Origin of the sequence: Clostridium pascui, assembly GCF_016908015.1 — a bacterium.
Lineage (GTDB): Bacteria > Bacillota > Clostridia > Clostridiales > Clostridiaceae > Clostridium_AK > Clostridium_AK pascui.
This window is the reverse complement of the sequence record NZ_JAFBDB010000007.1, coordinates 115,344-173,014: the sequence shown is the minus strand read 5'-3', so window position 1 is coordinate 173,014 and position 57,671 is coordinate 115,344. Positions and strand designations below refer to the sequence as shown.

The 57,671-nt window shown below is 30.5% G+C and carries 50 protein-coding genes and 1 other annotated feature (2 of these 51 cut by a window edge); of the genes, 37 read left to right on the top strand and 13 right to left on the bottom strand.

Annotated elements, in window-relative coordinates; translation table 11 throughout:
• The 4 genes from JOC70_RS16155 to JOC70_RS16140 all read left to right on the top strand — a co-directional run.
• Positions 1-138, top strand: partial view of a sugar ABC transporter ATP-binding protein gene (locus tag JOC70_RS16155; protein WP_204599930.1) — the 3' end only. Its footprint begins 1,380 nt before the window's first position; only the last 138 of its 1,518 coding nucleotides appear in the window; the start codon falls outside the window, past its left edge; it ends in the stop codon at positions 136-138.
• A gap of 16 nt (positions 139-154) precedes the next feature.
• Positions 155-1,174 carry a galactose/methyl galactoside ABC transporter permease MglC gene (gene mglC, locus JOC70_RS16150; protein ID WP_204599929.1) on the top strand — a complete coding sequence of 340 codons (1,020 nt, stop codon included), beginning with the start codon at positions 155-157 and terminating at the stop codon, positions 1,172-1,174.
• A 241-nt stretch (positions 1,175-1,415) separates the two neighbouring features.
• Positions 1,416-3,332, top strand: coding sequence for an anaerobic carbon-monoxide dehydrogenase catalytic subunit (gene cooS / locus JOC70_RS16145; RefSeq protein WP_204599928.1), 1,917 nt, complete (start codon positions 1,416-1,418; stop codon positions 3,330-3,332).
• Positions 3,333-3,506: 174 nt separating this feature from the next.
• Positions 3,507-4,328 (top strand): nitroreductase family protein, encoded by an 822-nt coding sequence (locus tag JOC70_RS16140; protein WP_204599944.1) that lies wholly within the window; start codon positions 3,507-3,509, stop codon positions 4,326-4,328.
• A gap of 127 nt (positions 4,329-4,455) precedes the next feature.
• Here the strand turns inward: JOC70_RS16140 and JOC70_RS16135 are convergent, their stop codons facing one another.
• Positions 4,456-5,817, bottom strand: a complete 1,362-nt coding sequence (locus JOC70_RS16135) for an MATE family efflux transporter (protein WP_204599927.1) — start codon at positions 5,815-5,817, stop codon at positions 4,456-4,458.
• Positions 5,818-6,113: 296 nt separating this feature from the next.
• Between JOC70_RS16135 and JOC70_RS16130 the strand changes: the two genes are divergently transcribed.
• The 5 genes from JOC70_RS16130 (at position 6,114) to JOC70_RS16110 (ending at position 10,201) form a co-directional block, all read left to right on the top strand.
• Entirely contained in the window at positions 6,114-8,039 is a 1,926-nt protein-coding gene (locus tag JOC70_RS16130; protein ID WP_204599926.1) for an ABC-F family ATP-binding cassette domain-containing protein, read from the top strand.
• Between the two features lie 280 nt (positions 8,040-8,319).
• A complete protein-coding gene (locus JOC70_RS16125; protein ID WP_204599925.1) occupies positions 8,320-8,718 on the top strand; it encodes a hotdog family protein in 399 nt (132 codons plus the stop codon).
• A gap of 87 nt (positions 8,719-8,805) precedes the next feature.
• A complete protein-coding gene (locus tag JOC70_RS16120) occupies positions 8,806-9,237 on the top strand; it encodes a hotdog domain-containing protein (RefSeq protein ID WP_186428968.1) in 432 nt (143 codons plus the stop codon).
• A gap of 45 nt (positions 9,238-9,282) precedes the next feature.
• Positions 9,283-9,681, top strand: coding sequence for a hotdog family protein (locus JOC70_RS16115; RefSeq protein ID WP_204599925.1), 399 nt, complete (start codon positions 9,283-9,285; stop codon positions 9,679-9,681).
• Positions 9,682-9,769: 88 nt separating this feature from the next.
• Positions 9,770-10,201: a hotdog domain-containing protein gene (locus JOC70_RS16110; protein WP_204599924.1), complete on the top strand. Its 432-nt coding sequence runs from the start codon at positions 9,770-9,772 to the stop codon at positions 10,199-10,201.
• A gap of 61 nt (positions 10,202-10,262) precedes the next feature.
• On the opposite strand, the gene JOC70_RS16105 is transcribed toward JOC70_RS16110, so the two are convergent.
• On the bottom strand, positions 10,263-11,855 hold the full coding sequence (locus JOC70_RS16105) for an ABC-F family ATP-binding cassette domain-containing protein (protein ID WP_204599923.1): 1,593 nt from the start codon (positions 11,853-11,855) through the stop codon (positions 10,263-10,265).
• A 184-nt stretch (positions 11,856-12,039) separates the two neighbouring features.
• Between JOC70_RS16105 and JOC70_RS16100 the strand changes: the two genes are divergently transcribed.
• The 5 genes from JOC70_RS16100 to JOC70_RS16080 all read left to right on the top strand — a co-directional run bounded on the left by JOC70_RS16100 (position 12,040) and on the right by JOC70_RS16080 (position 17,018).
• Positions 12,040-12,195: a hypothetical protein gene (locus JOC70_RS16100; protein ID WP_204599922.1), complete on the top strand. Its 156-nt coding sequence runs from the start codon at positions 12,040-12,042 to the stop codon at positions 12,193-12,195.
• Positions 12,196-12,483: 288 nt separating this feature from the next.
• Positions 12,484-13,818, top strand: coding sequence for a spore germination protein (locus tag JOC70_RS16095; RefSeq protein WP_204599921.1), 1,335 nt, complete (start codon positions 12,484-12,486; stop codon positions 13,816-13,818).
• Positions 13,815-14,891 carry a GerAB/ArcD/ProY family transporter gene (locus JOC70_RS16090; protein ID WP_204599920.1) on the top strand — a complete coding sequence of 359 codons (1,077 nt, stop codon included), beginning with the start codon at positions 13,815-13,817 and terminating at the stop codon, positions 14,889-14,891. Before JOC70_RS16095 ends, JOC70_RS16090 begins: the two co-directional genes overlap by 4 nt.
• Positions 14,888-15,985, top strand: a complete 1,098-nt coding sequence (locus tag JOC70_RS16085) for a Ger(x)C family spore germination protein (RefSeq protein WP_204599919.1) — start codon at positions 14,888-14,890, stop codon at positions 15,983-15,985. Before JOC70_RS16090 ends, JOC70_RS16085 begins: the two co-directional genes overlap by 4 nt.
• A gap of 28 nt (positions 15,986-16,013) precedes the next feature.
• Positions 16,014-17,018, top strand: coding sequence for a WG repeat-containing protein (locus tag JOC70_RS16080; protein WP_204599918.1), 1,005 nt, complete (start codon positions 16,014-16,016; stop codon positions 17,016-17,018).
• A gap of 117 nt (positions 17,019-17,135) precedes the next feature.
• On the opposite strand, the gene JOC70_RS16075 is transcribed toward JOC70_RS16080, so the two are convergent.
• The 5 genes from JOC70_RS16075 to JOC70_RS16055 all read right to left on the bottom strand — a co-directional run bounded on the left by JOC70_RS16075 (position 17,136) and on the right by JOC70_RS16055 (position 23,734).
• A complete protein-coding gene (locus JOC70_RS16075) occupies positions 17,136-19,061 on the bottom strand; it encodes a spore germination protein (RefSeq protein ID WP_204599917.1) in 1,926 nt (641 codons plus the stop codon).
• A 4-nt stretch (positions 19,062-19,065) separates the two neighbouring features.
• Entirely contained in the window at positions 19,066-20,214 is a 1,149-nt protein-coding gene (locus JOC70_RS16070) for a Ger(x)C family spore germination protein (RefSeq protein WP_204599916.1), read from the bottom strand.
• Positions 20,195-21,301, bottom strand: coding sequence for a GerAB/ArcD/ProY family transporter (locus JOC70_RS16065; RefSeq protein ID WP_204599915.1), 1,107 nt, complete (start codon positions 21,299-21,301; stop codon positions 20,195-20,197). Before JOC70_RS16065 ends, JOC70_RS16070 begins: the two co-directional genes overlap by 20 nt.
• Positions 21,302-21,363: 62 nt before the next feature.
• A complete protein-coding gene (locus JOC70_RS16060; protein WP_204599914.1) occupies positions 21,364-22,479 on the bottom strand; it encodes a GerAB/ArcD/ProY family transporter in 1,116 nt (371 codons plus the stop codon).
• Between the two features lie 151 nt (positions 22,480-22,630).
• Positions 22,631-23,734 carry an endospore germination permease gene (locus tag JOC70_RS16055; RefSeq protein WP_204599913.1) on the bottom strand — a complete coding sequence of 368 codons (1,104 nt, stop codon included), beginning with the start codon at positions 23,732-23,734 and terminating at the stop codon, positions 22,631-22,633.
• Between the two features lie 166 nt (positions 23,735-23,900).
• On the opposite strand from JOC70_RS16055, the gene JOC70_RS16050 reads away from it, so the two are divergent.
• From JOC70_RS16050 to JOC70_RS16030, 5 genes are all read left to right on the top strand, one after another.
• Entirely contained in the window at positions 23,901-24,767 is an 867-nt protein-coding gene (locus JOC70_RS16050; protein ID WP_204599912.1) for a CsxC family protein, read from the top strand.
• A 221-nt stretch (positions 24,768-24,988) separates the two neighbouring features.
• The gene (locus JOC70_RS16045; protein ID WP_204599911.1) at positions 24,989-25,744 is read left to right on the top strand and encodes a CsxC family protein; all 756 of its coding nucleotides are present in this window, start codon (positions 24,989-24,991) and stop codon (positions 25,742-25,744) included.
• 182 nt (positions 25,745-25,926) lie between these two features.
• Entirely contained in the window at positions 25,927-26,658 is a 732-nt protein-coding gene (locus tag JOC70_RS16040; RefSeq protein WP_204599910.1) for a DUF4489 domain-containing protein, read from the top strand.
• 153 nt (positions 26,659-26,811) lie between these two features.
• On the top strand, positions 26,812-27,900 hold the full coding sequence (locus JOC70_RS16035; protein ID WP_204599909.1) for a hypothetical protein: 1,089 nt from the start codon (positions 26,812-26,814) through the stop codon (positions 27,898-27,900).
• 150 nt (positions 27,901-28,050) lie between these two features.
• On the top strand, positions 28,051-28,986 hold the full coding sequence (locus JOC70_RS16030) for a M15 family metallopeptidase (protein WP_204599943.1): 936 nt from the start codon (positions 28,051-28,053) through the stop codon (positions 28,984-28,986).
• Positions 28,987-29,072: 86 nt separating this feature from the next.
• Here the strand turns inward: JOC70_RS16030 and JOC70_RS16025 are convergent, their stop codons facing one another.
• The 4 genes from JOC70_RS16025 to JOC70_RS16010 form a co-directional block, all read right to left on the bottom strand.
• Entirely contained in the window at positions 29,073-29,867 is a 795-nt protein-coding gene (locus JOC70_RS16025; protein ID WP_204599908.1) for an ABC transporter ATP-binding protein, read from the bottom strand.
• A complete protein-coding gene (locus tag JOC70_RS16020) occupies positions 29,833-30,738 on the bottom strand; it encodes an ABC transporter permease (protein WP_204599907.1) in 906 nt (301 codons plus the stop codon). The genes JOC70_RS16025 and JOC70_RS16020 overlap by 35 nt, the downstream gene beginning before the upstream one ends.
• A 1-nt stretch (position 30,739) precedes the next feature.
• A complete protein-coding gene (locus JOC70_RS16015; protein WP_204599906.1) occupies positions 30,740-31,741 on the bottom strand; it encodes an ABC transporter substrate-binding protein in 1,002 nt (333 codons plus the stop codon).
• 501 nt (positions 31,742-32,242) lie between these two features.
• On the bottom strand, positions 32,243-32,659 hold the full coding sequence (locus JOC70_RS16010; RefSeq protein ID WP_204599905.1) for a HutP family protein: 417 nt from the start codon (positions 32,657-32,659) through the stop codon (positions 32,243-32,245).
• A gap of 270 nt (positions 32,660-32,929) precedes the next feature.
• On the opposite strand from JOC70_RS16010, the gene JOC70_RS16005 reads away from it, so the two are divergent.
• Together JOC70_RS16005 and JOC70_RS16000 are read left to right on the top strand one after the other, a co-directional pair.
• Positions 32,930-33,304: a PH domain-containing protein gene (locus tag JOC70_RS16005; RefSeq protein ID WP_204599904.1), complete on the top strand. Its 375-nt coding sequence runs from the start codon at positions 32,930-32,932 to the stop codon at positions 33,302-33,304.
• Between the two features lie 187 nt (positions 33,305-33,491).
• On the top strand, positions 33,492-34,169 hold the full coding sequence (locus JOC70_RS16000; protein ID WP_204599903.1) for a YczE/YyaS/YitT family protein: 678 nt from the start codon (positions 33,492-33,494) through the stop codon (positions 34,167-34,169).
• Positions 34,170-34,337: 168 nt separating this feature from the next.
• Here JOC70_RS16000 and ytaF read toward each other — a convergent pair whose 3' ends face one another.
• A complete protein-coding gene (gene ytaF / locus JOC70_RS15995) occupies positions 34,338-34,967 on the bottom strand; it encodes a sporulation membrane protein YtaF (RefSeq protein WP_204599902.1) in 630 nt (209 codons plus the stop codon).
• A 305-nt stretch (positions 34,968-35,272) separates the two neighbouring features.
• Here ytaF and JOC70_RS15990 point away from each other — a divergent pair, with 305 nt between their 5' ends.
• The 12 genes from JOC70_RS15990 (at position 35,273) to JOC70_RS15935 (ending at position 55,632) form a co-directional block, all read left to right on the top strand.
• Positions 35,273-35,965, top strand: coding sequence for a YczE/YyaS/YitT family protein (locus JOC70_RS15990; protein WP_204599901.1), 693 nt, complete (start codon positions 35,273-35,275; stop codon positions 35,963-35,965).
• A 184-nt stretch (positions 35,966-36,149) separates the two neighbouring features.
• Entirely contained in the window at positions 36,150-37,013 is an 864-nt protein-coding gene (locus JOC70_RS15985; RefSeq protein ID WP_204599900.1) for a methionyl aminopeptidase, read from the top strand.
• A 108-nt stretch (positions 37,014-37,121) separates the two neighbouring features.
• Positions 37,122-37,371: a binding site (T-box leader), on the top strand.
• A gap of 190 nt (positions 37,372-37,561) precedes the next feature.
• Complete coding sequence (locus tag JOC70_RS15980) at positions 37,562-38,068, top strand: tryptophan transporter (protein ID WP_204599899.1); 507 nt, start codon at positions 37,562-37,564, stop codon at positions 38,066-38,068.
• 360 nt (positions 38,069-38,428) lie between these two features.
• Entirely contained in the window at positions 38,429-38,911 is a 483-nt protein-coding gene (locus tag JOC70_RS15975) for a MarR family winged helix-turn-helix transcriptional regulator (RefSeq protein ID WP_204599898.1), read from the top strand.
• 88 nt (positions 38,912-38,999) lie between these two features.
• Positions 39,000-40,727, top strand: a complete 1,728-nt coding sequence (locus JOC70_RS15970; protein ID WP_204599897.1) for an ABC transporter ATP-binding protein — start codon at positions 39,000-39,002, stop codon at positions 40,725-40,727.
• Entirely contained in the window at positions 40,724-42,829 is a 2,106-nt protein-coding gene (locus JOC70_RS15965) for an ABC transporter ATP-binding protein (protein ID WP_204599896.1), read from the top strand. Before JOC70_RS15970 ends, JOC70_RS15965 begins: the two co-directional genes overlap by 4 nt.
• Before the next feature lie 210 nt (positions 42,830-43,039).
• Positions 43,040-44,485 carry an MFS transporter gene (locus JOC70_RS15960; protein ID WP_204599895.1) on the top strand — a complete coding sequence of 482 codons (1,446 nt, stop codon included), beginning with the start codon at positions 43,040-43,042 and terminating at the stop codon, positions 44,483-44,485.
• Positions 44,486-44,624: 139 nt separating this feature from the next.
• On the top strand, positions 44,625-45,509 hold the full coding sequence (locus tag JOC70_RS15955) for a tRNA 2-thiocytidine biosynthesis TtcA family protein (protein WP_204599894.1): 885 nt from the start codon (positions 44,625-44,627) through the stop codon (positions 45,507-45,509).
• A gap of 328 nt (positions 45,510-45,837) precedes the next feature.
• Positions 45,838-49,107 (top strand): SNF2 helicase associated domain-containing protein, encoded by a 3,270-nt coding sequence (locus JOC70_RS15950; RefSeq protein ID WP_204599893.1) that lies wholly within the window; start codon positions 45,838-45,840, stop codon positions 49,105-49,107.
• 127 nt (positions 49,108-49,234) lie between these two features.
• Positions 49,235-50,119 (top strand): SPL family radical SAM protein, encoded by an 885-nt coding sequence (locus JOC70_RS15945; RefSeq protein WP_204599892.1) that lies wholly within the window; start codon positions 49,235-49,237, stop codon positions 50,117-50,119.
• Between the two features lie 187 nt (positions 50,120-50,306).
• Positions 50,307-53,507: a DEAD/DEAH box helicase gene (locus tag JOC70_RS15940; protein WP_243429162.1), complete on the top strand. Its 3,201-nt coding sequence runs from the start codon at positions 50,307-50,309 to the stop codon at positions 53,505-53,507.
• Positions 53,508-53,937: 430 nt separating this feature from the next.
• Entirely contained in the window at positions 53,938-55,632 is a 1,695-nt protein-coding gene (locus JOC70_RS15935; protein WP_204599891.1) for a methyl-accepting chemotaxis protein, read from the top strand.
• A gap of 104 nt (positions 55,633-55,736) precedes the next feature.
• Here the strand turns inward: JOC70_RS15935 and JOC70_RS15930 are convergent, their stop codons facing one another.
• A complete protein-coding gene (locus tag JOC70_RS15930; protein WP_204599890.1) occupies positions 55,737-56,153 on the bottom strand; it encodes a hypothetical protein in 417 nt (138 codons plus the stop codon).
• Positions 56,154-56,480: 327 nt separating this feature from the next.
• Between JOC70_RS15930 and JOC70_RS19445 the strand changes: the two genes are divergently transcribed.
• The 4 genes from JOC70_RS19445 to JOC70_RS15920 form a co-directional block, all read left to right on the top strand.
• The gene (locus JOC70_RS19445) at positions 56,481-56,606 is read left to right on the top strand and encodes a hypothetical protein (RefSeq protein WP_279381267.1); all 126 of its coding nucleotides are present in this window, start codon (positions 56,481-56,483) and stop codon (positions 56,604-56,606) included.
• Between the two features lie 180 nt (positions 56,607-56,786).
• Positions 56,787-56,999 carry an ATP-binding cassette domain-containing protein gene (locus JOC70_RS15925; RefSeq protein ID WP_204599889.1) on the top strand — a complete coding sequence of 71 codons (213 nt, stop codon included), beginning with the start codon at positions 56,787-56,789 and terminating at the stop codon, positions 56,997-56,999.
• Positions 56,989-57,117: a hypothetical protein gene (locus JOC70_RS19440; protein ID WP_279381266.1), complete on the top strand. Its 129-nt coding sequence runs from the start codon at positions 56,989-56,991 to the stop codon at positions 57,115-57,117. Before JOC70_RS15925 ends, JOC70_RS19440 begins: the two co-directional genes overlap by 11 nt.
• Before the next feature lie 30 nt (positions 57,118-57,147).
• Positions 57,148-57,671, top strand: the start of a protein-coding gene (locus JOC70_RS15920; protein ID WP_204599888.1) for an MFS transporter. It continues 739 nt past the right edge of the window; the window shows 524 of its 1,263 coding nt (coding positions 1-524); its start codon is at positions 57,148-57,150; its stop codon lies off the right edge, out of view.

The following is a 57,671-nucleotide window of genomic DNA, read 5'->3' as shown; positions in this document are numbered from 1 at the left end:
TCTTCTGAAATGCCAGAGCTTATTGGAATGTCTGATCGTATAATGGTTATGTGTGAGGGACATCTTTCTGGAATTATAGATGGCAGCAATGCAACAGAAGAAGAAATAATGCGTCTTGCAACAAAGTTTAGTTCATAAGGAAGGAGGATTTATTATGGAAAAATCCGATATTAAGAAAATAGATATGAAAAAAGTAAAGGGATTTTTATCCCAACATGCAATTTATATAGTTTTAGTAATGCTTGTATTGGCTATTGCAATAAAGGATTCAAGATTTTTATCGCTTACTTGCTTAAAAGACATTTTGCTTCAAAGCTCTACAAAGGTAATTATTGCCCTGGGAATAGCCTTTGTACTTATAACAGGTGGTGTTGATCTTTCTGCAGGACGTGTAGTAGGATTTGCAGCAGTATTATCTGCATCTATGCTTCAAACTCCTGATTATGCAAGAAGATTTTACCCCAATTTACCTCAACTTAATTTAATTATACCTATTTTAATTGCCATAATTGCAGCACTTTTAGCTGGTGCCGTAAATGGATTTATTATTTCAAAGTTTAGTGTACCACCTTTTATAGCAACTTTAGGTACCATGGTAATTGTATATGGATTAAATTCAATTTACTTTGATCTACCTCCAAATGACTCACAGCCAATTGGAGGACTTAGAAAAGATTTTACTAATTTAGGATCAGGACATATATTTTCATTTCCTGTTATAGTATTAATTGCAATAATAGTATCAATAATAGTTTGGGTAATATTTAATAAAACTCGCCTTGGAAAGAATATGTATGCTATAGGTGGAAATAAGGAAGCAGCTAAAGTTTCAGGTATAAATGTAGGACTTACACTTTTAATATTATATGCAATAGCAGGTTCGTTATATGGACTTGGAGGAGTATTAGAAGCTGCTAGAACTGGAGGAGCTACAAATAACTATGGGAACATGTACGAAATGGATGCCATTGCTGCCTGCGTTGTAGGGGGAGTATCTACTTCAGGTGGAATAGGAACTGTTCAAGGAATTTTGGCTGGAGTTTTAATATTTAGTGTAATAAATTATGGATTAACATTTATAGGAGTAAATCCATACTGGCAGCTTATAGTAAAGGGACTTATTATAGTAACCGCTGTGGCTTTTGACATAAGAAAATATATTGCGAAAAAGTGATATTTAGGAATTAGTAGTAAGGTGATAGGTACAAGGATTGGATAGAACTTTGACTAGTCAAAATTTATCCGTTTTCCGGTGTCTAAATCCTAGAAACTAATTCCTTTAAATTTATAAAGTTGGTAGTAGTCTCATTTGTAAATTTAATTGTAATAATTATTCAAAAAGGGGTAAAAATATTATAGAGTTTTAAAAATCAATAATGTTAAAAATAATTATTACAATTGGAAGGGTGATTTAAGTGAGTGAAACAATTTTAGAAAAAACTGAAGGACGCGTAAGTTATCATGATTCAGTTGAAGAAATGCTTAAGCGTATTAGAGAAGATGGAATGTCCAATGTTTTTGATAGGTGGGTACAACAAGAAAAAATACGTTGTAAATTTTGTCTTCAAGGATTAAGCTGTCAATTATGTTCTCAAGGTCCTTGTAGATTAAATGATAATGGTGAACCAGACAAGGGAGTATGCGGAATTGGGCCAGATGCAATGGCAATGAGAAATTTCCTTCTTAAAAATATAATGGGGGCTGGTACATATAGTCATCATGCCTATGAAGCATTTAGAACACTAAAAGCTACAGGAGAAGGAAAAACTCCATTTAAGATTAAGGATGTTGAAAAGCTAAAATGGATGTGTGAAAAACTAGGAATTGACACAAGTCAGGATACAAATAAAATGGCCATACAATTAGCAGAATTATTACAAAGACAACAAGAGATTGGTGAAGATGACGAGAATCTTATGGTAGAAGCTTTTGCACCAAGAAAGAGAAAAGAAGTTTGGAAAAAAATAAATGTTTACCCTAAAGGAACAATTCATGAAGAGCAGAACTGTGTAGCAAGCTGTTTAACAAATGTAGATGGAAGCTATGTATCTTTAGCAGCAAAGGCACTTCGCTTAGGAATAGCTACTATATATAACTCTCAAATTGGGCTTGAAATGGTTCAAGATATATTATTTGGAACACCAACTCCTCATGAAGTAGATACAGACTTAGGTATCATGGATCCAGATTACATAAACATAGTATTTAATGGTCACCAACCTTGGATAGGTGCTGCAATGATTGAAAAGGCTAGAACACCTGAAGTTCAAGAAAGAGCAAGAAAAGCAGGGGCAAAGGGACTTCACGTAGTAGGATCTATAGAAACTGGCCAGGAATTATTACAAAGATATAATGTAGATGACACTTTTGTAGGACTTATGGGAAATTGGCTTACAATAGAACCATTACTTGCAACAGGTACAGTGGACGTTTTAGCAATGGAAGAAAACTGTTCTCCACCTGCTATTGATATGTATGCTGAAAAATATCAGTTAACTTTAGTATCATTAAGCACTATCATTGATTTGCCAGGAATAGAACATAAACTTCCATATTACCCTGAAAAGGTAAATGAAACAATAGATACATTAATTAATCTTGCAGAAGAAAACTTTAAAAAGCGTCATGGCAAAATAACACCTATGGTTCCTAAAAAGATTCAAAAGGCAATTGCAGGCTTCTCAACAGAAGCAGTACTAGGTGCTCTTGGAAACAGACTTGAACCACTAGTAGACGTAATAGTTGCAGGAAAAATTAAGGGAGTAGTAGCTCTTGCAAACTGCTCAACCCTTAGAAATGGTCCACAGGACTGGAATACAGTAAACTTAACAAAAGAATTAATAAAGAAAGATATATTAGTTGTTAGTGGTGGTTGTGGAAATCATGCACTTGAAGTTGCAGGACTTTGTACTTTGGATGCAGCGAACACCATGGCAGGAGAAGGATTAAAGGAAGTTTGTAACTTACTTAAGATTCCTCCAGTATTAAGCTTTGGAACATGTACAGATACAGGAAGAATATCAATGCTTGTTACAGCTCTTGCAGACCACTTAGATGTGGATGTACCACAACTTCCTATAGCTGTTACAGCTCCAGAATGGATGGAACAAAAGGCTACAATAGATGGTATATTTGCAGTAGCATATGGTGCATATACTCATTTATCCCCAGTGCCATTTATGACTGGTGCTCCTAAACTTGTGAAGTTACTTACAGAAGAAGTTGAGGGATTAACTGGCGGTAAAGTTGCTCTTGGAGATGATCCTGTAGAAGTTGCAAATAATATAGAGGCTCATATTATTTCTAAGAGAAAAGGAATGGGGCTTAGTTAATAAGCAATGTAAATCAATATGAATTAAAAGGAACTTCGAAGAGATTTGAGGTTCCTTTTTTGATTTTTAAATATTAAAATAATGATATAATCTTTATAGAAATTATAAGACACAAGCCAATAATTAATGATTAGATACCATATAATTAATAGAGCATGAAGAAGGGGTAATAAAATAAAAATAATAGAGGTAGTAAAAAAAAGGACATCAGTAAGAAGTTATAAAAATCAAGAACTAAGTAATGAAATTAGAGAAGATATATTAAATCATTTAAATAACACTAAAGGACCCTTTAACGTCAATGTAAGATTTTCGATTGTGGATTTAAATGACAAAAGTTTAGATAATTTAAAGCTTGGAACCTATGGAATTATAAGAGGATGTAATGTATTTATAGCAACAGCTGTTAAAAAGGAGCCTAGAAGTATGGAACAGCTTGGATACAGATTGGAAAGCGGAATACTTTATGCTGCATCTAAGGGTCTGGGAACTTGCTGGCTTGGTGGAACATTTAAAAGGGAAGAATTTAAAAAGGCAATAAATTTGAAGGACGAAGAAATACTTCCAATAATAACTCCTATAGGATACTCTAGAGAAGGTAGAAGCATAATAGATTCAATCGTGAAATTCTCATCGGGATCAAAAAATAGAAAAGGTTTTGAAGAAATCTTCTATAATAAAAGTTTTCAAAATGCTTTATCAAGAAAGAATGCAGGAATGTATGAAGAAGCATTTGAAGCTGTAAGACTTGCACCATCTGCAGTAAATGCTCAGCCTTGGAGAATAATAATGGATAATGATAAATTTCATTTTTATATAAAAAGAAAAAAAGGGTATAAAGAAACAGTACCTTATGATATTCAAAAAATTGATATAGGCATAGCAATGTGCCATTTTGAGCTTGCAATTAATGAGCTTGGTTTTAAGGGGAAGTGGGTAGACGATAGAGAAGCTCCGAAAGGTGAAGCCGAATATGTAATAAGTTTTGAAGTTTAAGTTTATGAAAAAAGGAAGGTTGTCTTGCAAACTTCCTTTATGTTAAATAAAAAAACATATAAATAATAAATAACTCTAATTGTATCATAAAACTTTATAACTACTCATTAGTAACTATTAGCTCAGGCTATGTTATGACCAAGTTATTTATCCACTTCTTAGAGGCTATTCTAGGAAGTCCAACTAAAAATTTAAACACTTCTTCAGTGTACACAAATATATATACATAATGTATTGGAAGTTTCAAGTATAATCCTGCGAAACAAACTAGAGGAACACCTACAAGCCACATGCCTCCTACATCAAGAAGTAAGCAGTACTTTGTATCTCCACCACTTCTAAGGATTCCTACAATGTTTGTATAATTAAATACTTTAACCCATAAGCAAAAGGAAAGCACTTTGAGTATATTTCTTGAGTACTCATGAACTATAGGTGATACATTGTATGCCGATAATAAAAATGGCGAACCTAAAAATATTACAATCCCTGCTAACATTGCAAGTATTGGATTTAATGTAATAAAGCGTATAGCATCCATAAATGCTTCATCTTCGTTTCCAGAACCAATTTTATTTCCGATTATAACTGCAGCGGCATTTCCAAAACCCCAGAAAATTACTAAAGCTATTCTTTCTATAGTAGACACTATATTTGTTGATGCAATTACTTCAGTGCCCATTCTAGCATATACTACTGCATACATAGTTGCCCCTAGAGCCCAAACACTTTCATTAAGTATTACAGGAGTAGTTACTTTGAAAAATTTTCTTATAAGTTCAGAAGGTAAATCTAGCATTTCTTTTATAGTTCCGCCTATAGGACTTCTAGTCTTATAAACAATAGATAAAAGTAGAAGAACTTCTACTAATCTAGCTATTAATGTAGCTAAAGCTGCCCCAGGTACTCCAAGACTTGGAGCACCAAAATTTCCGAAGATAAACATATAATTTAAAATTGTATTTGTACCAAGTGCAATAGTGCTTACGAACATAGGTAATTTTACATTGCCTGTGCTTCTAAGTACAAAAGAATATGCAAATGTAATTGAGGTTATGGTGTAACTAAGGACTGCAATTTTAAGATATGTGGAGCCAAGATTTATTACTTCAATGTCCTTTGAGAATATACTTAATATTTGCTTTGGGAATACTAAGCCACCTAAGGTAAATAAAATTGAGGTGAAAATTCCAGCACATAAACATAATCCTAAAATTCTTTTTATATTTGGTAAGTCACGATTTCCCCAATACTGAGCAGTAAATATAGAAGATCCACTTACAACTCCAAAGAGCAGTAAATTTAATAGAAAAAAATATTGATTAGCAAGGCCGACACTTGCAATGGCAGTTTCACCAAGGCGCCCAATCATAATAGTATCAACTAAGTTTAACGAAGATAGGATAAGATTTTGTGTTGCAATAGGAAGTGCAAGTTTTAGTGAAGTTTTATAAAACTTCTTGTCTAAAAACAAAGTTCTAAAATTCATTTAAATGTCCCCCGATATTATAAATAATATTAGGCCAAGGGTACTAAAAGCTAAGCCTAACTACTAAAAACTAATAAAACATAATACATAATTATAATATAAAAATAGATTTTAAAATAGCACAAAATTTCTATTTTAAATCTTTGCATGAAGTGACGATATAGAATATAATTGTAAATGCTAGACATTTAGCTAATATCTAATAGTTAAAAGTCAATACAAAACTTGTGTAGGCAGGTTTTATAGATTTAAGCAGATTTTATTAAAAATTAAATGAACTAAGGAAGGTAGTAGCTATGAATTTAATAACACTTGAAAATATATCAAAGAGCTATAGCGAAAAGGAACTTTTTAGCAATATAAACTTAGGCATTAATGAAGGAGATAAAATAGGAGTTATAGGTATAAATGGTACAGGAAAAAGCACTCTTCTTAAAATAATTGCAGGAATCGAAGTAGAAGACAGTGGAAGGATTATAAAAAATAGTTTAATTAATATAGAGTACTTACCACAATTGCCTGAATTTGATGCTGAAAAGACAGTTATTCAAGAGGTTTTTAGAGGGAATTCTCCTATAATCAAGGTTATAAGGGAATATGAAGAAGCACTTGAAGATAAAAACAGTAATCCGGAAAGAATAATGAAGCTTACTCACAGTATGGATAATTTAAATGCATGGACTATTGAAAGTGAGGCTAAAGCAGTACTTACAAAGCTGGGCATTATGGACTTTAATGTGAAGGTAGGAACACTTTCAGGAGGACAAAGAAAAAGAATAGCATTAGCAGGAGCTTTAGTAAATCCATCTGATTTACTTATATTAGATGAGCCAACCAATCATTTAGATAATGAAACTATAGATTGGCTGGAGCAATATTTAAATAAGAGAAAAGGTGCTCTCTTAATGATAACTCATGATAGATATTTTTTAGATAGAGTTGCAAATGAAATAATAGAGTTAGACGGGGGTAACCTTTATACCTATGAAGGGAATTATAGTACATTTCTTCAAAAGAAAATTGAAAGAGAAGAAATAGAGGCTTCTAGTGAAAAGAAAAGGCAGAGTCTTTTAAAAAAGGAACTTGCTTGGATAAGAAGAGGAGCTAAAGCAAGAAGTACTAAGCAGAAGGCAAGAATTGAGCGTTTTGAAAAGCTAACAGATGAATCAATAGACTTGAATGAAGATAAGCTTGAAATATCTCTTGCAGGAACAAGACTTGGGAAGAAAGTTATAGAGCTTAATAATATTACAAAGGTTTTTCGAGATAAAAAAGTTATAGATGATTTCAGCTATATAGTACTTAGACGTGACAGAGTGGGAATAATAGGGCCTAATGGAGAAGGAAAATCTACACTTATGAATATTATAAGTGGAAAACTAAAACCTGATAGTGGAAATGTAGAAGTTGGAGAAACAGTGAAAATGGGTATGTTTTCACAGGAAAGTTATCATATGAATGAGGATATGAGAGTTATAGAATACATAAGAGAAGGAGCAGAATTTATAGAAAATAGCGAAGGATATAAATTGAGCGCTTCTCAAATGCTTGAAAGATTTTTATTTACAGGATCAGATCAGTGGACTCCTATTTCTAGGCTTTCAGGTGGAGAAAAAAGAAGGCTTTATCTTTTAAGAGTTTTAATGGAGTCTCCAAATGTTCTTTTATTAGACGAACCTACAAATGACTTAGATATAGAAACTTTAAAGGTATTAGAAGATTATATTGAAGAGTTTCAAGGAGCAGTAATATCAGTATCTCATGACAGGTATTTTTTAGATAGAATGGCAGAAAGAATTTTCTCATTTGAAGGAAAAGGAAAAATAACTCAGTATACGGGAAATTATAGTGATGTGAAGGAAATAAGAGATGAAAATGCAAAGCTATTAGAAGAGGAAAATAAGTCTTTAAAAGATGGAAAAACTAATCAAAAGCATAAGGAAGATGTAAATGTATCAAAGAAAAAAAGTATTACTTTAAAGTTTTCTTACAATGAACAAAGAGAGTACGATGAAATAGATAATATTATTTCAGATTTAGAGAAAAAGTTAGAGCAAATTGAAAAAGACATGCATTATTACTCAACTGATTATGCAAAACTTAATAGCCTTATAAAAGAAAAAGAAGAAACAGAACAGCTTTTAGAAGAAAAAATGGATAGATGGATGTATCTTAATGAATTAGCAGAAAAAATTGAGGAAAGTAAAAGATCCCTACTTTAAATAAGTAGGGATTTTTTAGCGTTTTCGTAGAAAAAATTTATATAATTAATCAAAAAATACAAATATAATATTAACTTTATTTTATACCTTTGTTAAAGATTTTGAATCAGCGATAGTAAAATAATTAATAAAATTTTTACAATATATGGAATAAAGTTTTTGAAAGGTGTATAATATATATCAGATGGAAATAAATTACATCTAAGCTGATAAATTAAATTATTAATTTAATTTAAACTTTTATACTAAATAAATATTTTTAATATTGGGGGTATGGAAAATGGCATTTGTTAAACCAGAAAAAAATTATGAAACTATGATTCGTCTACGTATGTCTTCAGGAGATGCTCATTATGCAGGAGAATTAGTAAATGGATCACATACAGTAGAGCTTATGGGAGATGTTGCTACAGAATTAATGGCTATGTATGCTGGAAATACAGGAGAATGTATAGGCTATGATAAAATAAGCTTTACAGCTCCAACTTTTGCAGGAGACTTTGTTGAAGTATGCGGAAGAATTATTGGTGTAGAAGGAAACAAAGTAAAAGTGCAATGCAGATCCTTTAAAATAGCTGAAAATGCTAGAATTGAAGCTCAAAACTCAGCAGTAAACGTTCTTGAAAAACCAGTTATGACAGTTGAAACAGTTTCAACTTATGTAATCCCAGAAAGATAATCAAGGATAATAAAATCAAACTGAAAAGATTTTATAATAAGTTATTTTAAATAAAAGAAAATTTATATGAATTTGGGGGTGCCTCTTATGGTAAGAGAGTCAATATTAAGATATAGAATGGATGAAGGTAAGTATGCAGGCGAAGTTGTTAAACCTAACATACATTTAGATATATATGGTGATGTTGGAACAGAACTTTGTGTTTTACAGGATGGAGACGAATCATTATTTGCAGGTTATGAAAATGTAGAGTACTTAGCACCTGTATATGCAGGAGATTACGTTGAAGCTAGAGGTAGAATAATAAAATTAGGTAACAGCTCACGTAAATGCGAATTTGAAACTTACAAAGTTGCAACACCATCTAGAAAAAATGGAAAGCCAGATGCAGCTGAAACAGACATGGATGTATTAGATCCTCCAGTACTTGTAGCTAAAGCTATTGGAACTTTAATTGTTAAAAAACCTTGTCAGCGTGGAGTTCAGCCATCAGGCGTTGTAGAAAATAAATGGGAATAAGATAATAAATATCTAATTATATTTTAAATATTGGGGGTATGGAAAATGGCATTTGTTAAACCAGAAAAAAATTATGAAACTATGATTCGTCTACGTATGTCTTCAGGAGATGCTCATTATGCTGGAGAATTAGTAAATGGATCACATACAGTAGAACTTATGGGAGATGTTGCTACAGAATTAATGGCTATGTATGCTGGAAATACAGGAGAATGCATAGGCTATGATAAAATAAGCTTTACAGCTCCAACTTTCGCAGGAGACTTTGTTGAAGTATGCGGAAGAATTATTGGTGTAGAAGGAAACAAAGTGAAAGTGCAATGCAGATCCTTTAAAATAGCTGAAAATGCTAGAATTGAAGCTCAAAACTCTGCAGTAAACGTTCTTGAAAAACCAGTTATGACAGTTGAAACAGTTTCAACTTATGTAATCCCAGAAAGATAATCTAAGGATAATAAAATCAAACTGAAAAGATTTTATAATAAGTTATTTTAAATAAAAGAAAATTTATATGAATTTGGGGGTGCCTCTTATGGTAAGAGAGTCAATATTAAGATATAGAATGGATGAAGGTAAGTATGCAGGCGAAGTTGTTAAACCTAACATACATTTAGATATATATGGTGACGTTGGAACAGAACTTTGTGTTTTACAGGATGGAGACGAATCATTATTTGCAGGTTATGAAAATGTAGAATACTTAGCACCTGTATATGCAGGAGATTATGTTGAAGCTAGAGGTAGAATAATAAAATTAGGTAACAGTTCACGTAAATGCGAATTTGAAACTTACAAAGTTGCAACACCATCTAGAAAAAATGGAAAGCCAGATGCAGCTGAAACAGATATGGATGTATTAGATCCTCCAGTACTTGTAGCTAAAGCTATTGGAACTTTAATCGTTAAGAAATCTTGTCAACGTGGAGTTCAGCCATCAGGCGTTGTAGAAAATAAATGGGAATAAAATAAACAATAAATGATAAAAGTCAGCCCCAAGGCTGACTTTTATCATTTATTGTCAGTTGTTATTTACCATTCTTCATTTCTAGGTACTCATCATAGCTCATTTGTCTATCGATTAGTCCATCTTCAGTTAATTCGATTATTCTATTTGCTATAGTTTGTATGAATTGATGGTCATGAGAAGCAAATAATATATTGCTATTAAAGTCTCTTAAACCATTATTTACTGCTGTAATTGATTCAAGGTCTAAATGGTTTGTAGGCTGATCTAGTAAAAGTACATTAGCATTATTAAGCATCATCTTTGAAAGCATACATCTAACCTTTTCACCACCGGATAAAACCTTAGCTTCTTTTAACGCCTCTTCTCCAGAGAAAAGCATTCTTCCTAGGAAGCCTCTAAGATAGCTTTCAGACTTTTCTTCTGAAAATTGTCTTAGCCAATCTACAAGATTTAAGTCAACATTATTGAAGAATTCAGAGTTATCTTTAGGGAAGTATGACTTAGTAATAGTAACGCCCCATTTAAATTCTCCGCTGTCTGGTTCCATTTCCCCCATAAGTATTTTAAATAATGTAGTAATTGCCATTTCATTTTCACCAACAAAGGCAATTTTATCTCCCTTAGTTACGATAAAGCTTACATTATTAAGAACTTTTACACCATCAATAGTTTTTGATATTCCATCAACTCTTAAAATATCATTTCCAACTTCTCTTTCAGGTTTAAATCCTACGAAAGGATATCTTCTACTTGAAGGTTCTATATCTTCTATGTTTATTTTATCAAGAAGCTTCTTACGAGAAGTAGCCTGCTTTGATTTAGAAGCATTGGCACTAAATCTCGCAACAAATTCCTGAAGTGCTTTAACTTTTTCTTCTTTTTTCTTATTTTGATCCTTCATTAATTGTAGGGCAAGCTGACTTGATTCATACCAGAAATCATAGTTACCCATAAATAACTTAATTTTTCCAAAGTCAACATCTGCCATGTGAGTACAAACTTTGTTTAAAAAGTGTCTGTCATGGGATACAACAATAACTGTTCCTGGAAAGTCAATTAAGAACTCCTCAAGCCAGTTAATTGATTGAATATCTAAGTGGTTAGTAGGTTCGTCTAAAACAAGTATTCCAGGATTTCCAAAAAGGGCTTGTGCAAGAAGCACCTTAACCTTTTCTCCACCTGAAAGTTCAGACATTTTATTTTCATGAAGACTTGTAGGAATTCCAAGACCCTGTAAAAGTGATGAAGCTTCTGATTCAGCTTCCCAACCATTTAATTCAGCAAATTCCCCTTCAAGTTCAGATGCCTTTATACCATCTTCATCAGTGAAATCAGCCTTTGCATATAATTCCTCTTTTTCAGTCATGATTTCATATAATCTAGCATTACCCATAATTACTGTTTGAAGTACGCGGCAGTCATCATATTCAAAGTGATCCTGCTTAAGTACTGACATTCTAGAACCAGGTGCAATAGAAACTTCTCCAGTATTAGGCTCAATTTCACCAGATAAAATTTTTAAAAAGGTACTTTTTCCAGCACCATTTGCACCTATTACTCCATAACAATTTCCTGGAGTAAATTTAATATTTACATCTTCAAATAATTTCTTATCACCATATCTTAAACCAACATTTGTAACTGTAATCAACGCTAATCATTCCTCAACTTTCTACTTTTAATCTAACCGTCATATTATAACATAAAGATGCGATAATCGCTAGACTTTAAAATAACATTGACAATTAGTAATTAATAACTTAAAATTGACATTTGATAAATGAATATATATAGAAAAAATTGAAAGTTAATAATCAACACAGGGGGAAGTATTTATGTCAGATAAGAATATAGAAATGATGAAAAAGCTTATTGAAGCAAAAAAGAAAAAAAGTGCTGAGCAAAAGGGAAATGGAAGACCGACCAAAAGCATGGGAGGGGCTAAAAAGGCTGTAAGAAATAAGAAAACAGGTGGATTATTCGATAAATAGTAAGCCTATGGGAAGCCTTTTTAAAAATAACATTTATATGCTTATTAGAATACTTTAAATCTTGGTGTTTATGTGAAGTGAAAATTACTCACACCAAGATTTATTTTATTTGTGTTCTAGTAGTATTTTCATTAAGCACAGTTGAATAAAATTGGCGGTTATGGCAAATTATATTAAGATAGAAATTAAAAAATTATTTAAAAGCTGAAATAAATACTAATAAATAATTATAATTAATATTTACCATTTAAAGCTAAAAATCTCAATTGTTATTCAGAGGTGAATGAGATGGAAAGTCATAGAGTTTTAATGCAAGAAGTGGATAAATTTATAAATATAGATAGTGATACAAAAAAGTTAGAATTAGATAATTTCTTTGTTGTTTATTTTGTGCAAAGTCTTACAGAGAAGTCGGCACTAACTGAAAATATTAAAATGCCTTATTTTAATAAGGATTTAAACTTTAATTCATATATTCAAAGTATTAGCACAGAAATAACACTTGAAGAGGTAAGTAAAAGTATTACAGAAGGAAATGTTATAGCAATTTATAAAGGTGCACTAAGAAGTATTAATGTTTGTGTTAGAAAAAACTATAGAGAAGTTCAACAAAACATAAAAGAAAGTTCTTTTCAAGGAAGCTTAGAGGAATTCGTAGAGGAAATAACTTTAAATATAGGTCTTTTAAGAAGATATTATCCAAGTTCAAATCTTATAGTAAAGGAAACTGAAGTTGGAGAGTTAATTAAAAGTAGGGTTGCTATAATATATGATGAGGAAAAGGTAGATAAAGGCTCATTGAACTTTATAGAAAAAAGTATCAGTGAAGTTAGGGCACCTGCAATTCAAACATTAAGGGAACTGGAGCAACACATAGTAAAGAGACAATGGCTTATTCCAAGAATTTTTATAACCTATAGGCCAGATAGAGTGGCAAGGCTTATGGCTAAAGGAAAGGCAGTTATATTATTAAATGGCACCAATGGTGCAGGGGTGGCTCCTGTTACTTTTCACGAATATTTTGTTGCAGTAGATGATTACTATTTATTTCCTATACCAGCATTTATACTTATAGTGTTAAGATATATAGCCTTTATTTTAAGTATAACACTTCCTGCATTATATGTTGCAGTTACTTCATATAATCCTGAAATATTTAGAGTACAGCTAGCATTATCCATTACAGAAAGCCGCTCAGGAGTAACATATCCTTCTTATCTAGAAGTACTATTTATGCTTGCAATGATAGAGTTTTTGATTGAAGCCAGCATCAGGCTCCCTAAAACTATAGGTCAGGCAGCAACAACAGTTGGAGGACTTATACTAGGCCAGGCAGCTTCACAGGCACAGCTTGTAAGTAATATACTTATAATAATAGTTGCAGCAACTGCTATAACTAATTTTTGCATGCCCACAACTTGTATAAGTATACCAGCAAGAGCATTGAAGTACATAGTCTTATTATTTGGAAGTTTAGCTGGGCTTTATGGAATCTTTGTAGCATTATTAGCTTTAACGGTATATGCATTTTCAGTTTATAATTTTAATATTCCTTATCTAAATCCATTAGATGCAATTTCAGTTAAAAATTTAAGGGATTTTTTTAGGAGAACTGAGTTATGATTGAAAAAAAATATTATTATATGATGCTTATAGTTTGTACGTTTTCTAATTTTATATTTTACAATGCTCCATATCTCATGACACAGTTATTAGATGGAGCTATAGTAGCGATATTTATAGCACTTATAATGATATTATTAAGTTCTTATGCTGGAATTTATGTATTTAATCACTTTAAAAACTTTACCTTAGTAGAAATAAATAATGAGCTTTTAGGTAAAAAGTTTGGGAGTATCATATCTTTCATATCAATAATGTTAAATTTTACTTCGGGATATTTTATGTTTATGGGACTTATTGAAATAACAAGGAAATTTCTTTTATCTACTACAAATACTTGGTTTTTAAGAATATTACTTATTATTCCTGTAATACTTGTTTTATTAAATACAAACAAAACATTTTTATATCTCTTGGGTTATCTTGGAATAATTATTTTAGTTGGTATAGTTATGTATTATTTACTAAGTATTAAAGAACTAAGACTCACCTATATAAAGGGAACATTAATTCATTCTCTAAAGATGCCGAATATACCTTTGATTAGTATAGCTAGTTATTTTTATGTAGGAGTTAGACATTTACAGGTGTTCAATACTGAATTTGGCAAAATAAGTTATAAAAAAACTATGCTTATATTTATACTTATAGGGCTGCCTATGGCGTTATTAACTATTTTAATTCCAGTATCTTTTTGGGGTGTTGAAACCGTTAGAAATATTGAACATCCTTGGATTGCTAGTTCAGATGCTATACAAGTTAATTTGTTTTTTATTGAAAGAGGGCTATATATACTATTTCCATTATTTTTAACATTGGGATCTGTACAAATTATCCTTTATACTTTTGTAGGAAAAAGTTTATTAGACAGGATGAGTATTAATAATAAAATAAAAAAAGGAATTATAGCAGCAGTATTGATTTGCTATGTTACACTAGGTGTTTTTATAAGAAATACAAGACAGCTTACTGACATGGCATTAGTAAATATGGTTATTAGTAGCTTCTTCACTAATATATTATTTTTTATACTTTTTTTCTTAGCCAAAAGAAAGGAAAAGAGAAGCATATGAAATATCTTAGTAAATTATTAATTATATTTTTTATATTATCTTTTTTTACAGGTTGTGATTTTAAGGATATAGATAGGAGAACTTTTATAGTAGCAGTAGGTATAGATTCAATTGGTAAAAATGGTGAGATAGAAGTGAGTTTTAAGGCTGCTATACCAAAATCAGTAGGGGGATCAGGCTCACAGAATGGAGGGAAAAATTTTGAGTTTTATACTGTAAAAGGAAACTCACTTGGGGAAATTTTTAGGCTTTTAAAAACCAAAATGGCTTTAGAGCCGGACTTTGGCCATATGAAGATTATAGTGCTTGGAGAAAGTTATGTTAAGAACAATGAAATTGATGATGTTATAGACTTTTTTTCTAGGAGAAGAGACATCCAGCTTATAGGCTATGTAGCTGTAGGATCGCCAAGTGCTAAGACGGTGCTAAATATAGAACCGCAAGGAGAAAAAACTGCAGGAAGTGCACTTTTTATGAAGTTTGGCCAGGGAACAAATTCTGAATATGGACTTATTACAATGTTAAAGGATGTAAAATATTCTGCAACGACGAAGGGGATGACTGTATTTTGTCCAGTGATTGAAGCTGTTGAAGGTAGAGTTGTACTAGAAAAGGTAGCATTATTTGATAGAGTTAAATTTAGTATGTTTTTGAATAGGGATGAAACCAAATTGTTTAAATTACTTTTTGAGGGAGTACAAAATGGATATATAGTTATAGATACTCTGGGTTCTAAGAGTCCTTTAGGTATAAATGTTAATAGCGGAAAAGGGAGTGTAAAGTTAAAAGAAGTGAATGACGATATTATATGTAATATAAAAGTTACAATTAAGGGAAATCTAGAGGAAGTAGGAGAATATGTAGAATTAAAAGAAGTTGAGGCCAGAGCAAAAAAAATAGTAGATTCTCGTGTAAATACTTTAGTAAAAAAGCTTCAAGAAAAAGGCCTAGATCCTCTTCAGCTCCAAGTAAAATACTGGGCTAATAATAGAAATTATCATTTTAGTGATGAATGGCTAGAAAACCAATATAAAAAGGTTCAATTTAAGGTAGATAGTAATGTAGTTATAGAAAGAACTGGAATTTTTAAATAAATAAATAAAATTAAAGGGAGAGTTAAATATGGAAAAGATGCTTTATCCAGTAAAAATTAATGGAAAATATGGATATATAGATAATACAGGGGAAGTTATAGTAGAGCCAAAGTTTGATTATGCTGAGGATTTTATTAATGATTTTGCTATAATAGGAATTGAAGATAAGTTTGGATTTATAAATAAAGAAGGAAGTTTAATTGGAGAAAACTTATATGATGATGTATATGAGTTCACTGATGGATTAGCTACAATTGAAGTAAAAGGGAAAAAAGGATTTATGAATAAAGAAGGGGAAGTAGTTATAAATCCAGAATATAAAGAAGCTAATGGATTCTCACAGGGGTTAGCAGCTGTACAGGTAAATTATAAATGGGGATATATAAATAAAGAAGGGCAAGTGGTTATAGAGCCTGAGTTTTTAGATGCTTTTGATTTCAGTGAAGATTTAGCTTTAGTGCAATTAGGAGGAAAATTAGGATACGTAAATAAGGAAGGTAAGATGGTTATAGAACCTAAATTTGATTATGCTTATGGATTTTCAGAAGGATTAGCAGCAGTACAGTTAAAATCTAATTATGGCTATATTGATAAGGACGGAAATACAGTTATCAAAATTAAGTATCATACAGCTAATGATTTTAATGAAGGGCTTGCATGTGTTGAATTAAACAATAAATATGGATTTATAAATAAAGATGGGGAAGCTGTGATTCCACTTAAATATGATTGGGCAGATAACTTTTACGAAGGTTTTGCAACAGTTGCTATTGATGAAAAATATGGATTTATAGATAAAGATGGCAATGAAGTAATTCCAGTGAAGTTTGATAACGTAGATACTATTAGTGAAGGGTTAATATCTGTAGAAGTAAATGGAAAATGGGGATATATAGATAAGGAATGTAATTTTATCATAGAGCCGATTTATGATGAAGTGTCAAAATTTGTAGATGGAGTTTCTAGGGTCATATTAGAAAATAGAACTAAATATATAAATAAAAATGGGGAAAATGTTTTTAGTAGAGAGTGAAAACGTAAGTTCTCTTATTTATAAAATACATGATAAAACTTAATAATAAGGCACTAGGCATAAATTATATAATATGCCTAGTGCCTTTATAAATATTACAGTTAACAATGGAAAAAATCACTTTCCACCACCAGTACTGCCGGATATACCACTAGAAGTACCTGAACTGCTACTACCAGTGCTACTGTTATTGCTCTTGCTAGAACTACTTTTCATATTGTTATTATTATCACTATTATTATTATTATTATTATTATTATTATTATTATTATTATTATCATTATCATCGGAGCTGGGGGTACTTGTATTATTATCATCTACATTATCACTATTGTCATCATTATTATCATCTTTAAAGAAGCTTAACATTTTCTTAATAATGCCATCGGGCTTATCTTTACCTTTGTTGTTTTTATTATCATTTAAATTATTATTGTCAATAGCATCATTGCTATTGGTATCATTATTTTTATTGTTATTTTTCCTAGTTTTATCTTTATTTATATTAGTATCATTATTGTTGTTATCTGAGGTATTATTTTTATCAGCATTATGAGTTTTATTATCATTTTTGGTATGAATGAGGGTATCATTATTACCGTTACTATCATCATTACTGTTATCTGGAGAATTAGGATTAGTAGCGTTACTATCTCCTTCTTTATAAAATTGAAGTTGAGGTAAAAATTGATCCTTAATTTCACAGGCAGTAAAAGGCGCAATAGGTTCAGCATAGGGTACCCCAAAGCTTCTTTGAGATATAATATGTACAGCTAGAAAGCTTAAGCCTATTAAAAATCCAAATAGCCCAAGAACCCCAGTAATCATTATTAAAATAAATTTTAATACATTTAATGGAGTTACAATATTATAATCCGGCAATAAAAATGATGAAATACTTGAAAATGATACTATTACTATTGAAATTGGGCTGGTAAGACCTGCTGCAATAGCACCTTGACCTATTACTATACCTCCAACTATACCTATGGCACTTCCGATTTTGGTAGGAAGCCTTATGCTAGCTTCCCTCAGCATTTCTATTACTATAGTCATAAAAAAGATTTCAAGTACTGCATTTAGTGGAACGGCAGAACGAGCAGATGCAATACTTAATAGATAACTAGCTGGAAGCATATCGGGATTAAATGATGTAACTACCAAGTAAAGGGCAGGTAATGAATATGTGGATATTATACCAAATATCCTCAAAGAAGTATTAAAAGGACCAAGAAGTACAGTGCCATAATGATCATCTCCTGAATCTAAAAAGTCAATAAATCTTTCGGGCAGCATTAACGCAAGGTTACTTCCTTCCACCAAAACACAAAGTCTTCCTTTTAATATAGTGGAACAAGCCTTATCAGATCTTTCAGCAATAGACACAGTTGGCAATACTTTACGACTTTTACCATTTAAAATTTTTTGAATATAGGATGATTCAAGGATACCATCTATAGTTATATTACTTATAGTATCTTCCACATATTTTACTATATTTTTGTCAGCTAGGTTATCTAGGTAAGCCACTACTACCCTTGTTTGAGTCCTTGTTCCAACAATAAAGTTTTTGAAACACAGGTGAGAGTCCTTAATTCTATAGCTTATAAGGGAAAGGTTAGTATCTAAATTTTCTACAAAGGAGTCCTTTGGCGCTCTTAGGGCATATTGAACTTCAGGTGCTGAAACATTTCTTTGAGCTACTCCACCAGTATCAGCAACAATATAAGTTGACTCATGAGATATTCCAATGATGGACTTTCCTAAACGAAGATGATCAAGTGCCTTAGAAAAATCATTATCTATAGATAAATCAGATGTATAAATGACAGATTCTCCAATTTGCTTCGCACTTGATATAGTATTTTGATACTGCATAAGTGGTTTTATTATTTCTTCAGTTAATTTATCTTTAGTTGTAATATATGGGAGATATGCTACATATATCATGGTTTGTTTATTCTTAATTTTTCTAACAACCATATTTGTATTATTATTTTCAATATAAGAAATAACATCATCTATGCTAAAAAAATTTTCCATAAAATCACCTTTTATCTAATTTCTCTTTATTTTCAAATTCCATTGCATTTTTGTCGGTAATATTAACCTTAACATTCACATTAACTTCTGCTTCGGGATAAACCTTACCCCATTCTATTTGCCTATATTGAATTGGATTTTGAGCTTTAAAGTACTTAATAAATTCAAATATATCTACTTTATAATTATTTTGAGATTTACTTACTGATTCCATGATCATTTTTTTAATATGCTTACTTAATACAGTTTCAAGTTCTTCTATATCTTCTGGTGACTTTCCTTGTAATTCATATTGAAATGACAAGGATGCATTAGCTGCTAAAGATACATTTATAATAGCTTTCCCATTTTCCCAACTTGTTTTAATTTTACGATTCTTAACTCGTGTCGAAATAGTTAAAACATTAGTTGGATGTTTTGGATCAGGTAAGTTTAAGATTAGTGGATTGTTAGGAGACATTAGAAATAATACTCCAGTACTATCATCTAAATCTATTATATCTACAAGCTTAAAGTCTTTTATTACACTTAATCCTATGTACTGAGGTTTTCCTTCTACTATATCAATAGTAGGAAGAAGCAGACCTAAATCCTTTATACGGCTTTCAGAAATTACATTTGCTATGGTTATATCTACATGGGTATCCTTGAACAAGCTTTGTATGTTATTTTCTACGAAAAAACCTATGGATGTATTTTGTTTAGTGGATAATTCCATAAGGTCACTTGGAGGCCTTTTACTTACTAGTAAGGTTACGGTTTTCCTTAAGTCATATTGTCTATTTGCCCTATTCAAGTAATCTTCAAAGAAGTTTGATTGCGCAAATCTTTCACTAACTATTACAGCAGTGGCAGGACCATTAGAAAGTGGGCCTTTAGCTTGAACCTGTAAATTTGCTCTTGCTTTATCAAAGTTGCTGCCTTCCCCGGTAAAATGACTTATTTCATAGGTAGTTTGTTGAGCACTCATAGGACGAAATTCAGCTATTTCAGCATCAAATCGCACTCTATCTGGAGCTGGAGTATCTACTCCAAAAGATACTACAAGTGCTCTGTCCTCTATATCTTTATAGTCCCAGCAAGCTGTAAAAAATAAACTAAAGCAAGTTAATAATAGGAATAATGATAATTTTTTATAATGTTTTTTTTTCATAGTTTTTCACCTTAACAATCGTAAATAATATTATTGGAATTATATAAGAAGCAACTATTGCCATATTAGATGTAATTTTAACGTAAGCTTCTGAAGTAAATATAGACGCAAAACTGATACATATTATAGATGCAAAAATATATATAATAACTGAAATAAGAGGAATAGTTACACTCCTAAAATTTAGTTTTTGTAAATAATGATAAATTATTACATTTGAAGCATATAAATTAAATGAAACTATCATAAGTGAGCTGAAAATAAAATTAGAAAGTGCAAAAAGGTCCAATCTCCTTATAAGATCAAAGTGATGTAATTCGATACCTCTAATTGAAAGAAAAAAAATATCATCATAAAGTACAGTTTCATTTACGCCTGAAACTGCAAGAGTAGCCTCAAAACTAGCAATATAGCAAATGGTAATTAACAGTATGCTTACAACTAAATATTTATGAATTTTTTTATTTTCTTTTCTAAATAATGGTACAAAGAAAAGTTTATCAAAGCCGGCAAAGGCTATTAAATTTCTAAAACCCTCCTTAAGGTAAGTAGGCATATCTTCTTTAACAAAAAAAGGTCTTAAATTTATAAAATCACCTTTTGTAAGCATTGCTAAAATTAATAGAGAAAATATGAAGGTTAGTATTAATCCATAAAACTCATATATATAGGATAGGGATGTTAAACTTTTGGATGATGTATAGCTGCAACATGCAATGAATACTATAAATAAAGCCCACAAGGGGGTAAACTCTAGTATAGTAAGTCTTACTAATCTGGTAATAGATCCAGCTACCATCATGGTTGAAGATAAATATCTTGCTAAAAAAAATATCATAATAGCTAATGCTAAATATTTCCCAGCAATATCTTCTATATATTCATGAAATCCTCTTTTTTCATAATGCATGTTTATTGATGATATCATAAATATAGGGGGAGTTGCTAGTAACGCACATATAATAGCTATTGTCCATCCACAAGTGCCTGCAGACACAGCAAAGTCCATAGGAATACTAAAGGGAAAGCCTACAATGCTTGCAAAAAGTATAAATACTATTTGTTTATTACCTATAGCTTCTTTCAAGTAAATTCCTCCATATACAAAATAACAAATTCAGTTTTGATATAAATCATCACGTCTCAATTTTATTGAGATGTTTCCCTATTAATCCTCATTTTAATTTTAACAATAATAAATAGCACGATAGGAAGAATCATAGAAGTAAACCATGCTATTTTATAACTGATTAATAGATATTTTCTCAAAGCAAATGTACTAGGGATAATAACACAAAGCACAAAACCTATAATAGATATAACAATACAGGAAAAGGAAAGAGTCATTTTTTTAGGTATTTTAGTTTTTTCTAAATAATACTTAAATACAACAGCTGATCCATATATATCTACTGCTACCATCATCAAACTAGTAAAGGTAAAAGCAGCAATTGCTAGACCATCAAGTCTTTTCAAAATTTCTAAGTTTTGAATTTCAACACTTCTAACTGCAATGAAAAATATATCATCAAATAATACGGTTTGATTTATTCCTGCAACTGAAACAGTTCCCCAAAATACAAATAAATAAAATAAAGTTATTATCATAAAGCCTATCAATAAGTACATATTAGTTTTTTTATTATCCTTTTTTGAAAACGGCACTACTAAAAGCACGCCAGCTCCAAAAAAAATTCTTAAGTTTCGAATACTCTCTTTAAAATAGAGTGGAATATCTTCTTTAACAAAGAAGGGCCTTAAATTTATAAACCCACCTTTACTAAGTAATGCAAAGAACAATATAGAGGATAAAATCAATGCAGTTAAAATAAAAAATTGACATATGTAACTTAAAGATTTTATTCCTTGTGATGCAGCATAGCAAGCACAGGTTAAAAATATAAAAGCCAACGGCCAAATTGGAGTTGTTTCTAATGATGTAGACTTAACCATGCCTAAAAGTGCTCTAGTCATTAATGGAACTAACATGAAAAATCTCATAAAATAAAGAACATTTATAGGTAGTGCTATGTGTTTTCCTAAGATTTCAACTAAATACTCTGGTATTATTTTTCCCTCATACTGCTTATTTAACCATACAATTGCAAAGCTTGGAGGCAATATTAAAAGCAAATCTATAATGATAATTACCCATCCACCAGTACCTACATATGTGCCATATTCTTTTGGAATGTTAGTAAAAAGTCCAACTACACCTGAAAAGACTAAAAATATAATATATTTGTCTTCTATAATAGTCTTCACATAAACTCCTCCAAATACATGCTAATAAATTTTGCCTTTTTATATTATTAGTAGTTTTTTTTTTATTATTCACCAACAATTAAATATAATGGATCCTAATTTAAAAATAAATATCTCAACAAAAAGGTATTATATCTTTTTATCGAGATGCTTATTTATTAATCTTCTTTTTAATTTTAACAATGATAAATAATATAATAGGAATAATCATAGAAGTAAACCATGATATCATGTAACTTATTTCGAGATATCGTACTAAAAAAAATTCATTAGGAATAATAATACAAATTAGAAAACTTACAATAGATACAATAATGCAGGAAAAAGAAAGAGTTATATTTTTTAAAGTTTTTGTTTTTCCTAGGTAGTATTTAAAAACAACAGCAGCTCCATATATATACAGAGCAACTATCATTAAACTAGTAAAGATAAAAGCAGCAATTGCTAAAGCATCAAGTCTTTGTAAAATTTCTAGCTTTTGAATTTCGACGCTTCTAACTGCAATAAAAAATGCATCATTAAATAACACAGTGCTATTTATTCCACAAACTGAAACTGTTCCCCAAAATATAAATAAGTAAAATAAGGTTGATAGTATGAGGCCTATTAATAAATATATACTAGCTTTTTTATTATTTTTTTTATTAAGAGGAACTACCAGAAGCACCATGGTTCCAAAGAAAAACCTTAAGTTTCTAATACTTTCCTTAAAATACAAGGGTATATCTTCTTTAATAAAAAACGGCATTAAATTAATAATTCGACCTTTGCTAAGTAATGTAAAAAACACTATAGAGGATAGAATTAGTGCAATTAAAATAAAAAGCTGACATATGTAAGATAGATATTTTATTTCACAGGCTGCAGCATAGCATCCACAAGCTATAAATATTAAAGCTAACGGCCAGATAGGAGTGGTTTGCAATGCTGAGGACTTAACCATACCTAAAAGCGATCTAGTCATTGAAGGAACTAACATAGCAAATTTTATAAAATAAAGTATATTTATAGGCAATGCTAAGTACTTTCCTAAAATTTCATCTAAATAATCAGGTATAATTCTTCCATCATACTGCTTATTTAACCAAATGATAGCAAGACTCGGAGGTAATATTAATAATAAGTCTATAATGATAACCACCCATCCGCCAGTACCTGCATATGAGCCATATTCGGTGGGAAGATTAGTAAAAAGTCCAACTATACCTGAAAAGACTAAAAATATAATATATTTATCTTCTATAGTAGTCTTCACATAAACTCCTCCAAATGCATTATGATAAATTTTACATTTCTATAGTATTAGTAGTTTTTTAATTATTATTCACTAATAATTATATATTGAATAAATAATAACATGTAACAAATTGGTTTATATTGAATATTATGATACTGTAGTAAAAAATCGGAGGATTATATTTATGGCACAAGAAAATAAAATAAAAGAGTGTAATGAAAATAACCAAAACATACCGAGGTGTGATTCTAGGGTTAAGGATTCCACTACTTTAAATGAATGTGAAAATCAGTGCAATATTCCTACGGGTAGGACGGGGCCGCTTATAGCTAAGATTCCTGTGGTCTTATCTGATGTGGAAGTACAAATTGATCTGGAGTCAGAAATTAGATTGGAAGAAAGAGCCTTGGATATTAAAAATATTGATAAACATATTGTGATTACTCAGTGTAAACTTATTCCATATACAAATAAGCTTTTCATAGCAGGCCACGTTCAAAAGAATATACAATTTTCTACTATTGACTGTACAAATCAAACAAGTATAAGCGGAAATATTCAGCATACTACTGTTAACATTCCTTTCAAATGTGTAACAAAAATTCACTTTTCTAATTATCCTATATACGGAAAAGAATATAAAAAAAGATTAAATTCCTTAGATAATAATATGTTAAATAAGGATCAAAAAGAAGACTCTTGGATTCACTACAATAAACTATATGAACCAGTTTATTGTGAGTTAGAGCATGCGAGAATATTGGAAACAGATATTTTAGATAGAAATACATCTCTTTTAAATACCTTACCTAATGAAAAATCTTTCCGTGAGATAACTGAGAAAATGGTTGTATATTTAAGACTTAAGGTATTACAAAACCAAAATGTATGTATTCCTGAACCCAGCTGTGAAGTAACTGTGGTAAAAGATTGGCCTGGAGAGTGTGGTTCTAGTAAAGATATAAAATGCGTTGAAATCGAAGTTGGGTTTGATCCTGAGAGAGGAATGATTGGAAAGGAAGTACCTGTTGAAGAATTAGATGAAAACTAAAATAGGTTAATATTTAAGGAAACATCTCAATAAAATTGAGATGTGCTGATTTATAACGAAATTTTAAATTTCTATAAATCATGCAATGTACAAAATTTAAGGATTTGTAGCAAATTAGTATTTTCAGAATAATATGATAGTAGATATTAAGCTTTAAGGGCAAAAAAGTTAGGCCTTAAAGTTTTAATATACTTAAGATTATAAGGAGGGGAGCTTGAGTTATGGATGAAGGAAGAGATCCAGGATGCAGGCCAAGGCCAATTCCAGAGTGTGACTCACAGGTTATAAATTGTGAAACTTTGGGAGAATGTGATAGTAAATGCTATGATCCAGTTGGAATATGTGGGCCATTAGTTGCTAAGGTTCCAGTAGTACTTTCAGATGTTAAGGTACAAATAGATGTTGAAGCAGACATTCGATTAGAGGAGCCTGCTTTTGATATAAAAGCTATAGATAAAAAAGTTTGTATAACACAATGTCATTTAGTTCCTTGCACCAATAAGTTATTTATTGGAGGATTTGTTCAAGCAAATATCCAGTACTCTACTGTAAGGTGCGTTAATGAAACAAGTATTAGTGGAGATATAAGGCATACAACAGTAAATATTCCTTTTAAATGTGTAACTAAAGTTAGGTTTGATAAGAAACCTATATTTGGGAAGTCCTATGAAGGTGAATTAAATTCATTGGATAATAAGATGACCTGCTCAAATGATGAAGAAGAGTCTAGGATACACTTTCAAAAGTTTCATGAAAAAATTTTTTGTGAATTAGAGTGGGCAAAGATTTTAGAATCAACTATTTTAAACCGTGATATAAAATGTACTGGCAGATTCAAAAGAGAAAAATGCTTTAGAGAATTTACTGAGAAAATGGTAATTTATATTAGACTTAAAGTGCTTCAAAATCAGCCAGTATATGTTCCAAAGTCACGTTGGTACCCACCATATAAAGATCAATGTGAATGTGAAGATTAAAAACTTAAGAGGGCTTTGATTTAAAGAGTAAGAAGCTTAAATTTTTAGAACAAATCTAGAATAAAAAAAGCTGTAAGTTATGTAACGCTTAATTAAGTTTCTCATATATTATATTAGAAGGCTAGAAACCTTTCTAAAGTTAAAAAAGTGATTAGTTAAAGATAATAAAGAGGAGGATTTTTATGAAACTATATTATGACAATAAACAATGCGACGATCAACCAAGATACCCAGCTTGTAGACCATACCCTTATAGAAGATATTGCGACTATGGAAGAGACTATGGAAGAGACTGCGATCACGACAGGGATTACGATTATGATAGAAAACACAAAGACTGCGACAAAGATGAGAAAAAGTGTATATGCGAATGTAGAGAATGTGAAGAATGCAAAGATAAACATGAATATAGACACTGCTGCCCCAAAAACCCATGCCCATACCCAATACTATTTGAATGTGCATGTGGAACAGGTGCTAGAATAGAAAGAACTGTAGTAGCACCTAACGGTGACACAGGAACAACAAACTTTTTCTATCCAAGATCATTAGGATGCATTACTATTGATACAACTTGCTTAAAAAATCCAGTTGTTAAATTTGACTTCTGTAGTATTATCCACTATTTTACTGATGGAGATACAACTGTTCCAGTAAGATTGGTATTTGGGCTATTTAAAACTTGTGATGAAGGCCAAGAAGTACCATGCGGAACTTGGGACTTTACAGTTGCTTTAGATAGTTCAGATGAACAAATAACCACATCCTTTAACTTCTGCCACTGCGAATGTAATAGCTGTCCAGGATGCTGCAAATATAGTGTTAGATTAGTTGAAGCTGTAAATGTAATTGAAGGAGATAAAGTAGATGTATGTAATGTAACGCTTTCAGCTATAGCTAAATCAGGATGCTAAACATCAGATAATAGATATAATTAATAATCTAAGATGAAAGTCGCCTTTGGGCGGCTTTCTAAAAATTATCGAATCTCAATTCAGCCATAGGGTTCAATAATTATTATCTATTATTTATTATATGTTTTTTATCAATAATTAAGGAGAGTCTATATGTCAAAGAAACATAGACATAGACGAAGATGTGAAGAGGAATTAGAGCTTATGCCTCGAAACAATATGTTTCCACAAAATTCACCTCAAGGAGTAGAAGACTCATCCCTAGCGTTTATAGGGTTGCTTGAAATGTTAGGTAGTCAATTTAACCTTTTTGGTAATAATAATCAAAGTAATAATGAAGATTTATCAAGTAATGTGCAGACAGAAGATGAGAATAATGAATTTAATGTTTATGAAGAAGAGCAGGAGGTATTAAACACCGAAGTAGATGATAATATTGAACATAATATTGAAAATATAGTAGAAGATGTAGAATATGAAGTTAAGGAAAATATTGTAGAGGATATTGCAGATAACAATGTAGCGGATATATATAATATAGAAGATACGGAAGATAAATATAACACAGATAATATAAACAGTACTGAGAATATAGAAGAGATAGATAATAATTTAGATGAAACAAGTGATATCAATGACATAGAGCTTACAGAAAACCAGGTTACTGTACACTGTAAAGCTAAAGTTTCTAATAATACAGTATTAGAATGCTGCTCGAGCAAAAACATAAAGTCAAAATTTATTAAAGAACCAGTGGTTTGCAAACTTCCAGTGATAATATCTCAAATTGAAATTCCAATTTGTATAGAAACATTAACAAAGTTTAATGAACCAGCTTTTAAAATAATAGATGTGAATAAAGAGGTGTTTTTAGAAAGCTGTAATCTAATAAATAATTCAAATAAGCTTTTTATAAAAGGATTTATAAGAGAAAATATAACATACTCAAATATAAATTGTGTAACAGAGCATGCAGTAAGCGGAAATGTAAAAAGTTTAGAAGTAGATATTTCATTTAAATGCTCTACTAAAGTTTATTTTAATAATCCACCTGTTTTAAATAATAAGATTTGTTGTAAACTATGCAGCACAAATATACTAGGAACTATGAGTCAAGAAGGTATTAAAGTTTTAAAAAATAAACTACCTGAAACATACACATTCAGAGAAGTAACACAGAAGATTATATTAAATTTAGGACTTAGCTTATTACAAGAACAATATGTGTTTATTGATAAATAAAAGGATTTTGCCATGCAAGATCCTTTTGTTTATATCTGAAAGATGCTGCAGCTTTTTTATTTTACATAGAATTTATAGATAGTGGCAAGGATATATATTAATTAGTAATCATTAATTGAAGATGGAGGTGAAAAAATGAGATGTAAGCTTATGAAAAATATTACTATATATATAGTCTTATTTTGTGTATTAAGTTTATTAGCATATGTAAAACAACCTTTAGATAAAAATAATGCCTTTGCAAGCTCTATAGAAAATACATATGAGGCGACAATGAAGCGGGATATATTATCGCTTATGATGGCTTATCCTGAATATATTGTAGGTGTAGAAACAAGAGAAAATGAAAAGGTATATTTGATTATGAAGTCTGGAAAGAGAATTATATATGATGATAAAACTGTAAAGAGTTTTGAACAAAAATTAGCTAATCCCGATTTGCAAGATATGATGGAACAACAATATCCGTTAACACCCATTAAGAGTTTAATGCCTAAAAATGAAGATCCTGGCCGCGGCAGAGTATATAGTTTACTTTCGGAAGTTTACGGTGGATCAAGAAGTAAGGTAGAATCTAACCTTATAAATGTAAATGTTGGCAAGTACTCTAGATTTAATAAAAATAATAAAGCAGCAGATGAATTAAAAAAAGTTATGCAGGAGCTTATACCTATAGCTCAAAAAAATTCTAAAGTTGCAGCTAGCTTATTTCCAAGTAGCGGAACATATAATTATAGAATAATCTCTGGAACAGGCAGATTAAGTCCTCATGCCTTTGGAATTGCAATTGATTTAGCAAGAGATAATAGGGATTATTGGCAGTGGGCATCTGAAAAGCAGGGAGCAGAAAGAATAGCCTCTTATCCTCAAGAAATTGTAGATGTTTTTGAAAAGCATAATTTTGTTTGGGGAGGGAAATGGTATCATTTTGATATATTACATTTTGAATATAGGCCTGAAATTATATTAAAAGCCAGATATTTTGGAAATAAAGATATAAGTAGAAAGGTATGGTATGAAGGAGCGCCGGTTGAAGATTCAAATGTGAAGGAATATATTAAGAAGATTGAAGAGGGGATAAAGTAGTAAAAAAAGAGTTATACATTAAAAAGGATGAGAATAAAGTTTTACTTAGATAAAGTTTTCTTCTCATCCTAGCTTTTTGCATATAACTATGAGAAAAGTGTTCTATCGCTTAAAACACCTTTGTCAGCAACATTTTTAAAATAGTCTAAAAGTGATTCAGTGGTGAGATTCTTCTTTTCATCCCCATAGATATCAAGTATTATTTTTCCTCTATGAAGCATTATAAGTCTATTCCCAAGGCTTATTGCATCATTTAGGTCATGAGTTATCATTAAAGTGGTCATTTTATTTTCATTTACAATTTGAGAAGTAAGTTCCAGTACTTTAGATGACATCGAAGGATCAAGGGCTGCGGTATGCTCATCTAAAAGCATTAGTGAAGGCTTTGAAAGACTAGCCATCACAAGGGATAGCGCTTGTCTTTGGCCTCCAGATAAGGCACCTACCTTAACATCCAGCTTCTCTTCAAGGCCTAATGAGTATTCTTTCAATAATTCTTTAAATAAACTTCTTTCCTTTTTAGTAGCTCCAAAGGATAGTCCAAATTTATTTCCTTTACTATAGGCCATAGACAAGTTTTCTAAAACAGTCATTGAAGGAGATACGCCACTTGATGGATTTTGGAAAACCCTACCAATGAATTTAGTTCTTTTATACTCAGGAAGCATTGTTATATCCAGCTTATTAAGAGTGATTTCGCCTTCGTCAAGTTCAGTGTTTCCTGAAATAATATTTAATAGTGTAGATTTTCCTGCACCGTTGCTTCCTATTATAGTAATAAAGTCACCATCGTTTATAGTTAAAGATAAATTATCAAATAATACACTCTCGTTTACAGTACCTTTGTTAAATATCTTGGATAGATTTCGTATTCGTAACAACTTGACTACCTCCTTTTTTAACTAAGGGTTTTAATGATTTTTTAGGCTTAGCTTGATATAATGCTAAAATCACTATAACTATTACTGAGCTTATTAATTTTAAATCTGTAGGAGGAAGTCCCAGTTTTAAAGCTAAGGCTATAATTGCTTTATAAACCATGGCACCTATGATTGCTAAGGTTGTGCCTGTGATAAAGTTAAAGTGCTTTAACAGTGCTTCGCCAAGGATTATAGAGGCAAGACCAGTTACAATCATACCGCCACCCATACCGATATCTGCAAAGCCTTGATGCTGTGCAAGTATGGAGCCTGATAAAGCTACTATACCATTGGAAAGCATAAGTCCTAATATCTTCATTGAATCAATATCTACCCCTAAAGAAGTAACTAGCTGATGATTATCTCCTGTTGCTTTTAGTAAAAATCCTAATTTAGTTTTTAAGAATATATCTAATGTTAGTTTTACAATTAAGGCTACAGCTAAGATAATCAATACTTTTGGTACTGAGTTATTAAATATTATCGATTGATTGAAAAGAGGAATATTTGGCTTTGACATAATTCTAAGATTTATTGAATAAAGGCCTATCATAACCAAAATTCCAGATAATAAATTTGTTATTTTTAATTTAACATGCAAAACTCCAGTTGCAAGGCCTCCAAACATACCAAATAATAGTGCAGCTAGGGTAGCTAAATAAGGATTTACACCTTTTAAAAGCAGTGAAGAGGTTATAGCTGCTCCTAGTGGGAAAGTACCATCTACTGATAAATCAGGAAAGTCCAATATTTTATAAGTTATATAAACACCCTGAGCCATAATTGCAAATATTAAGCCTTGTTCTAAAACGCTTATCCAAAAACTTGACATATTAATTACCTCCTATGATTACCGCATTTTCCTTTAAAGTGGAAGGTATAGATATTCCTAAGGCTTTTGAAGTTTTTTCATTTATAGCAACTTCTAAATCTTTTAGATGTTCAATAGGCATATCACTTGGATTTTTGCCATTTAAAACATCTACAGCCATGAGACCTGTTTCGTATCCTAATTTGTAGTAATCAATTCCTCTTGTAGCTAAAGCTCCATTTTCTACATGAGCCTTTTCTCCACCAATTACGGCAATTTTCTTCTCAGTAGATTTCTGAACTATTAATGACATTGATGAAGCTACAAGGTTATCTGTTGGAGTATAAAGTACATCAATTTTTGAAAGTAGCGCATCTAATGCTGAAGCTACTTCATTTGAACTTGTAATTCCCATTGGAACTATTTCATAAGAAAAACTAGATGCTGCTTTTTTAGCTTCTTCTAATTGTTTTTCAGAATTAGCTTCGCTAGTATTATATATAAAACCCACTCTTTTAGCTTGTGGTAATAATTCTTTTATAAGGTCAAATTGATTTTTTATATCAAAGAAATCGCTGGTTCCAGTTACATTGGTTTCAGATTTTTCAAGAGATTTTGCAAGCCCAGCCTTTACAGGATCTGTAACCGCAGTTATTAATATTGGGATTTCCTTTGTGGTATTAAATGCAGCTTGAGCACTTGGCGTAGAAATTGCAAATATTAAATCTTTCTTTTGGGAAGCGAAATTTTGAGCTATAGTTTGAGTTGTTGCAGTATCACCTTGAGCACTTGAAAATTCAATAGCTAAATTTTCGCCATCTTTAAAACCTTTATCAGAAAGTGCCTTGATAAATCCATTTTTGGAAGCATCTAGTGCCGGATGCTCTATTATTTGGGTGATTCCAATGTTTTTAACGTTTGATTTGCTAGTGCTAGAAGGCTTAGAGGTTGTGCAACCTGCTCCTAGAAGTGTAACAGCGCATAAAATTGAACATAATAATAAATTTTTTTTCTTTCCTACCATACTACCATCCTCCAATTATAATTAAATTATTATTTAATATTTAATAGTTAAGGAAACATCTCAATGAATTGAGATGTGCTGATTTATAACGAAATTATAAATTTCTATAAATCACGCAAATTTTTACAATAAAAAAACTCTCACTAGGAGAGTTATATGCAACAAAACAAAGCCTGAATAAAGGCCTAATTTTCTACTATCTCCTACTTTACTACAATACTACGGTTTTTGAGAATTAATTTATTAAAAACTTATACTACAAAACTACTAATCTACATTAAACTACAATACTACTATTATAAAAATTTAAGCTGTTTCTACTGAATTACCATGCATAATCTGCAAAAAATGACTTTATAATAAATTACCATCCCTCAATTCCTTTGAGGGGTTCCTACCATAAACTACTAACAGCTTAATAAGATTTTATATTAAGTATTACGTGTTGTCAAGAGTATGTATGAAGTTAATTTTCATTTGAATATATGCCTAAATTATAGTTTATATTTCAGATATGGAACGATGTCCAAGTCCTATTACAACTTCATTCAAATGTAATAGTCCTATGCTCATGAATATACATACGCTCAAGTGTTCGCCAGATCGTGCAATTCCTATTTTTCCACCTACATTAAGACCATTTGCCTTTGATGCAACTTGTATTATAGCTTCTCTTGTAGCGCCAGCAACAGCACCATCATGAGGATGACAATCCTTGATAAGACCATGTCTTTTTGATGCTACTAATGCTCTTTCAATTATCTTAGGTATAGAAGATATTAAATTACCACCTATATCCACAGCTACAGTAAGTATTTCTTTATCTTTAAAATCCTTAATTAACTTAGATTCATTTTCTCTTGAAGAGATTGCCATTTCAATAGATGCTTTGGCTACGTCATTACTATTCCAATTCATATTATCAACTCCAAACAACTATAGTTAATATTTAATAGCTAATTTGAATACTTAGTAAAAATATCTTAAATAAGCTAAGAATATAACTAATTTTAATATTAACTATTAAATACATATAGATTATGGCACCATAAGGGAACTTTGTAAACAGTAAATTGTATATTTATTATATTATTCTAATAACATAAAAATGTGCGAATTTTTAGAATAGTAAAATTTTGATTAAATGTGTATAATATATTATATAGGGAAATAAAGGGGGAATGAAAAATGACAGAAGTATCACCAAAAATTGTAGGTTTAACAGAATCAAGTGTTGATGATGGAAGAGAAGTATATGAATTTTTACTCTTAAATGATGAGCTAGTAGAAAAATCATATAAATCAATTAGAGATAGACTTATATTTACAAATAAGAGAGTGATTGTTATTGACGTACAGGGTATAACAAGTAGAAAAAGAGGATATATGAGCATACCTTATTCAAAGATTTCTTCATTTTCTTGTGAAAGTGGAGGTAATTTTGATACAGATGCAGAACTAAAAATATGGGCGTCAAGTTTTGGAAAGATATATTTTGAATTTTCAAGAGATACTGATATAAGACCTTTAGCTAAACTGATAAGTGTGTATGTGTGTATGTAAATAAACATATAGATTTTGAAGAGTTTATACTAAAAAAATATTAAGCTAAAAATTGCCTTAAACATATATACTATATAGATGAATTTACAAAGAGTTTTGTGTAATACTAATATAGAAAGCATCTTAAGAAAGCGAACTATGCTAATTTGTAAAAAAATTAGCTATAATAAGAAAGATGGGATGCGATATGAAAAAAATAGTATTACGTACTTTAAGACTGCTATTAGGATATTTAGTTTCTTCCATAGGCGTTGTGATAATTATTAATACCAATTTAGGACTTTGTCCTTGGGATGTACTAGATCATGGTATTGCTAAGGTAGGAAATATTTCAAGAGGTAAATCTCATATTGCTGTAGGTGCTATGCTTCTAGTAGCTAATGGAGTTTTAGGAGAAAGACTTGGTTGGGGAACTGTTGGAGGGATGGTATTTGTAGGGATTTTTATGGATTTTTTAATGGGAAATAATTTAATACCTATATTTGAAAGTACTTTTTTAAGATTTCTAATGCTGTTTATAGGGTTATTTATAATTGGAATTGGTACTTACTTATACATTGGAGTGGGGTTAGGAGCAGGCCCTAGAGATGGAATTATGGTGGCACTGACAAGAAAAACTCATAAATCTGTGTGTGTAGTTAGAGCAGTTATTGAAGTAACAATACTTGCAATAGGGTACTTCCTAGGTGGATTTGTAGGTATAGGAACAGTAATAACAGCCCTTGCTACAGGATGCTTTATACAACTTGCGTTTAAAATGTTTAAATTTGATGTGAAAAAGGTTAAACCAAGGTTTATAGATGACGATATAAGGGCATTAAAGAGAAAGTTTGATACAAGAAGAAGACAGAAAAGAAAATTTTGAGTGCAAAATATAATAATTTTTGCACTCTTGTTTTTAGACTAAAATCAATGATTTGAGTATTTTATGTTAAAAATATAATAAAATTACAATTAGCATTGTTTTAAAAACTATATTTATTAAAGAACATAGTATTAATAATAAATATAGTTTTTTAAAATGACTATCTATTTATATAAATAACTCGTATATTCCAAGAGCTATAATAATGCATGCAGAAATTATCTCTGAGTATTTTGATAATTTATTAGAAAATATCTTTTCGCCAATGTAATATCCTAATGAAATAAATGCTAAACTAAAAAATATTGAGAATATTGATGTTATATAAATATTTAACCCTGTAATACTTGCGCCTATCCCAAAGCCAATATTATTTAAACAGAGAAGAATTCCCAATATAATAGATTCTTTAAACTCAATAGTTTTAGAGTGATTAGTATCTATTATTTCTGGACTTCTAAGTGCAGCTTCATAGCGATAAATTTCACACATATCTTCACTTAATTCTTCTGAATTATTGCCATTATTCCCACATTTTTTTAATGAAACTGTTAATAGATACAATCCTAATAGAATCAATATGCTGCTTCCTATTATATTTGTATAGATTAATGGAATTAACTTTGTGAGTAATTTTCCAAATATCATTGCTAAAAAAGTTCCCATACCGGCAATAAAGGATACTACAAAATTATTAATTAAATTTATTTTGACTTTTTTTGCCCCATAATTAAGCCCGACAATAAGACTATCACTGCTTGATGATATAGCAAAAAAGAGAATTGATAAAATATGCATTAAATCCCTCCGTATTAAAAATGATACAAGATTATAATATGGAGAGATTTATCAAATGTTTACTAAGCTTTATATATTTCATGTTAAAAAAGTAGTAAGAGGCTAGAATACTTTAAAAAAATCCAAGGGTTACACGTAGGTAGTTTTTCAGATTATGATATATAACATAATACATAATGCATAAAATGTATTGTATAATTATATAAATATATACAATATAGCCATATGGCGGGGGTTGAAGATCAAAATAGGAAACTTAAAATTTATAGTATATAGATAAGAATTTATACAGGGGGTATTGATGTTTGAAAAAGATTGTATTACAAGTTTTTAGACTTTTTTTAGGGCTTTTTCTCTTTGCTTTAGGTGTGGTTATGACATTAAATGCAAATATAGGAGTTGGATGCTGGGATGTTTTGAATCAAGGAATTGTAAGAAAGGCTCCTATAACTCTGGGACAAGCAAATATTGCAGTGGGAGCAGTTTTGCTTATAATAAACTGGAAGCTAGGGGAAAGAATAGGATGGTCTTCCGTTGCTAATATGATATTCATTGGAATTTTTATGGACATTCTTTTAATCAATGATTTTGTACCTATGGTTTATGGTGGCATATCAAGTGTTTTAATGATATTTTTAGGATTGTTTATAATTGGTATAGGAAGTTATCTTTATATTGGAGTAGGATTAGGCACAGGGCCAAGGGATGGACTTATGGTTGCATTTACTAAAAGAACTAATAAGTCTGTTAGGTTTATTAGAAATTCAATTGAGATATGTGTATCAATTATAGGATATATGCTGGGAGGATTTGTAGGAATAGGAACTGTGATTATATCTTTAAGCATAGGATACTTTGTGCAATTTGCATTTAAGTTATTTAGATTTGATGTAAAAGCCGTTAAACATAGGTTTATAGATGAAGATATAAAATTTTTAAAGAATAAGTTGTTTAAAAGCAAAGAAATTAAGAATAAGGAAATTGAAGAAAACAATTAGGTATGGTTAACAACAAATTTAGTTTATGGGACGATTATCTAAATAATCAATAAGCGCTTACTTTTAATATATAAAGGAATACTATTTTGCTATTAACCGTCTCCTAAACTTAAAGGGTTGACTTTGACAAGCAATATATTTCATAATAGTTGTAGGATTAAATATTTGATTGGAGATGTGCTAAATGAAAAGACCGAATAGAAATGATTTATGTTGGTGTGGTAGTGGAAAAAAGTATAAAAAGTGTCATTTCGAAGAGGATAACAAGTTATATGATTATGAAGAGCAAGGATTTATAATACCTCCCCTTGATATAATAAAAACCCCAGAACAAATTGAAGGTATAAGAAAAAGTGGTAAGATCACTAATGAAATATTGGATATTGTTGGAGAGAGAATTAAAGAAGGAATAACCACTAATGAAATAGATAAGTGGGTTAGTGAGTATACCATTAAAAGTGGAGGGACTGCTGCACCATTAAATTATTTTGGATTCACTAAAAGTGTATGTACCTCTATAAATAATGTTATATGTCACGGTATACCAGAGGATAGAGCCTTAAAAAATGGTGATATTATTAACGTAGATGTAAGTACCATACTAAACGGATATTATTCTGATGCAAGTAGAATGTTTATAGTAGGAGAAACAAGTGAAAAAGCTGTGAAACTTGTAGAAGCAGCAAAGGAAGCTTTATATATAGGAATTAATGCAGTAAAACCTTATGGAGATCTTAATGATGTAGGAAGAGCTATAGAAAGTTATTGTAATAAACTGGGTTACTCTGTAGTAAGAGATTTAGGTGGTCATGGAGTAGGTTTGAAATTTCATGAAGAGCCTCATGTTGATCATTTTGCAAGACCTGGTAAGGGAGTGCTTTTATTACCTGGAATGGTATTCACCATAGAACCTATGATAAACGAAGGCAGCTATGAATGCGTTACACTTGAAGATGGTTGGACTGTAATTACTAAGGATGGTTCACTATCAGCTCAATGGGAACACACTATAGCTGTTACAAAGAATGGAGTAGAAATATTGGTGTAGTTTAGTTTGTTACTTTAAAGTTTGCAGATGCTAATTGTAAAAAAACATTGACAATACTCATGTAAAGTGGTAAGATGATAAAAAGTTAAATGTAAATAATTTGTTTTAATAAATTCATTGAAGTGGAAGAGTAGCTATATTGCCTAGTTTCAGAGAGTTGAGGATGGTGGAATCTCAATACGATGTCATGTAGTGAATGGACCATTTAGAAGTAAGCCGAAAGTTTAAGTGAAATCTTAAATTAGTAGTACTTAACGGAGGCCGCCCGTTATAGTGGATAGGACATGTTGGTGTCTGATTAAGAGATATGCTTTTGCATAATTTAGGTGGTACCGCGGATAATACCTTCGCCCTAATTTTTTTAGGGTGAGGGTTTTTTTATTTTCTAAAATATTATTTGATAACGAAATTAAAAATTTCTATAAATCATGCATAAATGATGTATGGAGGTGAGTGCTATGGTTTGAAATGAAGATATATCTGATTGGTACTGGTTAATTTATAAAAAAATTATAAGATTTTATGAAATATTTAGGAGGTTATTTATTATGAATTTAAAAAAGATTATTATTAATTCACTTCTTTTAGCCATAGGTTTGATTTTACATCAAATTGCTCCACCACTTTTATTTGGGATGAAGCCTGATATTTTGCTTACCATGATGTTTATAACTATACTTATTAGTAAAGATTATAAACTTGCTGTAATCATTAGCATTGCATCAGGAATACTTACTGCTGCAACTACTACCTTCCCAGGTGGACAAATTCCCAATGTTATAGATAAATTAATTACTGGACAAATTGTATACTTGATGTTTAAGTTTACAGATAAAAAGTTAAATAATCAATTTCAAATGACATTAGTTTCAGTTATAGGAACAGTAATTAGTGGAACTATTTTTTTAGGAAGCGCATTTTACATCTTCGGATTACCAGCTCCATTTTCAATTTTAATGTATACAGTAGTGCTTCCTGCAACTATAGTTAACACTTTGGTTGGAGTGGTACTTTATAATTCTATTCAATTAGCATTAAAGAGAACAGCTTACTAGAAAAATATGGGCGATTAACAACAAATTTTGATTTTAAAGGGACGGTTATTGTAATTACAATAACCGTCCCTTTTAGCATAGCAACAACATACCAAAAATAAAAACTAAAAAATCTATTTGTTGGGAACCATCTCTGCTTATCTTAATATTTCCACAAGTTGGGGATTAACAACTTTATAAGTCAAAGAAATTGTTAGTTGACTAATAATTTTTTATATATGTATTTTTTGTTAAATGTAATAATATAGTTGACTGATAGATAAACCGGTGCTAAAATAATTACTTAGTCGGCTAAATAAAAAATGAATTCGTATAATAATTAAAAATATTGAGGGTTTGCTGACATAGGAGGAATTAAAAATGGAGGATTTCAAAAAGGATTCATTATATCATGTGTTTTCGCAGGTGATGAAGCTTCACTTTCATCGTGCACATTCTTTACTTAATACAGTTGATATATACCCAGGGCAGCCACCTATGCTTTTTGCACTACATATTAAGGATGGGCAAAGTCAAAAAGAACTTGCTGAGAGACTTAAGATTAAACCTGCTACAATTACAGTTATGCTTAAAAGAATGGAAAATGCAGGGCTTTTGGAACGAAGGGCTGATGAAAATGACCAAAGAATATCTAGGGTGTATTTCACAGATAAAGGAAAAGAAGCTTATGAAAAGGTACATGAACTAATGAAGGTTATAGAAGGAGAGTGCTTTGAAAATTTTACTATAGAAGAGAAAATACTGCTTAAAAGGCTTCTGATGCAGGTGAAGAACAATTTAGAAGATAAAGTTGGGACGGGTAACAGCCATTGTATGGGAAAGGAAGAAAATGAGGATAGTTAACCACTAGTGCAAATTAGTAAAAGTATTACATTGGCATGGAACCGTAATTATTTGATGTTATTGATTAGTTTAAAGGAGATGAAAATTTATGATTAAATTGTTTAGGTTTTTAAAGCCTTACAGAAGATATGTAGCTATGGTTTTAATTCTTTTATTTCTTCAATCCATGGCTGAACTTTACTTGCCTACATTAATGTCAGACATTGTTGATACAGGTATAGTTAAAGGAGATACAGATTATATTTTAAAAATTGGAGGATTTATGCTTCTTGTAGCCTTTGGAAGTGCTATATGTGTAATTTTATCAAGCTTTTTATCATCCAAAGTTGCTACAGCATTTGGTAGAGATATTAGAAGAGAGGTTTTTGTTAAAGGAGAAAGGTTCTCACTTCATGAATTTGATAAAATAGGAACTTCATCTATGATTACAAGAACTACAAATGATGTTACACAAATTCAACAGGTTACAGTTATGATAATGCGTATGATGGTTAGTGCTCCTATAATGGCCGTTGGTGGAATTATCATGGCGTTATCAAAGGATAAAAAGTTATCCTTAGTGCTTGCAGTTGCAATTCCACTACTTGGATTAGTTATATTTCTAGTGGCAAAAAAGGCAGTGCCTTTATTTAAAGTAATGCAAAAAAAAGTTGATAAGATAAATCTTGTGCTCCGTGAAAATTTGACAGGGATTAGGGTAATTCGTGCCTTTAATCGTATTGAAGATGAGAAGAATCGTTTTGAAGAGGTAAGTTATGATTTTACAACAACTGCTATTAGAGTAAATAAGATGATGGCAATTGTTATGCCTGTTATGATGATAATAATGAACTTTACAAGTATTGCAATTATTTGGTTTGGAGGTCTTCGTATCGATACTGGAGATATACAAGTTGGAGACATGATGGCTTTTTTACAATATGCTATGCAAATTATGTTTTCTTTTCTTATGGTTGCAATAATGTTTGTTATGATACCTCGTGCAGAAGCTTCAGCGGTTAGAATTAATGAAGTGCTAGATATTGATCCGGAAATTACTGATACTAAAAATCCTAAAAATACTGATGGTAGAAAGGGATATGTAGAATTTAAGGATGTTACCTTTAGCTATCCAGGAGCAGAGCAGCCAGCCATAAAGGATATTTCCTTTAGTGTAAATCCAGGAGAAACAACTGCAATAATTGGGGGTACAGGTTCTGGTAAATCAACACTTATAAATCTTATTCCACGTTTTTACGATATTCAAAGTGGAAATATTTTAGTTGATGGCGTGGATATTCGAGAAATGCCTCAAGAAAATCTTAGAAAAAAGATAGGATTTGTTCCACAAAAGGCAGTGCTGTTTACTGGAACTATTAGTGAAAATATTAAATATGGTAAGGAAGATGCAACAGAAGATGAAATAAAGCATGCAGCTGAAGTTTCTCAAGCCTCTGAATTTATTAATAACATGAAAGAGGGATATGATGCTGTAATTGCTCAAGGTGGTAACAATGTATCTGGTGGACAAAAACAGAGATTGTCCATTGCACGTGCCCTTATAAGAAGACCGGAAATATATATATTTGATGATAGTTTTTCAGCTCTTGATTTTAAAACTGATGCAAAGCTTAGAGGCGCGCTAAAGGGAGAAACTAAGGAATCAACCGTAATTATAGTTGCTCAAAGAGTAAGTACTGTAATGGATGCAGATAGAATTATAGTTTTAGATGAAGGCAAAATTGCAGGAATTGGAACTCATAGAGAGCTTTTAAAATCTTGTGAAGTTTATAAAGAAATTGTATCTTCACAGCTTAGTGAGGAGGAATTGGCATGAGTGAAAATAAAGGACAAAAACTAGGTAAGCCAGGAAGGGGACCAGGACACGGCGGTGGCCCCATGACAATGCCTGTAGAAAAAGCTAAGGACTTTAAAGGAACATTAAAAAGACTTATGAAATATTTAATGCCTAGAAAGCTTAATCTTATAATAGTATTTATAACAGCAATTATAAGTACAATTTTTAGTATTGTAGGTCCTAAAATTATGGGTAATGCTACAACAAAGTTATTTGAAGGGCTAATGGCTAAAGGGAAATATGCCATGGATTTATTTAAACCTGAAAATATAGCAAATACTTTAAAGATGCCGGATTTACCGGAGTCTCTTAGAAAAATGATAACTGGAGCCATGGCCAATCCAGAAGCCGCTAAAGGAACAGCGGCTCCTAAAGTAGACGTTACAAATATCGACCCAGAACTTTGGACATTTATCAGTAAACATGGTCCGAAAATAGACTTCGACTATATTGGAAAGATAATTTTAATACTGATAGGACTATATTTAATCAGTGCTTTATTTAGTTATATTCAGCAATATATAATGGCAGGAGTTGCACAAAATACTGTTTTTGATATGCGCAGAGATGTAAATGAAAAGCTTAATAAATTGCCACTTAAGTACTTTGATTCACGTACTCATGGAGAAATATTAAGTAGAGTAACCAATGATTTAGATACAGTTGCATCAACTCTTCAGCAGAGTTTAACACAATTCATTACATCTATTGTAACTATTATTGGAGTAATAGTTATGATGTTAACTATAAGCCCAATGCTTACTTTAGTTACTATTACAACATTACCGCTTTCTGTACTAGTTACAATACTTATAGCTAAAAAGTCTCAAAATTATTTTAAAGAACAGCAAAAGGCTTTAGGAGAGCTTAATGGACACGTAGAAGAAATGTATACTGGTCATAAAATAGTAAAGGTATTTGGACATGAAGAAAAGGCTATAAATGAATTCAATGAAATAAATGAAAGACTTTACAATGTAGGGTGGAAGGCTCAATTTATTTCAGGAATAATAATGCCTATGATGAATTTTATAAATAACATTGGCTATGTTTTAGTATCTGTAGTTGGAGGTATATTTGTAACTAATGGGAGAATTACAGTAGGAAACATTCAAGCATTTATTCAATACTCAAGACAATTTGGTCAGCCTATAGTTCAAACTGCAAATATAGCAAATATTTTGCAATCTACTGTAGCAGCGGCAGAGCGTGTTTTTGAAATATTGGATGAAGTTGAGGAAATACCTGATGAAGAGGATGCTAAAATAATTGACCTTAAAAACAATGAAATAAAAGAGAAAAACTTAAATAATGTAGAATTTAAAGTAGTAGGAGAATTAAAGGGCGGCGTTAAGTTTGAAGGAGTTAAGTTTGGATATAAAGAAACTATAACACTCATGGAAAATATGAATATAGATGTGAAATCTGGCCAAACCGTTGCAATAGTAGGGCCAACTGGAGCAGGGAAAACTACTCTTGTAAATTTACTTATGAGATTTTACGAAATTCAAGGTGGTAAAATTTTAATCGATGGAGTAGATATAAGAGATTTTAAACGTGGAGATTTAAGAAGTATGTTTGGAATGGTACTTCAAGATACTTGGTTATTTACAGGTTCTATAAAGGATAATATAGCTTATAGTCGTAAAGATGCAACCTTTGAAGAAGTAGTTAGAGCTGCAAAAGCTGCTCATGCAGATCATTTTATTAGAACGCTACCTGAAGGTTATGACACAATATTAAATGAAGAAGCTTCTAATATTTCACAAGGTCAAAAACAGCTTCTGACTATTGCTCGTGTAATACTTGCAGATCCTTCAATATTAATACTTGATGAAGCAACATCAAGCGTTGATACAAGAACAGAAGTACAAATACAAAAGGCTATGAATAGCTTAATGCAGGGAAGAACAAGTTTTGTTATTGCGCATAGATTATCAACAATTCGTGATGCGGATTTAATACTTGTTATGAACAATGGAACTATCATTGAGCAAGGTAATCACCATGAACTTCTAGAAAAAGGCGGATTTTACGCTGATCTTTATAATAGTCAGTTCTCAGCTGCCAGCGGAGAATAGCGGTTAACAACAATTTAATGATTAATAAAGATTTACGTGCAATGATATAATTTGACATGATAAACTAATTTGCTAAAATTAAATAATAAGCTTTAATAATTAATAGTTAATATTTTGTGAGGAATTTTTGTGAATAAATCTTCTAATCAAAGTATTAACTATTATGCATTTAATATTAGCTAAAAATAATAGTGGAGGATTTAATAAACTATGGAAAATACAAAAGATAATATTTATAAGAATAGATGGCTAATACTCCTTATCGTTGTTATGCAGCCGTTTATGGCATGCTTGGATGGTAGTATTGTAAATGTTGCCTTGCCTGTTATGGCAAGAAGGCTATCTGTAACTATGTCATCAATAGAGTGGGTTGTAACAAGTTATCTAATAGTTATCTCAGCAACTATTTTAGTTTTTGGGAGGCTTGGAGATATAAAAGGAAAGACTACTGTGTTTAAATGGGGGCTTGTGCTTTTTGCTATAGGATCACTGCTTTGTGGTATTTCAAGTACATTAAATATGCTTGTAGTTTCTAGAGTAGTACAAGCTATTGGGGCATCAGCAACAATGGCAACAAATCAGGGTATTATAACTCATGTATTCCCAGCAGAAGAAAGGGGACGAGCACTAGGAATATCAGGAACATTTGTTGCGCTTGGAACACTAGTAGGACCCCCACTTGGAGGCTTCATAGTATCTGTTGCAAGCTGGCAATATATTTTTTTAATCAATGTACCTATAGGAATTTTAATATTTATATTTGGTATGAAGTTTTTACCTAAGTCCAATGATGGAGTAAATGAAAAGTTAGATATTAAAGGAGCACTTTTATTTTTAGTAGCAATTGTTTCATTATTCATGTGTGTTACAAAGGGCCAGGAAATTGGATATAATAATTTTATGATAATTTTAGGATTTGTATTGGCAATAGGCTCATTTGCGGCATTCATAATACTTGAAAAAAGAACAGAATCACCATTGTTACAGTTGGATATTTTTAAAAATAAATTATTTTCAATAAGTGTATTTTGTGCATTTATTTCATTTGCAGCAATTAGCTGTATAAATATCATTCAACCATTCTACCTTCAGGAAGTCATAAAATTATCACCTTCATCTACAGGATTATTTATGATGGTTTATCCTTTGATTTTAACTGTAGTTGCCCCAATTAGTGGATACTTATCAGACAAAATTGGATCAGAATTTCTTACATTTGTAGGGATTTCATTTACAGCGGTAGGATTAATATTTATGTCCACCTTAAATGAATATTCGACTATAGGAGTTATGATGATTTTTGTATCCATACTATCTTTAGGAAATGGACTATTCCAATCTCCAAACACTTCTTTAGTAATGTCTACTGTACCAAATCACAAACTTGGTATTGCAGGCAGCATCAATGCTTTAGTAAGAAATGTAGGAATGGTATTTGGAGTTTCATTTTCAACAACTTTATTATATAACAGAATGAGTTATAAGATTGGGTATAAGGTTTCAAGTTTTGTTCAAGGTAGAGAAGAAGTATTTATTTATGGAATGAGAGTTGTATATATTTCCGCGGCAATAATATGTGCAATTGGTGCTTTAACTACAGCTCTTAGATTATATCAAAAAAGAAGAAGTAAAAAAGAACTCTCTAAGGTTGCCTAAGATGAGAAAGGTTAACAACAATTTATTAAATTCACTTAATTTATGTATTGTGATAAATAACATTGAAATTATAAGTATTTTGCACTAAAATAGAAAAGAATAAGATTTATAATTATACGTTCCGGCATGAGGTGATAGAATGAGTGATAATAACAGTAATAATAGTATAGCAGGAGAAGGCTGCGAGTTATTAATTCCAATAAATGAAAGAAAGCCATTAAAAGATATAGAAAGAAGCATTATTAAAACATATAGAAAAGGAATATGGTCTAAGTTTATTAGAGCAATTAGCGATTTTAAATTAATAGATGAAGGAGATAAAGTTGCGGTAGCTATTTCTGGAGGCAAGGACAGTTTACTCTTGGCAAAGCTGTTTCAAGAATTTCAAATACACTCAAAGACTAAATTTGAGTTAGAATTTATTGCAATGGATCCAGGGTTTCATGAAAGTAACAAAGAGATGCTGTTAAGTAACTGTGAGTATTTAAATATTCCAGTTAAAATGTTTGATTCTGGAATTTTTGAAGTTGTAGATAGGATTGCAAGGGATTATCCATGTTATATGTGTGCAAGAATGCGTAGAGGTTCATTATATAATAAAGCACAAGAACTTGGATGTAATAAATTAGCACTGGGCCACCATTTTAATGATGTTATTGAAACAACTTTATTAAATGTATTATACTCTGGAAATTTTCAAACTATGAGACCTAAATTAAAAGCTAAAAATTTTGAAGGGTTAGAATTAATTAGGCCGATGTTCTATATCCATGAAGATGATATTAGACGATATACATTAAATTCTGGAATTTCTCCTATGAACTGTGGTTGTATGGTAGCAGCTAGTAAGATTTCAGGCAAACGTACTGAAATAAAAAATTTAATTAAAAATCTAAAGAAGAATTTTAAAGATGTAGAAAAATCTATATTCCAATCAGCACAAAATGTTGGAATGGATTCCATTTTAGGCTGGGTAAAGGACGGGAAAAAATACTCATACTTAGATTTTTATGATGAAGAATAACATAAGAGGACGGTTAACAACCAAAACCAGAAAGCTAGTAATCAATAAATATAGCAAAATATAATTATTTAAAATACCTCACTTTGGATAGAACTTTATATAAATTCATTCAAAAGTGGGGTGTTTTTGTTATGCGCTAAGGAAGTTGAAATGCTGGATTCAATAGTTGATAACTGTCAATAATATTAGATGAAAATAGTGATATAATAATTAAGATGAATATAATAGCTATAAGGAGGATTTGAGTATGTTATATTTATTTAAATCCTTGGAATTAGAAAAGTTATAATGCAGATACATAGCACTTATACAGGAGTTAGGAGAAAATATGTTAGATAAAAATAAGTTGTTGAGGATATTTAATGAAGAAACTACTGGGAAGAATTATGATAAGGGCCAAAGGATTTTAGATAATGATTTAATTTCTTCGTTCAATATTACTAGTGAAGATAATTTAATTTGCATAGATGGAAATGTTATTTCAGAAAATCTTTTTAATGAATATAATACAAAGATTGAGATGGATACAGGGAGAAAGAGTATATTTTCTACTTCTTGCAGCTGTCCAGATTATGAAAAGAATGAGTTTAAAAAGAAAAATTATTGTTGCAAGCATTTAGTTGCAACATTTTATAAAGCTATAGATGAGCTAGCAGAGCACCCTCTTTTAAAAGAAGAAATATTAAACGAGGAAATGAAAGAGGAGCAGGGGATATTTAAAAGCAAGGATAATGTGATATCCATGCTTTTAGGAGATGAAAAACTTAAGGACGAAATAAAAATAGAGGTTTATATAAATAGAAATGAGTGGAAACATACTATTTCAGCAGAATTTAAAATAGGGCTTAACTCTATAAGTTCTAGCAATCTGTATATTTTAAAAGACATTGATCAGTTTTTAGTATCTTACTATAATGGAATTCCTATAAAGTATAGCAAAAATTTTATGTTTGATATTAGAAATCAGAAACTAAGTACAAAGGATAAAAGGCTTATAGATTTTATTATGATGTTAAAGGATATAGAAGGAAGTCAAAAATATGTTAATAGAACTGATAAAAAAGCTGTAGACGGAAAATATATTAATATTCCTAAATATTTAGTTAGAGAGTTTTTTGAAATTATACGAAAACACAGAGTTTATCTGAATGAAGGATTTTTTTATAGAACTGTAGAAACAGAAATTCTAAAGGAGTATCCAGCGATAAATTTTGATTTGAAAACTGTAAAGGATAATTATGTTCTTAAATCACCAGAGGGAATGCCGAAGGTTTTAAGTTCTAAAAATGATGCCTTTTTATATGGTACAACTATATATATTCCAGATTATGAGTTTTGTTATAAAATAGGTCCATATCTAAAGGTATTTAAGGAAGAAAAAGTTGTAACCATTTCCAAATCAGAAGAAGAAACTGTATTAAGAAATTTAATTCCTAATCTTAATTTTTTAACACCTAATGTTACATTGTCTAAAAACATAAAAAATAAAATAGTAATGGACGAGTGTAAGTTTAATTTTTATTTTGATCAAGAAGGGAAAACTATTACTCTTACTTTAAAGGTTAGGTATGGAGCCTTTGAATTTAACATATTTGAAGATTACAATGAGAAAATTATATACAGAGATTCTAAAAAAGAACATGATGTTATTTCACGCCTTAGAGCATTTGGATTTGAAGCAGTAGCAGAGAAGTTTTATCTATTAATGGGAGATGACTATATATTTAGGTTTTTCAAAAGTGAAATAGATAAGCTGCAGGAAATAGGGGATGTATATTACTCTGAAAACTTTAAAGGTATAAAATCTATTGGTAAAAAGGGTATTAGTGGAGATATTAAATCTGGTAAATACAATTATTTTGAAATGGAGTTTAAAATAGGGAATATTTCACCACAAGAGACCTCTAAAATATTAAGAGCATTTAGAGATAATCTAAAATACTATAAGCTTGAAAACGGAGAATACCTTGACTTGAAGGAACTAGAACTTAATAAGTTTTTGAAGCTTTTAGATGTGGTTTCTGATGATGATATAGATGAAAACAATATTAAAATATCTAGAAGTAAGGGAGTATTCATAGATAATTATTTAGATGAAAATGATATTAGGTATATAAAAGGTAAAAAAGAATTAAAAGAAATAAGAGATAAATTTAAGAATATAGAAAAATTAAAGTTTGAGCTCCCAAAGGACTTAAAGGGAAGCTTAAGAGAATATCAGAAGGTTGGATATAATTGGCTTAAAACTCTAGATTATTTAGGCTTTGGAGGGATTTTAGGAGACGAAATGGGACTTGGTAAAACCCTTCAAACTATCGCTTTTATATTATCTAACAAAGGGAAGAAGTCATTAATTATAGCACCTACATCATTAGTATACAATTGGATAAATGAATTTGAAAAATTTGCACCATCTATTAAAGCAGTTGCCATTAACGGACTAAGAGAAGAGAGAGAAGAAATAATTAAAAATATAAAAACTTATGATGTAGTAATAACAACTTATAATTTATTAAAGAGAGATTCAGATATTTATGAGACCATAAAATTTGATTATTGCATATTAGATGAAGCTCAATATATAAAAAATTCAAATTCTCAAAATGCTATATCAGTAAAAGACATAAATGCAAAAACGAGATTTGCATTATCAGGGACACCAATTGAAAATTCTCTTATGGAGTTATGGTCTATATTTGATTTTATAATGCCTGGATATCTATATGATGAAAAGAGATTTAGCGTAAGATATCATAAAAAACTTAAAGAAGGTCCAGAGGTTTTAGAAGAATTAAATAAGCTTATAAAGCCATTTATTCTTAGAAGAAGAAAAAAGGATGTTATAAAAGAATTGCCTGATAAAATAGAAAAAAGGCTACTTGTAAGATTAGATGATGAGCAAAAGAAGGTATATAAAGCTTATGCAAATTATGCAGTGGAGCTTATTGAAAAAAAGGTACGTGATGACGAATTTAAGAAGAGCAAGATAGAAATACTTTCTTACATAACAAAGCTAAGACAGCTGTGCTTAGACCCAAAGGTACTCATGGATGATTATACTGGGGGCAGCGGAAAGATAGAAGCCCTTGTGGAACTCCTGTTTCAAAGTATAGAAGAAGGCCACAGGATACTTGTATTTTCACAATTTACGTCTGTGCTTAAAAACATTGGGAAAAGACTTGAGTTAGAATCAATATCTTTTAGTTATTTAGATGGTTCTGTGCCTTCAGAGAAGAGAATGAATATGGTAAAGGCCTTTAATGATGGGAAGAACTCAGTATTTTTAATAAGTTTAAAAGCTGGAGGAACGGGGTTGAATTTAACTTCAGCAGATGTGGTGGTCCACTTTGATCCTTGGTGGAACCCAGCAGTTGAAGAACAGGCTACAGATAGAGCACACAGAATTGGTCAAGAAAATGTGGTAGAAGTAATAAAAATCATAGCCGAAGGAACTATCGAGGAAAAAATCATATCACTTCAAGAAGAAAAGAAAAAGCTAATTTCACAATTGATGGGAGACGAACTTTCAGGCGGTGAAGGCTTTGCAGCTTTAAGTGATGAAGAAATATTAGGGCTGTTTGAAAATGGTGATGGTTAACAACTGATATGACATACTAATGTCGTATTGCATTGAAGTTTGATTGTAAAAAAGAACTTAAAATAGTAAGACTCCCAGTGAGTTTTTAATCGTACAAAATTAAATAACTATAATGAGGTAAAATAAAATGGAACTTATTCCTGCAAAGCAAATACTATCAGCCTGGGCAGATAATAATAACTGGTTTGGAATAAATTATAATATGAATATATATAAAGGTTGTTGTCATGGATGTATATATTGTGATTCAAGAAGTGAATGTTATCAAATTAAGGATTTTGATATTGTTCGTGCAAAAGCTAATGCTATTGAGATATTAAATAGTGAACTTAAATCAAAGAGAAAAAAAGGCGTAGTTGGAACTGGTGCAATGTCAGATCCATATAATCCTCTTGAAGCAAAATATAAATTTACTAGAAGTGCATTGGAACTCATAAATAGATATAACTTTGGAATAGGTATTGCCACAAAAAGTGATCTTATTACAAGGGATATAGACATATTAAATGATATAAAAAGTCATTCGCCTATTCTTATCAAAATTACGGTTACAACTGCAGATGATAACCTAAGTAAAAAAGTTGAGCCTAATGTAGTGGTGTCATCTAAAAGGTTTGAAGCAATAAATAAACTTTCTTCTCAGGGGATTTTTACAGGTATATTGCTAATGCCTGTATTACCATTTATTGAAGATAGTGATGAAAATATACTTAAGATCATAAGACTTGCAAAGGAAAGTGGAGCAAAATTTATTTATCCTGCATTTGGAGTTACACTTAGACAAAATCAAAGAGACCATTTCTTTAACAAGTTAGATGAAAATTTTTATGGCATAACTGAAAAATATATAAAGGAATATGGGTTTTCCTATGAATGTCGCTCGAAACGAGCAGCTAAATTATGGAACCTCTTTAAAGTAGAATGTGATAAGGCGAATATATTATATAAAATGAAAGATATCATTGATGGATACAAAAAAGATTATGAAGTAAAGCAAATAAGTTTCTTTTAAATAGAATCAAATCAGCTTCTGCATAAGTAAATAATACAAATTAATCTAAAGGCATCTGCAAATTGCAGATGTTTTTCCACGTTCTTGGGGACGGTTGGCAACAATTAATTAACATATCATAAAAATCTAGAAAGAAAAAGGAATTATGCATTATAATAAATCTTAAGGTGATGTTTTAAAGAAGTAAATGGATACTAAAAAAAGTGAAAACCCTAAATTAGGAAAAGAGATGATAAAAATAAACATAAAAGAAATAGAACAAATAATTTTCAAAGATTCTTCTAATATAATGAGAAAAATGGGAGAAGAGGTTTTTAAAAATGGATTAGTTATTAATGTGAAGGGAAGAAAAATAGAAGAAATATACCATATCTATGGAGAAGTATCCAGTGACAAGAATTATGGTGAATTGAAAACCCATATAAAAATAAACTTGAAGGGTAAAAAACTAGATGATGTGCGTTGTAGCTGTGAGAATTTTAGAGAGATTTCTAAAGATAAAAGATTGTTTATGTGTGAGCATTTAATTGCTACGGCATATAGGTTTTTAAGTTTATTAAAAAATAAAAAATCTGAAGAAAAAAAGACGCCGGAAAAGTTACTTAAGCAAGAAAATACGCCAAAGAAACAAAAAGAAAAAACTCATGTGGGCATAGATATAAAAATAACTCATAAATCATGTAGAGGAATAAGTAGTTATGAGTTAGAATTCCGATTGGGCTTTGCACAAAAGTATTTAATTGATGATTTAGTGGGTTTTATTTTAAATCTAGATAAGGAACAAAGTACTTACTTCAATAATCAGTTTATATATAATCCAGAAGAATATATGATTTCCCCAAAAGATATAAAGGTAGTAAATTTTATTAGAGAGTATATAAATAAAAGCAATGGAATATTGTCAATAGGTAAAGTATTAACAATAGACGCTAATGATTTAAGAAGGTTTTTAGAATGTATAGAGAAAAGCAAAATTAGATTTAAGTATAATGGGATAGAATATAACACAACTGTCTTTAATACTGATTTACCTCTTACTTTTACTTTAAAAGAAGAAAAAGAATACTTTAAATTAACAACTTATAATAAGCTTCCAATTTCTTTAACTGAAAACAAAGATGTATATTTCTTTAATGATAATCTTTATTTACCTTCTAGCAATCAAATTGAAAAATATTTACCTTTATATTATAAGTTTAGAGAAAAAAATGAGATTTTATATGATGAAACTATAGAAAATTATAATAAAATTATTTCTTTGTTAAATAGCATTTCAAAAGATATTACACTTACAGAAGAAGTAAAAAGATTTGCAGCTAATTTATTAAAGTTTCAATTTTTTATTTATAAAGAGGAGAGAAATATATATTGTGATGTATATGCAATGTATAACAATGATAAAATCAACATATTAGAAAAGATTAATAACAAAACACAAGTTATAAGAAATTCACGCGAGGAAGAGAAAGTTCTTATGAAGCTTGAATACTATAAGTTTATAAAAAGAAAAGATACACTTATATTTATTGGCAGGGATGAAGATCTTTTTAATATATTAAATAGCAAAAAATGTGGAATAGAGTCATTAGGTACACTGGTTTTAGGAAAAGGGTTGGAAGATATAAAATTATATAATACTAGCTCTATTAACATAGATTTCTATGAGGAAAACGATAGGTTTAAATTCAGTTATAATATTGGTGATTTGGATATTAGGGAGCTAGGAGATATATTTAAAAGCTACAAATCTAATAGCAGATTCTATAAAACTAAAGATAATGAGTTTATAGATTTTGAAGATGAAGGTATAAGAAATTTCTTTAATTTAATTGAAATGCTAGATATCAATAAGGATATAGATAAAGGCAGCTCTTTTATAGAAAAAAATAAGGCGATATACATAGCTGAAAGCTTGAAAAATAGAGGTTATAAATTTGGTAAAGGAATAGAGCTCATAAAGAATATAGAGAACAAAATAATTACAATAAATAGTAAAGACGTAACTGTTCCAAAGAATTTAAGGGCCAAACTTAGAGAATATCAAATCATTGGATTTAATTGGTTTAATAGTTTAAGTGAGCTAGGCTTTGGTGGTGTTTTAGCAGACGAGATGGGCCTTGGAAAGACAGTTCAAACCATAGCGTTTCTTGTAGGACAAAAAGGTAAAAAATCTTTGATAGTTACTCCAACATCCTTGATTTATAATTGGAAGTCTGAAATAGAAAGATTTGCTCCAGAACTAAGAGCAGGTATTGCTCATGGAAATATAGATAAGCAGGAAATTGTAATAAATAATTTAGAAGGATATGATTTGATTTTAACCACCTATGGAACTCTGAGAAATAATATTGATAAGTATAATGATATTCAATTTGATTATTGTATTATAGATGAAGCTCAAAATATTAAAAATTTCGAAGCCCAAGTAACTTTAGCGGTTAAAGAAATTAAGGCTAATGCAAGATTTGCACTTACAGGAACTCCTATTGAAAATAGTTTAACAGAACTTTGGTCTATATTTGATTTTATAATGCCTGGCTATCTATACTCTAAAGAAACCTTTGAAGAAAAGTTTATTTATAACGAGGACTGCGATTTAGAAAAACTTAAGTTAATTATAAAGCCTTTTATTTTAAGAAGAACTAAAAAAGAAGTTATAAATGATCTTCCAGATAAAATAGAAAAGAAAGTATTAGTAGAAATGACCTCAGCTCAAAAGACTATATATAAAGATTATATAAAAGAGGTTAAAGAAAAAATAAAGGATAGTTCCCAAGGGAAAATAGAAATTTTCTCTTACTTAACAAAACTAAGACAAATTTGCTTAGACCCCTCTCTTGTATTTAATGAATATAAAGGAGGCAGTGGAAAGCTTAAGCTTGCAATGGCATTAATAGAAGAAAATACAGCATATCACCGCAAAACATTGCTTTTTTCACAATTTACTTCTGCCTTAAAAAAGATAGCTGTATCTTTAAAAGACAATGAAATTGAGTATGTTTATTTAGATGGGTCAACTCCCTCTAAAGAAAGAATTAAATTAGTAAATGAGTTTAATAACAGTGATAAGCCTAAGGTATTCTTAATTTCCTTAAAGGCTGGAGGTACCGGACTTAATTTAACATCAGCAAACTTAGTTATCCACTTTGACCCTTGGTGGAATCCGGCAGTAGAAGATCAAGCAACGGATAGGGCTCATAGAATTGGACAAAAGAATGTGGTAGAAGTAGTTAAGTTAGTTTCAAGAGGAACTATAGAAGAAAAAATAATATCAATGCAAGATCATAAAAAAGAGCTAATTGATACCATTATAACAGGAGAACTTACAGATGGTACTATGCTAAATAAATTATCAAAGGAAGAGCTGTTAGAACTTTTTTATAGATAGTCATTAGTAAATTTGCATCCACTTGATAATCACAATAACCATTAATTAAAAGGGGACGGGTCACAACTATTTATCTATAATAGTTGTGACCCGTCCCTAATGATATAGACTATTTGATGATTTTCCTAATTAAATAAAGAAATTATGCATGCTGTTACCATAATAATATCATATTTCATTAGTTATTATATTGAGGAAATATATATTATTTTTAAGTCTTTGAAACATATAAACAGTTTTTAGCTATTTTTTTCGAAACAATATTAATAGATATCACAGTAATTGTATAAAAATATGGAAATGTTGGTTATTATGGGAGTTATATTCAATAATACAGATGAAATGTTAATGAAAATAAAGGAAATAATAAAAAAATATCGAATATATTTAAACACTAAAAAGTTGTAGCTAAAGATGGAGGAGTAAAATTATGAAAATCAAAGGAAGATTAGTAACAGCATTTAGCTCTATTATAGTTATATTTTCTTTAATTATTTTTACAGTAGTATATTATAGAGTTAATAAAATGGTAAATGAAAACTTTAAACAGACAATATTAGCTAATGCTAATATGGGAATTACTCTTATAGATACAAAATATCCTGGAGAGTGGGAACTAAAGGGAGAGAAATTATATAAGGGAGATACTTTAATCAATGAAAATTTTGATGTAGTGGATTCAATAAAAAAGGATACAGGATATCTGTCAACAATATTTATGAAGGATACAAGAGTATCTACTAATGTGGTTTTAGATAATGGAGAAAGGGCAATTGGTACAAAGGCTTCTAAAGATGTAACTGAAAAAGTATTAAATGAAGGAAAGGAATATCATGGAGAAGCGATAGTAGTAGATAAAAAAGTGATAACTCATTATTCTCCAATAAAGAATTCAAATAATGAAGTTATAGGTATGTGGTTTACAGGAATAGAAAAAACAAAAGTTGACTCAGAGATATTCGCATTAATGCTAAGTATTTTTATAGTAGGCATTATAGTATTAATTATTAGCATAGTTTTTACTTTTATGATAGCAAAAAACTTAGTAAACCCATTAACCCTTGTAATAAATCACTTAGGATTAATATCAATGGGGAATTTTACTATGAGTGTACCAGATAAGTTTATGAAAAGAAAAGATGAAATAGGTGAAATTGCAAAGGCTTTGGATACTATGCAAGGTTCTATAAAGGCCCTTGTGGAAAATGTAAGATATGAGACAAATTCGATTGAAAATGTTGTATATATGGTAAATAAAAAAGTAACAGATCTAAATGAAAATATAGAGAAAATATCATTAACTACAAAAGAACTATCTGAAAGTATGGAAGAAACTGCGGCATCATCAGAAGAAATGTCTGCAACGGCAGATGAAATTGAAAGAGCTGTTTACTCCATTGCAGAAAAATCACAAGAAGGTGCCATGAAAGCAGGAGAAATCAATAAAAGAGCAGAGGAAACAAAAGAAAATGTGCAACATTCTCAGAAAAAATCTAATGATATATTTATAAGCACAAAAATGGACCTAGAAAGGGCCATTGAAGCATCAAAGGTCGTAGAGGAAATAAATGTACTTTCAGAATCCATAATGCATATTACATCTCAAACAAATCTTCTTGCGTTAAATGCTGCTATTGAGGCGGCAAGAGCAGGGGAAGCAGGAAAGGGATTCTCAGTGGTAGCTGAAGAAATAAGGAAACTGGCAGAACAATCTAAAAGCACAGTAATTGAAATCCAAAATATAACGAGTAAAGTAACAGAATCTGTAAAAGATCTTTCAGCAAGCTCAAATAAGCTATTAACATTCATGAATACAGATATATCAAATAATTATAATACTATGCTTAGTGTTGCAGATAAATATAGTAAAGATGCAGAGTTTGTTCATGATCTTGTATCAGAATTTAGCTCAACTTCAGAGGAACTTTTAGCATCCATAAGTGATGTATTAAAGACCATAGATGGAGTTGCAAAAGCAGCTGGTGAAGGGGCGGGAGGAACAACAGATATTTCACGTAGAGTTTCCGAAATTAATAATGAATCTAATGATTTATTAAGAGAGGTATTAAAGTCAAAAGAAAGTTCCAATAAGCTTAAGAAAGAAGTTTCCAATTTCAAAATTTAAGCCTTTAATAAGAGGGACGGTTCATAACTATTTATTCATAATAGTTGTGAGCCATCCTAAGGTTATTATAGGATTTAAACTAGTATGAAATAAATTTGAATATATTATAAAAGCACATCAATTCTTTTTTTTAAAACATCATAAATATCTTCGCATTGTTCATTTATATCATAGACTAATTTTTCAGTATCTTTTATTTTAGAAGATTTAGATGAAGTATTGATAGACACTGCTAAATGACCAGCAGAGCTGGCTAAGGCTAATGAAGTAGCACTTAATAAATATAAAGTATTTAATAATGGAGTAACATAGTTTTCTATATAGTTCTTTTCTTCAGGATTTAACCCCAATTTAGTTATCTCATCTTTAATTATATTTACACTTGAAAGGGTTTCAGCAGATTTAATAATACTATCTGAGATCGGACAAGTTTCAGTTTCTGTATTGCTAACACTATTTATATCACTTGTATTATTAATACTATTTTTTTGTCTTTCTTTAAATTCTTGTTTGCTACTCATCTATTAACTCCATAACGCATAATTTTATTTATTATTTATTTATATGGGATTATATACATGGGTATGTATAAACATTTTATTTTGATAAAAGCATGTGAGTAAAATTAAGTGTTGGGGAAATGTAATAAAAGATATTATAGAATAATTTTCATATCGTAATAAGATGGAACCATAATTATGTAAAAAGTGATAAGCATATTGTGAAAATATGCTATGTCAATGGAAAAGTTTATAATAAAAACCAGTAAATTTCAGAAATTCATTGATTTTATAATTGATTTGGATTATAATGTTAGTGTTACATATTAAAGTAAAGGAGGTAAAATTATGAGTATTTGCATTATTAGAAAAATGGATAAAATTAGAGCAATATCTGTAAGAATTTCAGCAAATTTTGTGTTCGACGGGACAAGTGCGTCTAAAATTAAATATTTTTCTGAAGTAAGCAGGTGATTCATATTTTACCAGATATACTAAGCTAATAATATCCGGGTAAGGTGTGGCCTTGCCCGGTTTTTTATATTCTTTTTGTGGAGCATTCCGGGCAGTAGTTTACTTGCCTGGATTTTTTGTTGTTAAAAATCAAATAAATCTGGTAAGCACACCTTATCCTTATTTTAAGGAGGGGTTTATATGATTGAATTATCATTAAATGGAGTAATTAAGTATTTTGGAGCTAACTTAATCTTAAGTAATATTACCTTTGATGTGCATCAAGGAGAAAGGGTTGGGTTAGTTGGGAGAAATGGAAGTGGAAAAAGCACAGTATTAAAACTGATATCGGGACTAGAGGCTGTCGATAAAGGGAATATGGCCATTAGAAAAGGAGTAAAAATTGGATGTTAAAATAAACTCCATAGGTTTTCATTATATAGAACTAAGTAAATACACTTCTCAAAAAGAGAATATTGAAAAGGAACTAGAAAGGTTACTGGAAGAATGGATTAAATATAATGAAGATTAATTAAATATTATGCAAGGACGTGAATATAAAATGAAATATTTAAAACAGCTAATAAAGCCCTATGTAGGGTTGCCTAAAGAAATATATGTAATATTTGTTGCTAGAATAATTAATGCTTTTGGTTGCTTTGTAATGCCATTACTAACGATTATACTAAAAGACAAAATAGGACTGTCAGAGCAAATGGTTGGAGTGTACATAAGCGCTACAGGTATATTACAGCTCCCAGCTGCTATGCTCGGTGGAAAACTGGCGGATAGTATAGGAAGAAAAAAAGTAATAGTTATATTTGATTGCTTAGCTGCGTTACTTTACCTAAGCTGTGGATTTATGAAGCCATCTATTACTATGGTATATGTATTAATGCTAGCATCAGCTTCAATGATTACTGCTGGGCCAGCGCATGACTCTTTAATAGCAGATTTAACTACTCATAATAATAGGGAGGGGGCATATGCCCTTTCATATATGGGATGGAATTTAGGTTTTGCTATAGGACCAGTTATAGGTGGACTTTTGTATGAAAAAAACTTGTCTCTTATATTTATAGGAGA

Bases quoted from the DNA above. Each gene is read 5' to 3' on its own strand.
- JOC70_RS15935 (WP_204599891.1), top strand. From the start codon at position 53,938: ATGAAAATCAAAGGAAGATTAGTAACAGCATTTAGCTCTATTATAGTT.
- JOC70_RS16005 (WP_204599904.1), top strand. From the start codon at position 32,930: ATGACAGAAGTATCACCAAAAATTGTAGGTTTAACAGAATCAAGTGTT.
- JOC70_RS15980 (WP_204599899.1), top strand. From the start codon at position 37,562: ATGAATTTAAAAAAGATTATTATTAATTCACTTCTTTTAGCCATAGGT.
- JOC70_RS16050 (WP_204599912.1), top strand. From the start codon at position 23,901: ATGGCACAAGAAAATAAAATAAAAGAGTGTAATGAAAATAACCAAAAC.
- JOC70_RS16080 (WP_204599918.1), top strand. From the start codon at position 16,014: ATGGAAAAGATGCTTTATCCAGTAAAAATTAATGGAAAATATGGATAT.
- JOC70_RS15955 (WP_204599894.1), top strand. From the start codon at position 44,625: ATGAGTGATAATAACAGTAATAATAGTATAGCAGGAGAAGGCTGCGAG.
- JOC70_RS16100 (WP_204599922.1), top strand. From the start codon at position 12,040: ATGTCAGATAAGAATATAGAAATGATGAAAAAGCTTATTGAAGCAAAA.
- JOC70_RS16085 (WP_204599919.1), top strand. From the start codon at position 14,888: ATGAAATATCTTAGTAAATTATTAATTATATTTTTTATATTATCTTTT.
- JOC70_RS16040 (WP_204599910.1), top strand. From the start codon at position 25,927: ATGAAACTATATTATGACAATAAACAATGCGACGATCAACCAAGATAC.
- JOC70_RS15950 (WP_204599893.1), top strand. From the start codon at position 45,838: ATGTTAGATAAAAATAAGTTGTTGAGGATATTTAATGAAGAAACTACT.
- JOC70_RS15975 (WP_204599898.1), top strand. From the start codon at position 38,429: ATGGAGGATTTCAAAAAGGATTCATTATATCATGTGTTTTCGCAGGTG.
- JOC70_RS16035 (WP_204599909.1), top strand. From the start codon at position 26,812: ATGTCAAAGAAACATAGACATAGACGAAGATGTGAAGAGGAATTAGAG.
- JOC70_RS16130 (WP_204599926.1), top strand. From the start codon at position 6,114: ATGAATTTAATAACACTTGAAAATATATCAAAGAGCTATAGCGAAAAG.
- JOC70_RS16070 (WP_204599916.1), bottom strand. From the start codon at position 20,214: ATGAAAAAAAAACATTATAAAAAATTATCATTATTCCTATTATTAACT.
- JOC70_RS16000 (WP_204599903.1), top strand. From the start codon at position 33,492: ATGAAAAAAATAGTATTACGTACTTTAAGACTGCTATTAGGATATTTA.
- JOC70_RS15960 (WP_204599895.1), top strand. From the start codon at position 43,040: ATGGAAAATACAAAAGATAATATTTATAAGAATAGATGGCTAATACTC.
- JOC70_RS15945 (WP_204599892.1), top strand. From the start codon at position 49,235: ATGGAACTTATTCCTGCAAAGCAAATACTATCAGCCTGGGCAGATAAT.
- JOC70_RS16045 (WP_204599911.1), top strand. From the start codon at position 24,989: ATGGATGAAGGAAGAGATCCAGGATGCAGGCCAAGGCCAATTCCAGAG.
- JOC70_RS19445 (WP_279381267.1), top strand. From the start codon at position 56,481: ATGAGTATTTGCATTATTAGAAAAATGGATAAAATTAGAGCAATATCT.
- JOC70_RS16120 (WP_186428968.1), top strand. From the start codon at position 8,806: ATGGTAAGAGAGTCAATATTAAGATATAGAATGGATGAAGGTAAGTAT.
- JOC70_RS16030 (WP_204599943.1), top strand. From the start codon at position 28,051: ATGAAAAATATTACTATATATATAGTCTTATTTTGTGTATTAAGTTTA.
- JOC70_RS16135 (WP_204599927.1), bottom strand. From the start codon at position 5,817: ATGAATTTTAGAACTTTGTTTTTAGACAAGAAGTTTTATAAAACTTCA.
- JOC70_RS15970 (WP_204599897.1), top strand. From the start codon at position 39,000: ATGATTAAATTGTTTAGGTTTTTAAAGCCTTACAGAAGATATGTAGCT.
- JOC70_RS15925 (WP_204599889.1), top strand. From the start codon at position 56,787: ATGATTGAATTATCATTAAATGGAGTAATTAAGTATTTTGGAGCTAAC.
- JOC70_RS16095 (WP_204599921.1), top strand. From the start codon at position 12,484: ATGGAAAGTCATAGAGTTTTAATGCAAGAAGTGGATAAATTTATAAAT.
- JOC70_RS16090 (WP_204599920.1), top strand. From the start codon at position 13,815: ATGATTGAAAAAAAATATTATTATATGATGCTTATAGTTTGTACGTTT.
- JOC70_RS16115 (WP_204599925.1), top strand. From the start codon at position 9,283: ATGGCATTTGTTAAACCAGAAAAAAATTATGAAACTATGATTCGTCTA.
- JOC70_RS15985 (WP_204599900.1), top strand. From the start codon at position 36,150: ATGAAAAGACCGAATAGAAATGATTTATGTTGGTGTGGTAGTGGAAAA.
- JOC70_RS15930 (WP_204599890.1), bottom strand. From the start codon at position 56,153: ATGAGTAGCAAACAAGAATTTAAAGAAAGACAAAAAAATAGTATTAAT.
- JOC70_RS15940 (WP_243429162.1), top strand. From the start codon at position 50,307: ATGGATACTAAAAAAAGTGAAAACCCTAAATTAGGAAAAGAGATGATA.
- JOC70_RS16020 (WP_204599907.1), bottom strand. From the start codon at position 30,738: ATGTCAAGTTTTTGGATAAGCGTTTTAGAACAAGGCTTAATATTTGCA.
- JOC70_RS16110 (WP_204599924.1), top strand. From the start codon at position 9,770: ATGGTAAGAGAGTCAATATTAAGATATAGAATGGATGAAGGTAAGTAT.
- JOC70_RS16075 (WP_204599917.1), bottom strand. From the start codon at position 19,061: ATGGAAAATTTTTTTAGCATAGATGATGTTATTTCTTATATTGAAAAT.
- JOC70_RS15965 (WP_204599896.1), top strand. From the start codon at position 40,724: ATGAGTGAAAATAAAGGACAAAAACTAGGTAAGCCAGGAAGGGGACCA.
- JOC70_RS16010 (WP_204599905.1), bottom strand. From the start codon at position 32,659: ATGAATTGGAATAGTAATGACGTAGCCAAAGCATCTATTGAAATGGCA.
- JOC70_RS16015 (WP_204599906.1), bottom strand. From the start codon at position 31,741: ATGGTAGGAAAGAAAAAAAATTTATTATTATGTTCAATTTTATGCGCT.
- mglC (WP_204599929.1), top strand. From the start codon at position 155: ATGGAAAAATCCGATATTAAGAAAATAGATATGAAAAAAGTAAAGGGA.
- JOC70_RS16125 (WP_204599925.1), top strand. From the start codon at position 8,320: ATGGCATTTGTTAAACCAGAAAAAAATTATGAAACTATGATTCGTCTA.
- ytaF (WP_204599902.1), bottom strand. From the start codon at position 34,967: ATGCATATTTTATCAATTCTCTTTTTTGCTATATCATCAAGCAGTGAT.